The organism is Haladaptatus salinisoli (assembly GCF_020614375.1).
Taxonomy (GTDB): domain Archaea; phylum Halobacteriota; class Halobacteria; order Halobacteriales; family Haladaptataceae; genus Haladaptatus; species Haladaptatus salinisoli.
Genome location: NZ_CP085333.1, coordinates 288358 through 338577 on the forward strand (window position 1 = coordinate 288358; position 50220 = coordinate 338577).

The 50220-nt window shown below is 51.6% G+C and carries 38 protein-coding genes and 3 pseudogenes (1 of these 41 only partly in view); 22 read left to right on the forward strand and 19 right to left on the reverse strand.

Annotated features, from left to right (window positions below; all coding sequences use genetic code 11):
- On the forward strand, window positions 1-1344 hold the 3' portion of the coding sequence (locus LIX00_RS25580; protein ID WP_227357499.1) for an MSCRAMM family protein. The gene continues 783 nt to the left of window position 1, outside the view; only the last 1344 of its 2127 coding nucleotides appear in the window; the start codon falls outside the window, past its left edge; its stop codon occupies window positions 1342-1344.
- A 247-nt stretch (window positions 1345-1591) separates the two neighbouring features.
- Window positions 1592-2332 carry a DUF7260 family protein gene (locus tag LIX00_RS25585; RefSeq protein ID WP_227357500.1) on the forward strand — a complete coding sequence of 247 codons (741 nt, stop codon included), beginning with the start codon at window positions 1592-1594 and terminating at the stop codon, window positions 2330-2332.
- A gap of 656 nt (window positions 2333-2988) precedes the next feature.
- On the opposite strand, the gene LIX00_RS26230 is transcribed toward LIX00_RS25585, so the two are convergent.
- Window positions 2989-3135: a transposase gene (locus LIX00_RS26230; RefSeq protein WP_227357501.1), complete on the reverse strand. Its 147-nt coding sequence runs from the start codon at window positions 3133-3135 to the stop codon at window positions 2989-2991.
- 45 nt (window positions 3136-3180) lie between these two features.
- Window positions 3181-4428, reverse strand: coding sequence for an RNA-guided endonuclease InsQ/TnpB family protein (locus LIX00_RS25595; RefSeq protein WP_227357502.1), 1248 nt, complete (start codon window positions 4426-4428; stop codon window positions 3181-3183).
- Between the two features lie 229 nt (window positions 4429-4657).
- Between LIX00_RS25595 and LIX00_RS25600 the strand changes: the two genes are divergently transcribed.
- From LIX00_RS25600 to LIX00_RS25620, 5 genes are all read left to right on the forward strand, one after another.
- Window positions 4658-5590 carry an ROK family protein gene (locus LIX00_RS25600; RefSeq protein WP_227357503.1) on the forward strand — a complete coding sequence of 311 codons (933 nt, stop codon included), beginning with the start codon at window positions 4658-4660 and terminating at the stop codon, window positions 5588-5590.
- Window positions 5591-5776: 186 nt separating this feature from the next.
- Window positions 5777-6847 (forward strand): DUF1616 domain-containing protein, encoded by a 1071-nt coding sequence (locus LIX00_RS25605; protein ID WP_227357504.1) that lies wholly within the window; start codon window positions 5777-5779, stop codon window positions 6845-6847.
- A 498-nt stretch (window positions 6848-7345) separates the two neighbouring features.
- Complete coding sequence (locus LIX00_RS25610; protein WP_227357505.1) at window positions 7346-7537, forward strand: hypothetical protein; 192 nt, start codon at window positions 7346-7348, stop codon at window positions 7535-7537.
- Between the two features lie 841 nt (window positions 7538-8378).
- A complete protein-coding gene (locus LIX00_RS25615; protein ID WP_227357506.1) occupies window positions 8379-8648 on the forward strand; it encodes an antitoxin VapB family protein in 270 nt (89 codons plus the stop codon).
- Window positions 8649-8839: 191 nt separating this feature from the next.
- Window positions 8840-9109: a PIN domain-containing protein gene (locus LIX00_RS25620; RefSeq protein ID WP_227357507.1), complete on the forward strand. Its 270-nt coding sequence runs from the start codon at window positions 8840-8842 to the stop codon at window positions 9107-9109.
- A gap of 660 nt (window positions 9110-9769) precedes the next feature.
- On the opposite strand, the gene LIX00_RS25625 is transcribed toward LIX00_RS25620, so the two are convergent.
- Entirely contained in the window at window positions 9770-11662 is a 1893-nt protein-coding gene (locus tag LIX00_RS25625) for a CocE/NonD family hydrolase (RefSeq protein WP_227357508.1), read from the reverse strand.
- A 148-nt stretch (window positions 11663-11810) separates the two neighbouring features.
- Here LIX00_RS25625 and LIX00_RS25630 point away from each other — a divergent pair, with 148 nt between their 5' ends.
- From LIX00_RS25630 to LIX00_RS25660, 7 genes are all read left to right on the forward strand, one after another.
- Entirely contained in the window at window positions 11811-13289 is a 1479-nt protein-coding gene (locus tag LIX00_RS25630) for an aldehyde dehydrogenase family protein (protein WP_227357509.1), read from the forward strand.
- Window positions 13290-14092: 803 nt separating this feature from the next.
- Entirely contained in the window at window positions 14093-14257 is a 165-nt protein-coding gene (locus LIX00_RS25635; RefSeq protein WP_227357510.1) for a hypothetical protein, read from the forward strand.
- A 1-nt stretch (window position 14258) separates the two neighbouring features.
- Window positions 14259-15695 (forward strand): sodium:solute symporter family protein, encoded by a 1437-nt coding sequence (locus tag LIX00_RS25640; RefSeq protein WP_227357511.1) that lies wholly within the window; start codon window positions 14259-14261, stop codon window positions 15693-15695.
- Window positions 15696-15747: 52 nt separating this feature from the next.
- Window positions 15748-16908 (forward strand): M20 family metallopeptidase, encoded by a 1161-nt coding sequence (locus LIX00_RS25645; protein WP_438267132.1) that lies wholly within the window; start codon window positions 15748-15750, stop codon window positions 16906-16908.
- 17 nt (window positions 16909-16925) lie between these two features.
- On the forward strand, window positions 16926-18014 hold the full coding sequence (locus LIX00_RS25650) for a C45 family autoproteolytic acyltransferase/hydrolase (protein WP_227357513.1): 1089 nt from the start codon (window positions 16926-16928) through the stop codon (window positions 18012-18014).
- A 172-nt stretch (window positions 18015-18186) separates the two neighbouring features.
- Window positions 18187-18936 (forward strand): SDR family oxidoreductase, encoded by a 750-nt coding sequence (locus LIX00_RS25655; protein ID WP_227357514.1) that lies wholly within the window; start codon window positions 18187-18189, stop codon window positions 18934-18936.
- A 2-nt stretch (window positions 18937-18938) separates the two neighbouring features.
- Entirely contained in the window at window positions 18939-20201 is a 1263-nt protein-coding gene (locus LIX00_RS25660) for an ArgE/DapE family deacylase (RefSeq protein WP_227357515.1), read from the forward strand.
- Here LIX00_RS25660 and LIX00_RS25665 read toward each other — a convergent pair whose 3' ends face one another.
- Entirely contained in the window at window positions 20202-21866 is a 1665-nt protein-coding gene (locus LIX00_RS25665) for an amidohydrolase (protein WP_227357516.1), read from the reverse strand. It abuts the gene before it with no gap.
- 288 nt (window positions 21867-22154) lie between these two features.
- A complete protein-coding gene (locus LIX00_RS25670) occupies window positions 22155-23573 on the reverse strand; it encodes an amidohydrolase (RefSeq protein ID WP_227357517.1) in 1419 nt (472 codons plus the stop codon).
- Between the two features lie 1049 nt (window positions 23574-24622).
- On the opposite strand from LIX00_RS25670, the gene LIX00_RS25675 reads away from it, so the two are divergent.
- Both LIX00_RS25675 and LIX00_RS25680 read left to right on the forward strand, forming a co-directional pair.
- Entirely contained in the window at window positions 24623-25147 is a 525-nt protein-coding gene (locus LIX00_RS25675; protein WP_227357518.1) for an Lrp/AsnC family transcriptional regulator, read from the forward strand.
- Between the two features lie 528 nt (window positions 25148-25675).
- Window positions 25676-26992: an aminotransferase family protein gene (locus LIX00_RS25680; RefSeq protein ID WP_227357519.1), complete on the forward strand. Its 1317-nt coding sequence runs from the start codon at window positions 25676-25678 to the stop codon at window positions 26990-26992.
- A gap of 761 nt (window positions 26993-27753) precedes the next feature.
- Here LIX00_RS25680 and LIX00_RS25685 read toward each other — a convergent pair.
- On the reverse strand, window positions 27754-28137 hold the full coding sequence (locus LIX00_RS25685; protein WP_368410791.1) for a VOC family protein: 384 nt from the start codon (window positions 28135-28137) through the stop codon (window positions 27754-27756).
- Between the two features lie 769 nt (window positions 28138-28906).
- Here LIX00_RS25685 and LIX00_RS25690 point away from each other — a divergent pair.
- Together LIX00_RS25690 and LIX00_RS25695 are read left to right on the forward strand one after the other, a co-directional pair.
- Window positions 28907-32668, forward strand: a complete 3762-nt coding sequence (locus LIX00_RS25690) for an efflux RND transporter permease subunit (RefSeq protein WP_438267133.1) — start codon at window positions 28907-28909, stop codon at window positions 32666-32668.
- A complete protein-coding gene (locus tag LIX00_RS25695; RefSeq protein ID WP_227357522.1) occupies window positions 32661-33443 on the forward strand; it encodes a TrmB family transcriptional regulator in 783 nt (260 codons plus the stop codon). The genes LIX00_RS25690 and LIX00_RS25695 overlap by 8 nt, the downstream gene beginning before the upstream one ends.
- An 85-nt stretch (window positions 33444-33528) precedes the next feature.
- On the opposite strand, the pseudogene LIX00_RS25700 reads toward LIX00_RS25695, so the two are convergent.
- Together LIX00_RS25700 and LIX00_RS25705 are read right to left on the reverse strand one after the other, a co-directional pair.
- Window positions 33529-34314: pseudogene (locus tag LIX00_RS25700) on the reverse strand (RNA-guided endonuclease InsQ/TnpB family protein); the annotation flags it as partial.
- Window positions 34315-34815: 501 nt separating this feature from the next.
- Window positions 34816-35211, reverse strand: coding sequence for a GrpB family protein (locus LIX00_RS25705; protein WP_227357673.1), 396 nt, complete (start codon window positions 35209-35211; stop codon window positions 34816-34818).
- Between the two features lie 104 nt (window positions 35212-35315).
- Here LIX00_RS25705 and LIX00_RS25710 point away from each other — a divergent pair.
- A pseudogene (locus tag LIX00_RS25710) lies at window positions 35316-35474 on the forward strand (acyl-CoA dehydrogenase family protein); the annotation flags it as partial.
- Window positions 35475-36111: 637 nt separating this feature from the next.
- On the opposite strand, the gene LIX00_RS25715 reads toward LIX00_RS25710, so the two are convergent.
- The 3 genes from LIX00_RS25715 to LIX00_RS25725 form a co-directional block, all read right to left on the reverse strand.
- Window positions 36112-36375 (reverse strand): HalOD1 output domain-containing protein, encoded by a 264-nt coding sequence (locus LIX00_RS25715; protein ID WP_227357523.1) that lies wholly within the window; start codon window positions 36373-36375, stop codon window positions 36112-36114.
- Window positions 36376-37548: 1173 nt separating this feature from the next.
- Window positions 37549-37986, reverse strand: coding sequence for a DUF7970 domain-containing protein (locus LIX00_RS25720; RefSeq protein ID WP_227357524.1), 438 nt, complete (start codon window positions 37984-37986; stop codon window positions 37549-37551).
- On the reverse strand, window positions 37986-38843 hold the full coding sequence (locus LIX00_RS25725; RefSeq protein WP_227357525.1) for a ParA family protein: 858 nt from the start codon (window positions 38841-38843) through the stop codon (window positions 37986-37988). The genes LIX00_RS25720 and LIX00_RS25725 overlap by 1 nt, the downstream gene beginning before the upstream one ends.
- Before the next feature lie 664 nt (window positions 38844-39507).
- Here LIX00_RS25725 and LIX00_RS25730 point away from each other — a divergent pair.
- Window positions 39508-40713: an RNA-guided endonuclease InsQ/TnpB family protein gene (locus tag LIX00_RS25730; RefSeq protein ID WP_368410792.1), complete on the forward strand. Its 1206-nt coding sequence runs from the start codon at window positions 39508-39510 to the stop codon at window positions 40711-40713.
- On the opposite strand, the gene LIX00_RS25735 is transcribed toward LIX00_RS25730, so the two are convergent.
- Entirely contained in the window at window positions 40688-41737 is a 1050-nt protein-coding gene (locus LIX00_RS25735; RefSeq protein WP_227357526.1) for an MFS transporter, read from the reverse strand. The genes LIX00_RS25730 and LIX00_RS25735 overlap by 26 nt on opposite strands.
- Before the next feature lie 370 nt (window positions 41738-42107).
- Between LIX00_RS25735 and LIX00_RS25740 the strand changes: the two genes are divergently transcribed.
- Together LIX00_RS25740 and LIX00_RS25745 are read left to right on the forward strand one after the other, a co-directional pair.
- On the forward strand, window positions 42108-42530 hold the full coding sequence (locus LIX00_RS25740; RefSeq protein WP_227357527.1) for a DoxX family protein: 423 nt from the start codon (window positions 42108-42110) through the stop codon (window positions 42528-42530).
- Window positions 42531-42734 (forward strand): annotated as a pseudogene (locus LIX00_RS25745) (DUF8172 family protein); the annotation flags it as partial.
- Window position 42735: 1 nt separating this feature from the next.
- Here LIX00_RS25745 and LIX00_RS25750 read toward each other — a convergent pair.
- From LIX00_RS25750 to LIX00_RS25780, 7 genes are all read right to left on the reverse strand, one after another.
- Window positions 42736-43302, reverse strand: coding sequence for an NAD(P)/FAD-dependent oxidoreductase (locus tag LIX00_RS25750; protein ID WP_227357528.1), 567 nt, complete (start codon window positions 43300-43302; stop codon window positions 42736-42738).
- A gap of 271 nt (window positions 43303-43573) precedes the next feature.
- Window positions 43574-44392: a transcriptional regulator TbsP gene (gene tbsP / locus LIX00_RS25755; RefSeq protein ID WP_227357529.1), complete on the reverse strand. Its 819-nt coding sequence runs from the start codon at window positions 44390-44392 to the stop codon at window positions 43574-43576.
- Between the two features lie 399 nt (window positions 44393-44791).
- A complete protein-coding gene (locus LIX00_RS25760) occupies window positions 44792-45733 on the reverse strand; it encodes an ArdC-like ssDNA-binding domain-containing protein (protein ID WP_227357530.1) in 942 nt (313 codons plus the stop codon).
- 470 nt (window positions 45734-46203) lie between these two features.
- Entirely contained in the window at window positions 46204-46959 is a 756-nt protein-coding gene (locus tag LIX00_RS25765) for a DUF7260 family protein (protein WP_227357531.1), read from the reverse strand.
- A gap of 129 nt (window positions 46960-47088) precedes the next feature.
- Window positions 47089-47580, reverse strand: coding sequence for a DUF7995 family protein (locus LIX00_RS25770; protein WP_227357675.1), 492 nt, complete (start codon window positions 47578-47580; stop codon window positions 47089-47091).
- 129 nt (window positions 47581-47709) lie between these two features.
- Window positions 47710-48147, reverse strand: a complete 438-nt coding sequence (locus LIX00_RS25775; RefSeq protein ID WP_227357532.1) for an SWIM zinc finger family protein — start codon at window positions 48145-48147, stop codon at window positions 47710-47712.
- Between the two features lie 1073 nt (window positions 48148-49220).
- Window positions 49221-49511, reverse strand: coding sequence for a hypothetical protein (locus tag LIX00_RS25780; protein ID WP_227357533.1), 291 nt, complete (start codon window positions 49509-49511; stop codon window positions 49221-49223).
- Window positions 49512-50220 lie beyond the last annotated feature (709 nt).

Sequence of the window (50220 nt, forward strand, 5' to 3'; positions counted from 1 at the left end):
GGAGAACTTGTCGATGAAAACGGGACTGAACTCTCAAATGAAACGATTCGATTACAACTTGGTGGGAATCGAACTAACGTAACGACAACGGACGAAGATGGTGATTTCACGATTACTGGCCGACCAGCAGTACTCCCACTTGGTGAACAATCAGTAACGCTCGATCATGTACCAAATGCATCGTCAATATATCTCGGCTCAAATACAACAGTCGAGGCAGATATCCAACAGACTCAACCGACGATCACGCTTTCACAGAGTCCTAAACACGGTCGGTATAATAAAACAATCACCGTCTCTGGGCGAGTTCATGTCGATGATGTTGGTGACAAAGGAATCCCAGTTATCGTAAAGAGTGGGAAGACTGTAATTGGAAATACAACAACACAAGAAGATGGCAGCTTCACCCTTTCCGAAAATCTCTCTTCGGCAGTTCCGGCTGGGAACCGTCAACTCCAGGTCAGTGTTCCCCTACAGAATCGAGCACTGGCGTTCACCAGTACGAGGGCCCCGATTACAATTCATCCCACAAACACTTCACTAAACATTACGAGTCGAACCCTCAATCAAGGCAACCTCTCGGTCAGTGGGAATTTGACTACCGCCAATGGAGTGCCACTTTCAAATCAGACAGTGATACTCCGTGCGAATGGATCGCAAGTCGGTACTGTAACTACTGATAGTAACGGTACTTATACTTCACAAGTCCAACTTCCCCCTTCACTTGCAGCAACAAACAAGACACATGTCCGTCTGTCTGCGGTGTATTCAGGGAAGGGGACAAATCTCGATGCCACCCAAGCAAGTTCACTCGTTCGCCTGCAACCAGCTACCTCTAGCAATTCATTCCTATTGTGGGCTGGAGTTGCTGGTGTCGGTGTATTACTCACAATAGGCGGCTTTGCGATCCAGCGTTCTGGTTGGTTTTCCGATTCGGAAGAGTCGGCAGAGCCAAAAATAGAAGAAAATCAATTAGCCCCAGACACCGACATAGAAGAGGCAGAAGAGACGAAAGCAGTAACGATTCGGGAATGGGCTGACCAAGCAGCAACTGCATTAGCAGAAAATGAACTGCAGACTGCTGTCGAAACAGCCTATGCCACTGGTCGTCAGTACTATTTAGCTACCGATGAAACGATTTCGGAGACTGGCCGTACTCACTGGGAGTTTTATCAATTTTGCCAAGACCAAGACTTCACTGACCAAGAGATCGAACGGCTCAGGCAGCTTACAATGCTTTACGAGCAAGCGACATTCACGACTACCTCAATAACACAGGAAAATGCAGAACAAGCCGTTGAGCTTGCAAATCAGTATGCAGATAAAATGGAAGAAGCTCATTAGGATGTACTGGTGACTGTACCCTTGATTTTTAGTTGATGAGTTGACGGCGCTTTTTAATATTGCTTCTAAATAGCGAATTATGGTATGGTGATTTCTCGGCTTTGTCGAGTCATATGAGAATTTTTATACACGAAAGAGTGGCGTTTCTAGCTTATAGTACTGTATAGTAATCTTAAATTAGGCAGCAAGGTATTTGTATCAGAGATACATTGGTGGATATAATAGAAATAGGAGCCTATCGCATATAATGACTGAAAATCTAGATACCCTTTCTTCAGCTCGTACTGCCCTCGCTAAGGAACAGCAGCGCCTCCGTGACGAAATTGCCGCCTTTGAATCCTTTGTCAAGCGAATTGATGACCTACAACCAGAGTCAGAACACTCAGAACACCCTAATTTGACACCTGCTATGAATATAACCACTACCAGCAATAGTACCATACCGCTTGAAAAAATTAAAGGAATATATCACGATGAGATTTTCTCGGTTGAGCATTGGAAACAGAGTTATGAAGACACTGAAATACTCGAAAGTATGACGGAGGAATTCGGAAGAGACATAGTATCAGCACTTACTACACAAGGAATTAGCTGGACGCTCTTCGTTCAGGGACAACTGAGGAATGCTGGGCGTAAGTCAGCTGAAACTCGGCGAAATACACTAAGTCTACTTTCCGAGGAAGCATCACAGTTGCAATCTCTCTACAAGAATCTGGCAAAGATCACGGAGGAATTTGCCCAGATTGAGAAGCCTGAAAACACCTTTGATGACCGAACGACTCAATTGGAGCAACTTACATCGCGTCTGGATACTCTTGCATATGAGTATCAGCTATATCTCCAACAGCGTAGTAAGTCAAACAGTATATATCTTAAGCGACTTATTTATTCTGAACTCTCGACTACGTATCCAGGTCTAACTACGCTTGGGGTTGTACGATCACACCTCGATACCCTACAGGAAAAGCATTGGAAAGGTGAGTTATGACTACTAGTCAATATCTTTAACCTTCTCAATAATTCCCTAAATACTCGGATTTCTACATTCTGTCGTGAAAATGCTCAATAGAGCACCCGAACGGATGTCAAAAATCTCCCCCGATACGGTGGAATCCCAAGGATTGTATACTATTATTCGAAGATGAATTTTATCATTCTTATCAAGAATTGCGTTTATGGGTAATCATTGTCGAACTTCGACGGTTGTATCTGCCATCAACCACTGGTGGTCACTATCATCCGGATTCCGTATCTCAACCCATCCTGTACGACTAACTATCATCTCGAATGTTTCGTCATCAACCATCAGGTACCGCCTCCAAAGAGAGTCGTAATGAATGGCGAGTCAGTGCCGCAAAACGGGCAGTGATTTTTGTGCTGATCATCAGGATTCCTTGGGAGTGATTTTCGGTTGAATCTCTCTTTGTTATGGTCTTACTACCGACCGGCTCTACAGAAATCAAGGCAGAATGCCTCTGAGACCCAATCTTGGGTCCTTGCCGACAATGAATAAACGTGTTCTGTTCGGTCGGTGTACTGTCTGATAGTCGTTGCGCTCACTGTACCGGCAGTGCTCACGTAGTAAGATCGTTCCCAACACTCACCGCCTCAATACAGTTTCCTCATCAGTAGGCCGTAGTTGTTCTACAGCCGCTGGGCGCTGAGGCCCTTGATTTGACGCACTACGTCGCACGGCACTTCGGTCGGCGACACTAACACGAGTAAGTAAACGTGATCTGGTTCGATCTGCAACGATTGGACTTCGATTTCAGTAACTCGAATACTGGCCATATCCCACTTCAACCGCCTGCTCGACCAAATCCAAGAACGAGTAAGCTACCACGGCCTAACGGCCGTGGCATTCACCATGGACTCCCGCTCTAACAACGTTGGTACGGCTGTAACGCCGTTCGCGTTCATCATCCCGGTGTTCAAGCGCACGCCTACGGGTGCGCCTCCTTCGCCAGCAGTTTGCGTGCCAAGGAGTCTAAAACCGATGTTCTTCGCCGCGTTGTAATCCGCGTGGTTTGCATAGCCACACTTCAAACACTCAAAGGTGTCCTGCGACGGACGGTTGTCCTCGTGAGTGAACCCACACGACGAACACCGACGCGACGTGTTCGCTGGATTCACCTGCTGAACCGAAATCCCGCGTTCTTCGGCTTTGTACTCAACGTACCGGTAAAGGCGGCGGAACGCCCATGCGTGAAGCCGTTTCGCGCCGGGCATCCGGTCGCGGATATCCGTGAGGTCCTCGAAGGCGATATGCGAACAGCCGCGTTCGTCGGCTTCATCAACCAGTTCGTTCGAAACGCGGTGCAAGAGCTGTTTGAATCGGCCCGTCTCTTTCAGACCGACCGCTTGCATGTTCTCGTGAGCGTAACGCGACCCACACTGTTGGAGCGACGCACGACGCTTTTCGAATTCGCGGTGCCAGTGGTCCAGTTCGGAGGCCGACCAAAATATGCCGGTCGAAGTGACGGCGATGTTTTCGACCCCGAGGTCCACGCCGAGAACCGTTCCGTTCTCGCGTGGTTCGGGAGCGTCCACGTCAGCCTTTGTTCTGACATGGAGGTAGAACTCGTCTGTGGCTTTGCGGTAGTGAAGCGTCGCGCCGGTCGTCTCGTAGTCATCGGAAAAGAGGTACTCCGAATGTGGAGTCTCGCGTTCGTCGTCAGGCAACACGTAGTCGGCGGTGATTCGACCGTCAACAGTCGCAAGCGACGCGTAGTCGTCGTGGAACGTCGCACTTCGCTTGTCGTATTCGAGGAACAGCGACGAGAAGTACGGAAGGCTCGCGTTCTTTCCGCGTTTCCACTTTGCCACGACGGATTTCAACGCGTCTGCCGCGCGGCTTCGTGCCGCTTGAACAAGATTCGCGTGAAGGTCCGTTTCACGACGAACGTCGTCGTACGTGCGGCTGTTGAGTTTGCCTTTGCTCGTTTCGACGTAGCCGTCGTCGTTTCGTGCGTTCAAAACGACGTAGTTGGCGGCCCACCGGAACTGTCGAATCGTCTCGTGAAGAAGGTCGGCGTCGCTTTCGCTCACAGAAAGCTTGACTTGAACAGTTCGCCTGACCTCCATACATCATATATAACGACTATGTTTATAAAGATTAATATACGACCGGATGTCGTCCCGGCAGAAAACGGTAGTACAGTAGTCAAGCGTACGCACTTCCTCCCGCACCTAAAGTCGCGGGTATCCGCGCTGTGGTATCTATGACGGTACTTTAGTATCTTAAACGAAGTAGCAGTTCTGGTTTCTGGTTGATAAAGAAAAAGATTAAACGGAGGTCTTCTGCAGTACAGGCATGGAAAGCATCGCTGTTTTTGGTATTGGAAGCACCCATTTTCGGTATGCTGTAGGAACATCTTCAGGGAAGTTTCTGACTGATATAAAAATCGAGTCAACACAACCAAACGCCCTACAGACACAGATTGTCGATGCGGTTAGACAATTGGATCAGATCGTTCCAGCGACTATTTCTGCAGTTTCAATCTCTTGTACAGGCCTTGTTGATCATCAGGCCGGTATACTCCAGGAACTGGACACTAAACATGGAACTGCAGTTCATGACATTGATCTTAGGAGTACAATTCGTTCCAAATTTGACCTGCCCGTCTTTTTAGAGAATGATTGTACTGCAGCTGCACTTGGTGAATGGCACTTCGGTGCTGGCAAGCCGTATAACTGTGTTGCACACGTTACATTTGGAACGGGTATCGGTGCAGGTGTTGTCGAGCAAGGGCGACTTTTGCGTGGAGAATCTGGACAAGCCGCAGAAGTTGGACTTTTTCCAGTTGCTCCAACCTTCGAACTTGACAGTTTCGGAGTCCCAGGGGCATGGGAAGCTCTCTGTTCAGGCCGGGGAATACCTGAGTACATTACCCACCGGCTCCAAACGGAGAACCGAGAAACAATACTCAAAGATATCTCAAATCTTAAAGCGCGTGATCTTTTCATCGCTGCTGACGCTGGCGATACAGTTGCACAAGCGTATCTAGACCAGATTGCCCGCTATAACGCAGTGGGCATTGGTGTTCTCTGCAATGCATTCAATCCCGGTCTTGTCACCCTTGGTGGCGGTGTCGCACTTAACAACCAACAAACAATCTTAGAGGGCATTCAAACATATGTAGACGACTTTCTCTATGTCGATAAACCGACAATCAAAATTACTGAACAGGGTGATGAAATCGGGCTCTATGGAGCACTCGCCCGCTGTACTGCCGACAGAATATAATATCCGTCATATCTAGTTTATCTTCTAAGATTGTCAATTTGTATTGCCTTCATCGACCACGAAATGGACCATCGAAAGTGGACGCGCCACGGAAACTGATTAGATTGGAAATTTCTTAGAAGTCCTCACATCAGTTGTTTTCTACTCCGGGAAGTTTTTATCTGAGAACAACCCAGAAAGAAGCGAATGGCTCGTGATGTCGATCCCTGGCTTCTCCTTCCTCGCCCGATTCGTCAACTCCCAGCCGATTTAAGTGCGATTGGCGTACTTGTTGTTCTCACGTTAGCAGTAGTCTTGATTCCTGGTCTGAACTCCACACCCCTTCGTGCATTTGTTGGTTTAATATTCGTTCTTTTTCCACCAGGCTATGCATTTATCGCAGCTCTCTTCCCGGAAGGAGTATCGTCAGGAAACACTCTAGAAGAAAGAGAAACTGACTCAGCCACTAGAGGTACTATCCCTCGCCCGGGATCTGGAATCGATAACCTTGAGCGTGTAGCTCTCTCCTTCGGAACAAGCATTGCAATTGTACCTCTTATTGGCCTAATTCTGAATTTCACGCCCTGGGGAATTCGGTTGGTACCTGTATTGCTCAGCCTTAGTGGATTTACTCTCTGTATGACTGCGTTTGCTGCAGTTCGTCGGTGGAACCTTCCCGAGGATGAGCGCTTCCGTGTGCAATACAAACATTGGCTGGCAGCAACCAAAACAGAACTTGTAGAGCCAGAAACGCAGACCGATGCAGCACTTAATGTAGTGCTCGTGATTGCATTACTCCTTGCAGTCGGAAGTGTTGGGTATGTAGTCAGTGTTCCAAATCAAGGAGAATCATTTTCCGAATTTTACTTATTAACAAAGAATGATAGTGGTCAGTTTGTAGCCGATGATTATCCAACTAATTTCACACAAGGAGAAAGCAAACCGCTCTACGTCGGTATCAGTAACCATGAACACCAGCGTGAGTCATATACCGTCGTAGTTCTTCTGCAGCGAGTTGAAGTTGCCAATAATACGACGCGAGTTCAGAACACACAAGAGTTAAAGCGATTTCAGACCACTCTTGGAGAGAATTCTACGTGGCGGAAACAGCATACTATTGCTCCCACTATGGCGGGTGACCGTCTGCGACTCCAGTACTTGCTGTATAAAGATCGTGTACCTCCAAATCCATCGCAGAAATCTGCCTATCGAGAACTTCATCTGTGGATCAACGTTTCCAGTGGTTCTAATTCCACTTCATTGCGTACATCGATGTAGAAACAAAAGATGGGGGTGGAGTGAACGGACATAAAAACATCAAAGTTGGCTAGGTATCTTCTTGTACCATTTCTCGTGAAGTACCTCGAGGATAAGCCCCGAGGCTTCACCGTTTTGTCCGTATCGTCCAGAAATGGACGGACGAAAGCGAATTTAATTCCGCTCGGACTCCCCTTAGGTCGTCTGGAAGTAATACCCGAACACTCGGTGTGTCCGTGAGGATCGGCCGCGCCATCACGGCTCGATGGCGTCCGTCGCACCACGCCGAAGAAATGGGTTTGAGAGAGCCACATTCCTCCGCAACTGCATACAGTTGCGGCGAATTAAGGCCGTTAACTCGTCCAACTGTAGCTCTAAACACGGTAGAAACGCTACTAAAGATCACGCGATACACCCGCGAGGTCAAGCCTCGCGGCACTCTCGCTGTATTACTGTAGAATAAAGGAAGGTGAAGCTAAAACAGAAAATATTTATCAGCAACTATTCTTGATCAGTATAATGGGATATCAAAAGCAACTGAATAACAAAACGAACTCCTGGCTTATGGCCTCTGAGCAGATTATCGTCAAAATTATTACTTTCTTACTTGCCCCAGTCGCTATCTTTGCTATTGGAATTGCGCTTCTCTTAGAAGGGCGGGTCTTTGAATCTGTTTCATGGATTTTTGGTGATTGGAAAGAACCACTCTAAGTAAAACGCCAACCAAGCCAGCATACGATCGTTGTGTTTGCATTTGTTTCTAAGGCACACAAATATCCTGTATTCGTCAGACGCGCGTGCGACTCGTTTCATGTGCAGATTCACACGTAGACTGCAATGAGTTCACCTGCAACCATGCCTGATTCGATCATCTCACGCCTTCAGTCGAACGTCCTCACCCCACCGTACCCTACCGACTCGAAGAAGAAACGGTAGCTGTTCGCATCGAAACGAAAAGCCTCTTGGACGGATCTCCATCAGTCAAAAATGGTCCTCGATCAACGCGCTCCCCCCCATCCTTTCCCTCTGTTCCCCTGACCTGCTTTACAGAGGGTTGAACAAGCGCGACAATGTGGTTAGTACTATATTCTAACTTCGAGGTCTGATGTACCTGTTCCTCAAAATACGAACGGGGGTGGAATTGAACCACCGGGGCCACATCGTCTACGGTGGCCGCCATCGACAACACGAGTTGAAGCATCGATGGTGCTTCTACCAACAAGCAACCCGTTCACGCCCCGGAACTCCCCCGAGAGGTGGAATCGTAGGAGAGCGGTGAAGTGGCTCCCCCACGCCAACCATGACTTTGAGACCCATCGTGACGCGACGTGCTCATGTGTGAGCGAGGTCTCCACCGGGGACTAAGTTCAGCGCGACACCCGCAGTTGCTCCAATGGTCGTCACGGCCATTGTTATGCGGTGCCTGAAAGTGAAAGAAAAGTGCCAGGGAAGGACGTAGAACTGCCACCGTCGCCGGAGACTACTTTTGGCGATCCTGCGAGACTGCCGAGGGTGAGCAACACAAGCATTACGCAAACGTAAACTGTGCACGATGAGCGACACTGCCGACAAACACATCCGGGTTTCGCTCGAGTACTACGAACGCCTTGCTCAGCGACGGCGCGCCGGAGAAAGTTTCGATGACGTGATTGGCCGCCTGCTCGCGGACGAACGCGACCTGCTTGCTGGATTCGGAATCTGGGAAGGGACCGACCAGCGCGAGATCGTCGAAGAGATTCACGCGGCCGGGAAGCAAGAGAGTCGGAAGCGAATCGACGAGTTGAGTAAGCGCCAATCCACCGACCGTGAGGCGCGCGACTGACACATGAAGGTTCTCGATGGCAGTTTTCTGACGGATTACGAGAGCGGCCATCCCGTCACCAAAACGTATTTCGAAGCGAATTCCTCCGACGAGTTCGTGATTTCATCCCCCATTTACCCGCGAACCGTAATATCCCAACTCGGGGGAATCCTCGCGCTTTAGCGCGGGGAGGATGTCAAATCGAATTCTTGTTGGGCGCAGTCTATGGAATAGGCGACCTCACCGTCACACGCGCCCGGCAGGCACTGGAGTGGGCGACAGTTGCGCCCATCACTAAACAGACAGCGCTCGCCGCCATCGACGTCGCCGAGGAGGCAGGGGGACAAGCACCGCAGCTGACCGGGATTGACGCGGTGGTCGTCGGCCTCGCGCGCGAACTCGGGGCGGCACTCGTGTCGAACGACCGTGACCACACCCATCCTGCGGTGCAGGCCGTCCTCGATATCGACGAGTATCGCTGACAGAGTGACCGTTTCATATGTGAGTTAGCATACTATGCTAACGTTTTCGACTATGTCCCTTTCCGGCAAAACGAACGGGGGTGGAATCGAACCACCGGGGCCACCAAGTGGCCGCCATCACCCATGCGAGAACCATCACATAGCGATGGTGCTTCTACCAACAAGCTACCCGTTCCCGCCCGGCACCCCCGGGAAAGTGGCAACGTGGGACGCAACGGACCATCCCACGTACCCTATGGCGAAATACCAGTCGTAGCGCGACGTGCTTATCTGTGGTCGAGCGTCCACTGTCGGGCACCGCGTTCAGTGCGACGCTCGCAATTGTTTCAATGGCCGCCACACCTATTGTTATGCGGTGCCTGAAAGTGAATGAAAAGTAACGAGAGATACGCAGGACTAACTTCCTTCTTCTGCCGACCCATCGTGCTCTATCAATGTGATCTACTCATGCTTCATCACGAGCAGGCAAAGTGAGTGTGAAAACAACTGTCCGTGACATGCTCCCACGACTTCAGTCGTGGGTTTTCTCGCCTGCAATTCTATAACATTCTCGGCGAGGTCGAAGATGAGATCGAAGGATAGGTGCTTTTGACATCCTCCCCGCCTTCAAGGGCGAGACTTTCTCGCCTGCAAGTCCGTAAAGAACATATCGTCGAAGAATTATGTTGCTTCTGGCTCTTTTGTTTGAATCGGCAGTTCGACGTGCGTAGGAAAGTCGGTTTCGTGGTAAACGGTGTTCGTCGCGACGGCGTACTCGCGGTCGCCGTAGAGGTCACCCCCCGTGTTGTGGTTGACGTCGTATCGCGGGTAATTTGACGACGAGATATCAAGGCGGATTCGGTGGCCTGGCTTGAAGACATTCGCCGTCGGATAGAGCTCCATCTCGAACTTGTAAATTTCGTCAGGTTCAACGAAGTCAGGATCAGTTCGGTAGCCGCGATACCGTGCTCGACAGATAGAGTCTGTGAGATTGAGAGCGAAGCCAGAAGGAAAATCCGCGGTCGCTGGATACTCGTCGATGAGCTTCGCAGTGAAGTCCGTATCGAGTGCGTCAGTTGACCCGTAGAGGCGAACACGTATCGGGCCCACGAGCTCAACTGCCTTAGTCAGCGGAGGTGTCCGGAATACGACGATGTCGTTGCGCTCCGCTATGGGCCCATACGGCGGCGTTGCCCCGAACGTCGCTGGCCGAATTCTCTGGTCGTAGCCACCGCGACCGGTGATACTCACCGTCGGTCGATTCTCTAAAGCGAGATCCTCGATTGACTCCTCCCGGGGTTCGAAGGTATAGTACGATGAGCAGTTCCCGCCGAGAGTCGGAACGGGATTTCGTGGGTCGAATTCGTAGGTCGTGGACGAGTTCGTGTCGGTCGGACGCTCCGGTTTGAGACTGCCATCTCCGTGGGCGTAGTACTTGGTAAATACTGTGTTCGGCATTGGCCAATCACTTCCAGCCTTCCACTCTCCACCGTGGAAGAGTCGACCTTCCGTCGTTGCGGAGCCGTCGCCGATTCCCATCTGAAAGTACTGCACCCTGGGTTCGTTCCACGCATCTTCTCCTTTGAGATAATGATCGAAGAACCGGAGCTTCGTTTCCTGGTAGTCCCGAGTCATCTCATCGCCAAAAGCCGTCTCTCCGGCGTACGGTTTTGTCCACGTCGATTGGCCACCGTGAGTCCAAGCACCCATGATCAGGAAGTGATCACTTTCTTTGCGTGATGCGAGTGCAGCGAAGTTATCGCACGTCGCCTTGGCGTAGGAATCGTACCAGGAGCCAGCGTATACGGTGGGTACATCAGCGCTATTGTCGTAATGTGCCTCGAAGTTGATGCTCGGGGATGTCCAGAATTCGTCATTGCCGGGTGTGCTCATGTAGTCAAAGAGGTATTTTTCGTAGTTTGGGATGTACCGTAGAGGCGACTGGCCGGGCGTCACCGGTTCGTTAGCGAGAACGTCCCGAGTGTCGACGTCAGCGAGCCGGCGTTGTATGTCCGGATCTTCAAGCCCCTGTTTCGCGAATCCACCGCCGATAGTCAGCGCCCACGTAAGCCACCGGAGTTCGAATGTCCCATTGTGTCGGAGGGTTGCTTTCCACGCGTTCGCGCCGCCCTGGTTGACGAACATCGCCGATAATGGCGATGGATCTTGAGTCGCCAGCGCGTTCTGCACCCAAGCCATATAAGAAGTTCCCATCGTCCCGATCTGTCCGTCGCAGTATGGTTGCTCCGCCAGCCACTCGACCGTATCGGTGCCGTCCTCGGCCTCATTTATCAGAAGATAGAATTCGCCCTCGCTCGCGTACCGGCCGCGAACGTCTTGGATAGCGACGACGTATCCTCGCTTCGTATACCAGTTCCCTTGGTTCTCGACACGCTGTCGATCGCGTTTGTCGTACGGTGTGCGTACGAGAAGTGCCGGCTTCGGCTCGTCAATCGGTGCATTGGTCTTCTTATCAGAAGGGCGATAGATATCGGTTGCGAGCTTCGTACCGTCACGGGTTTCTATCAATACATCTTGATGCACCGTGACGCCATATTTGGCCTTTGTCACCATACATCATGGTCTGCAGATTGGGCAATAAACGATGCGGTTGAATGGGATACTAGTATTCGAAGTATAATGCCGAAATCAAAGAGGAAAATCAGGAACAAAGCGGATATCCTACCTAATGGTTATTGCCTTGTAAAATACGCTATCATGTATGCAGGCACCGAGTGAACTAATTCGAGACGTCTACGACCTCTACATTGGGGGAGAGTGGATTCCGTCGACAGACGATGAGCGGTTCCCCACCGTGGACCCAGCGACCAAAGAACCGCTTACGAAGGTGGCGGCAGCGAAAGCGGCCGACATTGACCGCGCAGTAGAAGCGGCGCGCGAGGCATTTGCAATATGGCGCGACACAGCCCCGGACGAACGTGGGCGTATCGTTCATCGGATCGGTCAACTCGTGCGTAAACACCGAGATGGACTGGCCGCGCTCGAGAGTTTGGATCAGGGCAAGCCACTCTCCCAAGCGGAGAGCGACATGGAGGGAGCTGCCCGCTACTTCGAGTACTACGCAGGAGCGGCCGACAAACTTGAAGGAACGAGCGTGCCAGTCGGCCCTGAGCAAGTGGACTTCACCGTGCGCGAACCCTACGGCATCAGCGCACAGATTATACCGTGGAATTTCCCCGGTAACCTCTTCGCTCGTGGTGTCGCACCAGCGCTTGTGGCTGGGAACACGGTGGTGGTCAAACCCGCCGAAGAGACACCCCTTTCATCGCTACGACTCGCGGAACTGTGCGAGGAGGCGGGTGTTCCGGACGGCGTGGTTAATGTCGTTACGGGATTCGGCGATCCCGCAGGTAAAGCGCTTTCCTCACATCCCGATGTAGACACGATTACATTCACCGGAAGTGTGTCGACCGGCCAGACTATTATGAAGCAAGCCGCGGATAACGTGACGCCAGTCACTCTCGAACTTGGCGGTAAGAACCCTGCTGTCGTGTTTCCTGACGCCGACTTGGAGGAGGCGGCAAACTGGATTTCCAAAGCGATCTTTACGAATGCAGGGCAAGTGTGCTCGGCCGCTGACCGGGTTCTCATCCACGAGGATATCCACGACGACCTAGTAGACCGAATCGTCGAACAAGCTGTGGGCTATGAAATCGGTTCAGGTTCAGAAAATCCCGATATGGGGCCACTCGCCTCCGAGAAACAATTCAAAAAAGTAATACGATACATCGACCTCGGGCGTGAGGAAGGCGCAACGCTTGCAACGGGCGGGAACGCGCTCAATCGCGATGGTTACTTTGTTGAGCCCACCGTGTTCACCGACGTCGAAAACGACATGCGCATCGCTCAAGAGGAAATCTTCGGTCCCGTACTTACTATCATCCCGTTCACTGACGAGGCAGAGGCATTAGAGTTAGCTAATGACGTGGAGTACGGCTTAGTAGCCGGCGTGTTCACCAGCGACGTCAAGCGTGCTCATCAGTTCGCTCGCCAGTTGGAGGCTGGCAACGTCTACGTTAACAAGTGGTTTGGCGATACGAATCAGACCCCATTCGGCGGATACAAGGCCAGCGGCATCGGACGAGAGAAAGGCCTGGAAGCGCTTAATTCATACCTACAAACGAAAAATATCGCCGTGAATCTTGCCGAGGGCAACAGTGGGGATCTACCAGGTACCTGAATCGTCGTTTTTCGTTTTCCTTCGATTTCAAATGAGATCTTTTCCCTTTAGCTGAATTGCAGGCGGGTAAGCCTCCTTGCTCATGGAGCGACCGACGAGAGCGAGTAGTACGGATACACTCGCCGTCTTTGGTTACTTTCACTGTCCGCCATAGCCCTACTACACCCGCGTTCGAAATTGATAGTAAGACACTCACTCCAATGTCCGGTGTTCAAACGCGACAAAAAGCGTGCATCGGTCGTGGGATTCGAGTGTCCATCCGGTAGGAGTGGGACACTCCGAACCACCTGTAACGGGAAATCGCCTGCGGAGTCTGGAACCGGCCTCAGAACCGTCGGTTCTGATGGGCCACACAAGAGCATCGCTCTTGTGGACGCTGTGGAATCGGTTTCTGCATATTCTGACACAGAAACAGGAAGCTCCCACCGCAACAGGTGAGGGCTGGGTAAGCCCGAACGCGGTAGGTGCGGGTAGTTCACATACCCATTCACCGGTGAAGGACAAATGCTTGCTATCTTGACATCCTCCACACGACTAAAGTCGTGGGCTTTCTCCTGTCCTCGTGTAAAGTGTCGCGTGAACTGATCTTCGTGAACTACGTCGGGGTCACGCCCTACGGTATTTTGACCGTTCTTTCTGGAGAACAGGAATAATGGACATCATTCGAACTTCGATCATACAACCGAACACTATCCATAAAAATCGAAATTATTTGGCATAGCATACATATATTTAGATACATATGATTATTCGATTAAACCAGTATCTATAATAATACGCTCTATGATGTGGAATGTGAACTCATGACAATACTCGGGTTACCACTTGACATGTTCCTGGTGTTCGCATTAACGCTCATCGCCGGTAGCCTAGGCGCGCTCCACTTTGTTGTGGTGCACGTTCTTCTGGGCAAACCCGTGGACGAATCCGGCCTTGAAAAGACGGCGGATACGAGGAGTATTCGGTAGCATGGTGAACTACTTCTACCTCGGTGCGTTCATCGTGTACCTCCTCGTCGTGCTCGCCATCGGGGCGTGGGGGTACCAGAAAACGAGCGACGTCGCCGACTTTTGGGTCTACGGCAAGGAACTCGGCCCGTGGCTCGCTACCTGGTCGTACGTCGCGAACTTCGTCAGTGCCGTCAGCGTGATTGGCTTTATTGGTGCTGTCTACGGCGGCGGCTACTCCATCCTGACGGGCATCGTTCTCGGTCTGATGCTGGGCGTCAGCGGCCTGTACTTCGTCGTCCACAAGGTTCGCGAGCTCGATCAGATTACCTTCCCTGACCTTATTGCCCATGTCACCGGACGGGAATGGGCTCGTCCGGTCGCGGCCGTACCACTCCTCGCCAACGCGTGGGTATACCTCATCATGCAATTGGTCGGAGCGAGCCTGCTCGTGACAACGATCACGGGCGTGCCGTACGAGTACATGATCTGGGTCATCGGATTCGTGTTCATTGCCTATACGGTGATGGGTGGACTCATCAGCGTCGCTTGGACCGATCTAATCCAAGGGTCATTGATGGTGGTGACGGTTTGCCTCGCACTCATATACATGATGTTCGACCTCGGCGGAATAGTTTCGATTAACACGCAATTCACGTCTATGAATTCAGCGAACGCAGCTCCACTTGGCGAGGGTGCGTACACCCTCATTGGCGTTCTCGGCTCACTCGTGGCCTTTTTCGGAACAATCTTCACATCGCAAGCCACGATTGTTCGGATCAACGCGACTAAGGACGTCCGGACGGCCAAATTCCACCTCGCGGCAGCCGGCGTCATTCTCTCGGTCTTCTACATCATGTTGGTGTGGCTGGGCGGAGCGACGACCGTGGCGCTCAATAACGCCGGACTTCCCGTCGATAACGTCGACCGGGCGTTTCCGGTGTTGATTACCGAGTACGTCCCGACATCCATCGGTGTTATCATCATCCTCGCCGTGATGAGCGCAATCCTCTCAACGACCGACACCCGCCTCCACTCCACCGGCATTACGACGGCGCGTGACCTTTACCAGTACTTTCGACCAGAGGCGTCCGATCAGAAGCTGCTAAAAGTATCGCGGTACTCGACAATCTTCTGGGGACTTACCGCGACCGCAATCGCAGTCAATCCTCCTGGGACGATCATCTCACTGTACGAATTCCGCGCAATTCTCCTGACCAGCGCGTTTCTCATCCCCATATATATCGCGTTGTACTGGCGGAATGCAGCGGGCAATGCGATCATCGCTTCAATCGTAACGGGGTCCGTTCTCGGTGTCGGTTGGCAGCTCGGCGGCGGCTACTTCGGTGTCCCGCCCACATTCGTCGGCGTGGGTACGGCACTAATCGTGCTCGTCCTCGGTAACTTCGTGTGGCGAAATGAAACATCACCGACTGCAGCGACCACGCAGGGCGACTGATCGTAACAAACCGTTTTCACAATTCACAGCCATGACACAACAACAAACTTCGATCGACGAAGAACTGACGACGATAATCAGCGAACTGGTATCGCGCGAAACCGAGAACCCACCCGGTAATGAGCGACGAGTTGCCGAGTTCATCTACGAGTGGTTGATCGAACACGATATCGACGCGACGCTCGTCCGCGAACCATACGAGAATCGCCCGCAGATTGCCGCCAGGGTTGGTGACGGTGACCCGACCGTGGTTTTAAACGGTCACATCGATGTCGTCCCGGCGGGCAACCGCGATGAGTGGTCGTGTCCGCCTTACGCCGCGGAAATCGACGGTGAAAGCCTCTATGGACGCGGCAGTGCAGACATGAAAACCGGGGTCGCTGTCGGGATGAAGGCGCTCGTCGACCTCAAGGAATCCGTCGAATCCGACGATCTCGCGGGTTCGCTAGTTTTCCAAGCGGCTATTGGCGAGGAGACAGCGGAACCGGGCACGAAAACGCTCCTCGAACGAGGTTACGACGGTGATTACGGCGTCGTTCTCGAACCAACGGAGATGCGGACTGCGACCAGTGAGAAAGGGTTGGCCTGGTACAAGATCACGGTCACTGGGGAACCCTCGCACGCGAGTCGCCCAGATCAGGGTGATAACGCCATCACAAACGCTCGGCCGGTTCTCGCCGCACTTGAGGACTACGACGACCGAATCGGCGATCGCGAGGACGACCTTGTGGGACAGGCTCACGCTACCGTCACTCAAATCGAAGCCGGTACCAAGGAGAACGTAGTACCAGAAGACGCCGTTATCACAGTCGACCGGCGGTTTCTCCCCTCCGAGTCGGCCGATCAACTTGACGATGAGATCGACGAATTACTCGCGAAGGTTGAAGCGACCCACGGTATCGAGACGTCGTGGCAGCGGACGCGCACCTACGAGTCGGCAGCGATCGACATCAATAGTTCTCTCGCAGAGGTCTTCCGCGAGAAGTCCGCCGAGCACGCAGATGTCTCAGTAGAGCCGTGGGGTGTCAAGGCATCGACTGATGTACGAAACTTCGTCAACGACGCAGGCATCGAGGCAATCACATGGGGTCCTGGCGATCTCAGCCAAGCCCACACGTACGATGAACACGTGAACCTAGTCGATGCTACCACCGGGCTCCGTACTCTGAAAGCCGCACTCAGGGAACTTCTTGACCAGCCGTCAGATCGATGACGCAGTGCAACCCTAAGTTGGACTACGTCACGCTATCCGGAAGTCCGCGTGACCGAGGAGTCACCCATGGTGAGCGGTTTGCAGCCGAGATCAAAGCTAATGTCGACCGATATTTGGCTAAATTCTCCCATTATGGCATCTCCGCTGAGCGGGCGCGTGAACTAGCATGCAAATTCATTCCGCTGATCAACGAGACCGCACCGGCATACGCCACGGAAATGCAGGGAATCGCAGACGGTAGTGGCGTGCCACTGGCGGACGTGGCGCTGCTCAATGCCCGCTACGAGATCACGTACGGGGCCTACGCCGATGCAGCCGAGAAGACGTCGCTTCGACCAACCGACGGCTGTACGAGCTTTGGTCTTCGAGCGACAGTCACGAACGAGGGGCGGCCGTATATCGGACAGAATTGGGACTGGATGTCCGATATCGACGTATTCATGATGGGCGTCGAGCAATCGAACGCACCCAACCATGTCGCTCTCACTGAGGCCGGCATTGTCGGCGGAAAGATCGGTGTCAATGAAAATGGAATCGGAATGACACTCAATGGATTGGTCAGCACTGCCGACGGCGAGCAAACATTCCAAACTCCGTACCACGTCCGGTTCCGTGATGTGTTGAACGCCACACGGTTAAGCCAGGCAATTGGGGCGCTCCTTGAGACTAACCGCGCGTGTTCCGCGAACGTGCTCCTAGGAAGCGAGGATAACGAACTCATCGATCTCGAGATACTACCTCAGTCCGCTAACTACCTCTATCCGTCCGACGGTGTCCTCACGCACGCCAACCACCTTAAAGGCCCCGAGGGAGAAAGTCAACTTGAACGTATTCTTCCGGATACCCTTTGTCGTGAACCGCGCCTTCGACGTCTCCTTACTGACCGGTGCGATACCCTCTCAGTGACGGACATCAAGAATGCGCTACGCGACCACGTCGACCACCCGACCAGCATTTGTCGTCATCAAAACTCGGCCGACCCCGAACAAGAGCGGAGTTCAACGCGTGTCAGTGCTATCATCGATTTGACTGCGAAATGCGTGTCCGCGACTGCCGGGCCGCCGTGTCAAGCGACGTATCACAATTACGCTGTCTCGGAGAGATAAAGATCACCCACTCACAGCTCATCGGCAACTCAAGCGATTATATCGCAACTGCGGTCGGGTAATTCGAGATCTTTTCATTGTACTTCGGCAAACCAAATTATCGTCCGGATTTTCCTTCTTCGGTTTTGATGGTACCCGATAATTTGATACCCGAAAGCGGTAATTGGAAACTATGACTCTCAATGGCAAGGTGGCAGCCGTCACCGGAGCAGGATCCGGAATGGGACGGTCGACCGCTCGTCTGTTCGCGGAACGAGGCGCTGACGTAGTAGTCGTCGACCTCGACGGTAATGCAGCGACGGAGACGGCCTCGGCGATCGAAGATGCTGCCGGCGGGTCGGCGGTTCCCGTGACCGCGGACGTGTCCGATGCTGACGATGTTGCGGGGTTCGTCGAGCTAACGGTCAAGGAGTTCGGACGAATCGACATCCTCCATAACAACGCGGGTATCCCTCAGCAGTCAACCCCCATCGAAGATATAACGGAGGAAGTGTGGGATCGCATCCAGAACGTGAACCTGAAGAGCGCATTCCTTGGCGCAAAGTACGCGGTTCCGCACATGCGAGAACAGGGCGGTGTCATCCTCAATACCGCCTCAACGGCGGGTATTCGTCCACGAACTGGTCTTTCGGCCTACTGCGCCTCTAAGGGCGGAATGATAACCCTGACGAAGCAGTTGGCATACGAACTGGCTGAAGATGGCATCCGCGTCAACGCTATCTGTCCTGTGGCGACCGACACGGACATGCTGCCGGAGTTCGCTGCGGGCGATCTTAGCGTAGAGTCGATGCGTGAGACGATACCACTCGGTCGCTTGGCGGAACCACAGGATGTGGCGCACGCGGCGGTATTCCTCGCCAGCAACGAGGCCGCGATGGTGACGGGTACTGCACTCGAGGTCGACGGTGGGAGGGACATCTAACGATGTCATTGAAGGACGAGATTCACGCTGCAGTCGACGAACGCCGATCAGAGATCGTTGATTTCTTACGCGAATTTGTCTCCATTGAGACGGAAAATCCTGTAGGCCGCAACTACCGCGAGGGTGCGGAGTTCCTCACGGATGTGATGATCGAACGAGGTTACGATGTTGAGATGGTCGAAGTCCCCGATGAACTCGTCGCGGAGCATTATCCAGATAGGACTGCGCACGATCGCGTGAATGTCCTCGGACGGAAGACCGGCGACCAAGCAGGGCCGGACGTGCACTTCACTGGCCACTTCGACGTCGTACCCGCTGGCGAGGACTGGAATTATGATCCCTACGATCCCATCGTCGAAGACGGGTGCGTTTACGGTCGAGGAACCAGCGACATGAAGTCGGGTATCGTGGCCAGCCTCTTTGCCATTGACGCGCTCGAAGCGGCTGGCGTCGACCTTCGTGGATCGATCACCCAAAGCATGACCGTCGACGAGGAGACCGGTGGGTTCACTGGCCTCAGCTACCTCGTCGACGAGGGATACATCACCAAGGAGAATACCGACTACTGTGTTTACACGGAGTGTTTCGACTCCTCACGCATCTGTCTCGGCCACCGAGGTGTCTTGAAGTTTCACGTCACCGCCCACGGCTCCAAGGCACACGGCTGTATGGCACACAACGGATCGAATGCCGTGATGGCGATGAATGATTTCCTCGCTCGCGTCGACGAGTACGAGGATGAACTCCATGCGCGAACAACCGATCTCCCAGTTACACCCTTGGAATCTCAAAAGGCAGATATTTCGACGACGATGATCGACGCCGGTTACTCAGAGAACGTCATCCCAGATCGCTGTCGAGCGACGTTCTACCGGGTACTCGTTCCAGACGAAACCGTCCAAAGCGCCCGTGAGGAGATCCGCAAGCTATTGGACGATTCCAAAGCGGCGACCGGCCGAAAGTTTGAGTACGACGAAATCATGTTCGCCGAACCCACGATCGTTTCCGAGGACTGCGTGGTGAGTGAAACATACACGGAGAACATCCTCGACTTCCACAATGATACTGAACCGGTCGTCTCTCCAGGCTCCGACGACCAACGGTTCATCGTCAACGATGCGGGTATCGAAGAGTGCATAGTCTACGGTCCTGGGTTGCTGGAGCAAGCTCACGTGGTCGACGAATACGTTCCCATTGACGAAATACTCACTGCGACGAAAGTAATGGCCACGTCGACTGCCGATCTCATGAGGGTGACTAAGTGATCAGTCGAGTACTCCTCGCTCATGATCGTATTTCAACTCGCCGCCGACGATGGTGTACTCGACGTCAATACTAATGAGATTCTCGGGCGCGATCGCTCGAGGATCCTTAGAGAGAACGGTCACGTCGGCTAACTTTCCCGATTCGAGCGTCCCTTTTTCCTCCTCGTTGAATCCAAGGTAGGCGGCGTCCGGGCCATAGAGCCTGAGTGCATTCTCGATGGAGACGCACTGGTTTGATCCGACCGTCTCGCCCGTCACTGTTCGGCGAGTCACGGCGGTTTGGAGACCGACTCGTGGATCGCCAGTCGCCACCGGCCAATCGCCATTGGCCGCGGTCGGTACGCCCCGTTCCTGAAGCTCCCTGACTGCGTACGTCCAAGGCATTCGCTTCTGGCCCCAGTAGACCCAATTCCGTGAGACGTCACTGCCAAGGAAACTGATGGACGACGAGACGCAAACTCCGAGTTTTTCGATGCGATCGAGTTGCTCCGATTTCGTGAGACCGCCATGCTCGATGCGGAAGCGGTGATCCATGTCGGAATCGAGCACGTCTTCGTAGGCGTCGAGGATGTGGTCAATGCCGCGATCGCCTTGGCCGTGGACGCAAATACGAAGTCCCGCCTTGTATGCCGTCTTGACGCGGTCAGCGAAGTACTCGGGGCTTATGTGGAGTAACCCTTTATACCGAGGCGAATTCTCCGGAACTTCTTCGCCCAGGTACGGATCGTGCATCGCGGCGGTGCGCCCCGTAAACGCACCGTCCATGAAGTATTTGACGCCCACGATAAACAACTGGTCACTTCCGAAGCCAGTCTCGATGCCGGCCTCTGTGAGGCGAGACAATACGTCGGTGCCGTCGGCCCCGATATCTGATCCAGCGTCTCCCTGAACCATCATCCCGATTCGGACGTGGAGGTCGCCATCGTTGTGGAGTTCTTGATAGATTTTGAGATCCTCCGGAGTGGTTTTCGCGTCGTGAGCGGTCGTCACACCCCATCTGAGGAGTTGGCGTATCGCGCGCTTCACGTGCGCCCTTCGATCTTCGCGGCTCTCATCAGGGATCGCCTCGTGTAGCGGGAGTTCCGCCTGTTCACTCACGAGACCCGATGGTCGGTCATCCTCGTCGCGTTCGATGACTGCAGGCGGTTCCGGATCAGGCGTGTCTCGGTCGATATCCGCACGTTCGAGGGCAGCGGAGTTGTAGATGCTCCCAGTGTGGCCGCCGACGCTGTTTATCTGTACCGGATTGTCTGGCGCGGCTTCGTCGAGATCCCACCGATTGACGTGGCGACCCTCAGCCTCCCATACGAGGCCAAGATTGTAGCCACTTGCATGTATCCACTCGCCGGTAGGCGTCTCTTCAGCGCGGGTGGCGAGTCGATCAAGCACGTCGGCGACTGACTGGTTTGGGGGGGAGCGTGCATTCACGTGCACCATTCGGCGTCCGCCCATCGGAATGTGGAGGTGTGTGTCGATGAAGCCGGGCAATGCTGTGCGTCCGTCGAGATCTATCACTTGTGTGTTTGATCCGACTGCAGTCTTGACCTCCTCGCTCGCCCCCACGGAGGTAATCCGATCGTTTACGATTGCAAGCGCCTCTTCCTCCGGATTTTCATCCGCGAGTGTAAGTATCGTCCCATTTGTAAGCACCAAATCTGCGTGCATATATTCTATCTCGCATAGGGAATGTTAACATTTTGCATGCTTGGGGACACTAAGGAGGCGTGTTTGACCATGGCGTCTTACACCATTCAAAAAATGAAAATTTTTTTATATATGGTTGGTGTACTTGATTGGCATCCCGCCTAAAGGGTGAAGCGTTGCGCCTATTTCTATAGAAGGACATGGCGAATGCTGTGGTTCTTCTCGGTTGTAAAACTAACACGAACTCTAACGAAACCTCATCACCGTATTGAATTTCAACGGCTGTGACAGGCGGTAATTGGTTCCTTCTCACTCAGCGGTGAGATCGAACGGAGGTTCGATCCTCGGCGGAAGCGGCGTTTGGTACCTCCGATCACCGGTTACTTCGTGGAACTCCTCATTCGCCTGGACCACGATACTTGGGTTCTCAAGGAGTACATACGCGGTCCCACCGAGAACTTTTGCGGCATAGACAGCCCCCTTCTTTCCAAAATCTCCGTTGGCTGCAGTCGCCTGCCACGTGTGTGCCGGCGTTCCAACTGCCCACGTAGCCGCTCGGAACTGGCCGGTCGGCGTAATCCAACTTACGTCGCCCACCTCGGTTGAACCGCCGCCGACTTCCCCTTCCGCGTGTGGCGGAATCGGCACGTCGTAGAGATGCGCCCCGCGTATTTCGTCAGTGTACTCCTCGGGGACGTCTTCGAGACTCGCCTCGATCTGATCATCGGAAATCGTCTCCGTAAGGTCGGCCGCGAACGCGCGGTCGTCGTCAGAATAGCCGATGTCACCAAGTTCTTGCATGGTCTCCCAGATAACGTCAGTCACCGTACGGTTAGGAAGGTAATCCCAGCACCCTGTGATGTATCGGCGGTTCACGTCCGTCTGAGTCATCATCGATGCGGCTTCTGCAATATCGGTCAACCATTCGCTAATGCGTTCGACTTCGGAGCGTGTGGGCGCACGGACATAGTACCAAACGGTTGCCTCCGAAGGTACGACATTGGGAGCATCGCCGCCATTTGTGATGACGTAGTGGACACGGGCTTTCTCGGAGATGTGTTCTCGCATATATTCGACTCCAGAGTTGAGCAGTTCTACAGCGTCGAGCGCACTCCGACCTGACTCAGGTGAAGCAGCAGCGTGAGCAGATACGCCTTCGAAAGTGAACTGAATTGAGTCGAGCGCGAGCGATCGGTCGAGCGTGGGCGTACTCAGGGTACTCGGGTGCCACGTTATGGCGGCGTCAAGATGATCGAATGCACCGTCGCGGGCCATGAAAACTTTCCCAACGAGCGTCTCCTCCGCTGGACAGCCGTAAAACTCGATGGTTCCGTCAATATCACCACGTTCGATGGCGCGTTTCACCCCAACTGCCCCACCAACGCCTGCGACCCCGAAGAGGTTATGGCCACAGCCGTGTCCTGGTGCACCCTCCTTGATCGGGTCACGCTCCGATGTCACCTTCTGAGAAAGATCGGGGAGCGCATCGTACTCGCCGAGAATGCCGACCGTTGGATCACCGCTTCCATACGAGGCCACGAACGCTGTTGGCATCCCTCCAAGTTTGATCTCAACGTCGAATCCTTCCTCTTTTAACCGGTCTAATAGAATCTGTGCAGATTCTTCTTCGTGGAGGCCCAGCTCAGGTGTTTCCCAAATACGCTGGGCCATCGATAGTAGCCGTTCTCGCTCACTCTCGACATCTTTGAATACACGCGTTTTCGTCATGATTTTCACTCGCCCGCTGCAACCATTAACATTCGCCTCCCTACCGACCTTCGCCGGTTTTCGTACTCCAGCTACGAGTTTTCAACGAGATTTCCCCGACATCAATTCCTTCGCGGATATCCATCAGTTCCATAGACAATGTACGGGCTGGCCTATCGACCTCGCTAATGGAAGAAACTGGAATCGTTTTCATGGAGAAAGCCGGTAACGCTGACCGCAGAAACGTCACACGGTTGTAAATACGTTTTATGTGTCTGGCCAGCATACAATGTAAATCAAGTATAAAGAACTCAAACGCTACGTCGAAGACGAACTCACGTGGCGCGAACAACAACTCACGACACGGTTACGGTGGTGGATCTTCGGTAAACAGGGGGAGTAAGTGACGCCTATTGTCAGACGTCCGTGCGACTTGTTTCAATTGGAGCATCCATAAGAGTCCACTCGACTCCTACGTTCGGAAGACGTGTATTCCTCTGTTGGGAATCCTCCGCTCACTACCCTTGCCGCTTCCTAAACGATCTTGGTGGTTACTACCACGCCAATAAGTGTCGGGATGGATTATCAAGAGATTCGACCCGACGAACGTGAGACCACCTACCAAGACCGAATCCACTCACGTTTTGGGGAATATCCTGACACCGTCGTTAGAACCAATCCACGCACCACCGTCCCCTCTATAACCGCAAAACAACCGCTAAACAAAATCAACCTACGGCTACTCGATAATTGCTTACATTGGTTCGTGTCATGTGGTTTTATTTCGTGGTAGAGTGGCAACCTTCTCAGGCGGGGGTCACTGACGCGGGCTCTCTCACGCCACTGACGACGACGTCACTCCCACGTCCGTAGCTTGCTTCAAGGCAAACGCCGAGTGTTGCTTGAGCATCCACCCATGTTTGTCGTGCTGGAAGAACGTGATCGCGTCCTTCGAGAGTTGTTCAACGCGCCTTGTGATTGTTATTGCAAAGAACCGACATATTTTGCACTGCTTAGCACACTCCTGCTATAGCAAGGTTTTCTTGATAGACCCTCCTTAAATGAACCAGATGAACGACGCACTTCGCACGGCACCGAATTTAGATGAGACCGACCTCGCCATTCTTGAGCGAGTAGAAGATAATTTCGATGTTAGCCTTGAAGTATTGGCCAATGAACTCAATCTCTCGAAATCTGCGGTTCATTATCGCTTAAAGAAACTCAAGGAGAACGGCGTAATTCAGGGAATTACTGCCGATGTCGACCCACTCATGTTTGGACTAGAAATGGTTGCGATTACTGAAGTTACTGTGGCTCACGAAAGCGGTTACTCAAAAGAGATAGGAGAGGAATTGATGAACCTCAAAGGGGTTGAACAAGTCTTTTACACGATGGGTGATGTCGACTTCATTACCATCAGTCGAGTACAGTCTCGAGATCAATTGAACGACCTTATTGACCGTATCGTCGCTATCGAAGGTGTTAACGAAACCTCATCACGATTCGTAATGCAAGAATTCGAAACGAACTGTACGATTACAGATAACCTCACGGAAGAGGCTCGCGACGTCGTGGTTAATTCGTCCGATAACTAATTTTATTATAGGTTGGGTTTTGATTGATTGCCACTTCGATATTTTGTATATACTACCGCTGCCACTAATAATACTCTACTATTCTCATCCTTAATTTTGAAAGTTTAATAAAAAAGAAGTTATATTTATAACGTTATTAGGAGGACATAATCTATTGATACACGCTTGCCGAAGGTGAGTCGCATTGGAAAGCCGTTCTTTGTTAACGTCGCGATCTTAGAAGGCACTGTGATTGTGGTTCAGACACGTACAGGTCAGCACTCCTTTGTCTGTTTTGGATGTGTCTTTGGAGGATGCAAGGTGGAAAACGCAAAGATGCACTCGAATCGCACGAGAATTGAGAACCACAGTCCATTATGAACTAAATTGACTACCTAAACGGCAAATTACTGGACCAAACCTAGTATTCATTGGATGACATGTTGTCTAGCGAAATTCCGCCATTTGGTGGAAAATATTCGCATATTTCGCATTTTGACGGACATAGTTCAAGGAAGAGTTCATAACGACGGAGAAAGATCATAATATATGGCTCAACAGGAGACCAGAACAGCGAACCCGGCATTGATCCACCATTGGTATGATCCGAACACTACTCCATTGAATATAACTGACGGTGATGGTGTCTCCGTCTGGGACGACAACGGAAAAGAGTACCTTGACTTCTGTTCGCAATTATACTGTACAAATCTCGGGCATAGCAACGAGGCTGTGATCGAAGCGATGGATGAGCAAGCACACCAAATTCCATACGTATCGTCAGCAAAGCGTACACCGGTTCGTGAAGAGCTTGCCTCACAACTCGCACAAATCGCGCCGGATGGACTCTCTAACACGTTTTTTTCGGTCTCAGGAAGTGAAGCCAATGAGATCGCTGTACAACTTGCGCGTGAGTACCAAGATGCCCCAACGGTTCTCACCCGCTGGCGATCCTATCACGGTGGGACATACGGTGCTGGTGCCCTGACTGGAGATCCTGAAACCCGAGCGACTATCGAACGTCATGCAACTACCTCGGGGGCAGCAAAATTCCTCCCACCAATTCCTAAAGCGTTCGACACGCACGATCCCGCAGAACTCGCCCGACGAGCAGGTGAACACCTCGAGTTTGTAATCCGGAATGAAGATCCTGATTCAATCGCTGCAATACTAACAGAACCAATTGCTGGGACAAGTGGCGCTTTCCCTGCGCCACCAGGCTATTTCGACCATGTCCGAGATCTCTGTGATGAATACGATATTCTACTGATCTCTGATGAAGTTATTACCGGATTCGGACGCTGCGGGGATTGGTTTGGGATTCAAACCGAGAGTGTGAACCCGGACATGATTACTTTCGCCAAAGGCATCACAAGCGCATATACACCGCTTGCTGGCGTTATTACAACTCCAGAGATCGCCTCATTTGTCCAAACAAATGGTTTCGATATCGGACAAACCTTTGGCGGCCACCCTGTCGGCTGCGCGGCTGGTTGTGCCGCACTTGAGGTCTATGCGGATGGCGTCATTGATAACGTGACTGATCAAGAAACGATACTTGAAACTGGATTGCAAGAAATAGAAGCTGAACATACTGTTGTAAGCGATACCCGCGGACGCGGGTTCTTGTGGGCAATCGAATTTACAGATCCAGAAACGGACGAGCCATTCCAAGATCCGCGCGTTACCGATGAGGAAAACCCTGTCAGGGATGTACTTCAGGAATCTCGGAAACGAGGAGCTCTATTTGGAAGTGGTCGCCCAGGATTCCAAATTATCATCTCACCACCACTTATTGCGGATCAGAATGACCTGCAGCAGGCACTAGATATCCTCAACGAATCGATCACTGCTGTATTTGGGTGAATCCCTCTCAAGATTACAGCTCCATGGCTTTACTGTGGTCGTATCAGTTGTTGGTTGTCGGGGACAACGTCTTCGACGGTGATTAGCGATGTACTGACTATCGCATCGAAATGACAATAAGATTTAGAAGAAGTGAGTGGTTTTCTGGTTGCTTCTGGAAGCGTCGATGGACGAGGGACTCCGTCCAGGTGGCGCAACTGCCTATGGGGTCCTCTTCTAGACATCAAGTATGACTGAGGTATCCGGATCTCCGAATGTGATCGAAATCGTTCGTCCAATTTCCTAGCTAGTACCGGTTGTCATTATACTCAATCAACTAAGATCTGTCATGTGTGGTAGACCGATTCCGCGGTTTTACTGGTATGGGAATTTATATATACTTTATAAAAACGCCGATTCCACAATTTCAGGAATGCTAATTATGGAAAGAACCCTCTTCTGAAGAATACTGGTGAAGTAGAGAAAATGATTCCACTGTTAGTGGAATCACAAAACAAAAGCGTGCAGGAGAATCTCTCACCAGCGATACTACCTCTATACTCATACTCTACGCTGGTGGATGATGGGTGATTAGAACCAGCATGCTTAATTCAGAAGCCTGAGAGCACTCATCGCATTTTTGAAATATGGCTATACCTCTCAGTCTCTCATCTATCCGACGTAAGAAGAGAATGCTTATCAAATTCCACCCTTCGTAAAATTCAGATAATTGCCAACAACGGCATTACCTAATACAATTGAAAGGATAGTACGCTACTCTGTTATGCCTCGACGACTTCGACAAAATTGCCGTCTGGGTCGCGGAAAAACAGGATCGAGGTGCCGATCTCGATTGGTTGAGGATTGCTTATCGGCTCAACGTCCTTCGGGAGAGTCTCGTAAAACGTGTCGATGTCGTCGACGGAAAACCCGATGTGCTTTGCTCCATGTTGATTGATGGCGTTTGCTGTAGTGTCATCGCCGACAGGGTCGTATTCAATGAGTTCGATACGGGTACCACCAGCATCGAGGTGGACGAAGTCGCCAGTCACCTCCTCAACATCGATTGCGGTGGCAATGCCGTCATCACTGAGAGTGAACTCATCAGCGATGGCGAGGCCGAGGGTATCCCGATAGAACGAGACGGCCTCGTCAAGGTCACTCACGACCACTCCCACATGATGGGTTTGTAACGTTGTCATAATCGACAGTCCATACACGTCGACGAACCCGTATGAAGGTTCTGCAAGAACACGTCTAACCGTGTGACCACTCGACGCTAGTGAAGGGTTGCGATGGATCTATGTGATTTGGATATTGCCGTCTACTGAAAATGCATATCCAACTTCGTTTCCTATTTGAGAAGTTTATCAGTCGTTCAATGGCTTGGTATCGGTATGGAGCGGACAGCAGGGTCGTCGACGTTCATCATCATTCGGAGTGCAGTGAGTGGCGAGAAGAAGAGCGAGACGCCGAACCGTTCGATGATTCAAAATGCTGCTTCGGGGTCGAGGGCCCCCCACGTACGCGACGATGGGGCGCCCATAATACAGGGTGGGAAACACGATTCAAATAGGGACGCGACCCACGCCCTTGTAGAGGGGGTCTAGGCGACATCCGACTCACGAACTTCGAGGTTGCAGAACGTGGTCAGGAATAGCGGGAGGTGGCCGAACAACATTCAATGGGCGTGGTGCACTCCCTTTGGCTCCCCCGTCGTTCTGCTCGCGTAAATGACGATGGCGTCGTCTTCGGCGTCGGTTTCGGCGACGTCCCAGTTTCTTGAATGGCCTCTCATCGCGTACTCCAAGATTTCCGTCTTCGCCGTCAAACTTCGGAAAGTATATGAGGAGGGGTGTGAGTAGTTGAATAACAACACAACCGTGAGTAGTAAACTACAAACACAACTAACAAGGATCAGTAGAGGTGTCAAAGTTGTCGTTCTCTGATACACTCGGTGCGGGAATCATTAAATACAGTCGCCTGCTCATCGTAGCGCTGCTTGTCTTTTCGTTGATTCTCGGATCAGGTGCGTCGATGGTTGACCAGTCATCTTCTCTGGACTCCTTCCAAAGCGATAGTAGCCAAGCAGCAAAAGCCCAGGGTTATATTAACGAGAATTTTTCGACAGAGTCAAATAACACAACAAATGTCCAAATAATCGTCCGAGATAACAATACACTGTCTAAAGAGTCTCTCCAAAGCCAGATTAAGTTACAACAAAAGCTACGAAATAACAAAACAATCAATAAGACTCTCACAAATGAGTCACCAACAGTTGGCATTGCGAATATTCTTGCAACGACGGTCTCCCAATTAGATACAGCCGAAAACCTCAAATCACGAGCTGAGAACATCCAGCAACGGCGAGAAAATCTCACAGAGTGGGGCAAACAACTTCAGAATCAGTCTGAGCAACTCAACGAAAGCAAGGAAGAACTCCAACAACGAGGTGACCAACTGAAAGAACAAGGTGATGAGTTGAAAGCGCGCAGTGATAAACTCAAGCAACGATCTGATCAATTAAACAAGAGTAAACAAAAACTTCAACAGCACGGCGAACGCCTCAAAGAAGCAGCCGAGGGACTGAAACAGCGAGCACAACAGCTCCAGCAACGATCTGACCAGCTCAACGAGAGCAAAGCGCAGTTGCAAGCAAAAGCTCAAGAGCTGCAAGAACAAGCCCAACAGCTCAATGAGAGTAAAGCACAGCTACAAGAACGGGGTCAAGAGCTTAAACAGCGCGCGCAAGAACTCAATCAAAGCCAAGCTGAACTCAAACAACGCAGAGCGAACCTCCAGGAGCGTGCTAACGAGCTGAATCAGACCCAACAAGAGTTGGCTACACGGAGCCAAGAGTTGCAGGAACGACGGACGCAAATCGAGGAGGCCCATCAAAATGGAACCCTCAACGATACGGAATACCAGCAACAGCTTACTTCCCTTCGCGAGGAACAAGCCCACCTAGAAGCTGAACAAGCCCAACTCCAGAATAAATCGGCTGCCCTTCAGCAGGATCGCCAAGAGCTGCTCGAAGATGCCCGACAGCTTGAACAGCAGGCGGCCGACCTCAAATCAGACCAGGCAGAGCTCAAACAGCGATCTGAACAGCTCAAAGAGGAAGGTAAACAACTGCAGGCAGAACGGGCTGAATTAGAGGAACAATCGGCGAAACTGAAACAGGAGGGTAAGGAATTACAGCAAGCATTTAGCGAGCTCAAACAGGATAAACAGAAACTCCAGGCAAAGCAGGCTGAGCTCGAAGAAGACTCCCAACAGCTCAAAGAGCGTGGCGAACAGCTCAAGGAAGATTCACAGCAACTCCAAGAGGATACTGAAGAGCTACAAGCGGCACAGAAAGAATTAGAAAAGGATTCTGAACAGCTCAAAAGGGAAGGTAAACAACTCCAAAATCAGTTCGAGGAACTCAAAGACGCCCAGGAAGCGCTCAAAAAGGACGGTCAGAAGCTCAAGAAGGATCAGCAAAAACTTCAAAACGGAACTAATTTCACGCTTTCCGAACAGCTGGCAATCCTCAAGTCACATAACCAGTCGGAAATCGATAATGCAACCACCACTGTTCTCGCGGAAAACGCCAGTACGAGTGGTTTCAGTGCCGGTGGTAGTGGTGCATTCGCGTTCATGCCGACTAGCTATAAGGCTGGGAGTACGGATGCAAATGCGACAATGATCATCGTCTCCCAGCAGACAAAGGGCGGTGACAGTAGCAGTCAGACGGCGAGCGATCGAATCATGAATTCGCAGCTCGCCATGCAGACGATCGCACACGAACAGTTCAATACGAGGCAGTCAAGCGCCATCGTCTTCGGAAGTGGTATCATCGCGGATGAAACCCAGCGCTCAATGAGCGACAGTATTCTCATTGTCGGGCCTTTGGCAGTCATCTTTGTCCTTGGTGTGCTGATCTTCGCTTATCGGGATCTTCTTGATATCATTTTGGGGCTCTTCGGTATTGCCCTCGTCCTTGTGTGGACGTTCGGCTTCATGGGCTGGGCTGATATCGATTTCAATCAGATCTTCATTGCCGTTCCGGTGTTACTCATCGGGCTATCGATTGACTATGCAATCCACGTCTTCATGCGCCACCGCGAAGAGCGAGATCGCACTGAAGGCGTCAAAGCGTCGATGAGAGAGACCCTGTTGAGTCTCGGAATTGCATTAATTCTCGTGACCGTTACTGCCGTGATCGGATTCCTCTCGAATCTTGTCAGTGACGTGCCCCCAATTCGCCAGTTCGGTATCGTGAGCTCGGTTGGGATTACGGCTGCATTGATCATCTTTGGCGTGTTGATTCCTGCTCTCAAAATCGAACTCGATTCATTCTTGGAAGCCCGTGGTTGGGATCGACAGAAACGGGCCTTTGGCACCGGCGGTGGCCGACTTGGCTCAGTCCTTGCTGGTGGTGCGACGGCAGCTCGCAAAGCGCCACGCATCGTGCTCGCCATTGCTTTGATACTCACTGTCCTTGGCGGTGCCGGTGCGACCCAAGTCGATACAAGCTTCTCACAGGAGGATTTCCTGGCGAGCAATCCATCTGGTGTCATGACGGAGCTACCAGAGCCTTTTGCCCCTGGTGAATATACGGTGAAATCCTCACTGGAATACGTGAATAGCAATTTCTTGCGCCAAGACTCTAATGTAGAAATATTGGTGCGTGGGGATATAACGCAGCCAACTGCACTCGAAACGGTCGAAAAGGCGGAGAATGAAGCGGCCAAGAAAGATTCAACGGTTGTTCTCTCAAGTGGCGAACCAGATATCGATAGTCCGCTATCGGTCATGCAATCTGTCGCGAACGAAAATGATTCGTTCAAAACCACGTTCGAGAATGCAGATACGAACGGTGACGGTGTACCGGACCGCAATCTGAAGACGGTCTACGACAAACTCTACGAGGTTGCACCAAACCAAGCAAAAGGTGTCCTATACCGCACTGACGAGGGTCACTATAAAGCGATCCACATGACAGTCTCGGTTAAAGGAAGTGCAAGCGGCGGTGCGGTCAGTGAGCAGATGAAAGCCGTTGCGGAGACTATCGAACAGGACAGTACTCTCACTGCTGTCGCAACGGGGCAACCGATTATCTTCGAAATTGTCCAAGATCAACTTCTCAACTCTGTCATCGAGAGCCTATTGATTACGCTCGGCGCAACCTTCATCTTCCTGATGATCACCTATTACTTCCTGCACGGGAGTGCTACGCTCGGGTTCATCACGATGCTCCCAGTGGCGTTCAGCGTCTCCTGGATTCTTGGCACAATGTACGTTCTTGGAATTCCATTTAACGTGATTACTGGGTTGATCACCAGTTTGACGGTTGGACTGGGGATTGCTTACAGTATCCACCTCAGTGAGCGCTATATGCACGAGCTTACTGAGCAAGCGTCGATGTGGGTTGCGATGCGCAAAAGCGTCACCGGTACTGGTGGGGCACTCCTCGGTAGCGCAGCGACGACGGTAGGTGGCTTCGGTGTCCTTGCCTTCGCTATCTTGCCACCACTTCAGCAATTTGGCATTATAACGGGGCTCACAATCATCTACTCGTTCCTCGCTAGTGTCTTTGTGCTACCCAGTCTGCTCGCTTTGTGGACACGATATCTCGGCCCTGGTGGCGCAATGACGCCCGAATCGACAGACAAATCCACTACGGAGAATGTAGGTACGATAAATGACTAACCCAACTCAAGCTGATGCGGCTGACGCACTACAGCGGCTTGGGCTCTCTAAGTATGAGGCACTGGTATTCTGTGCCTTGCAACCGCTTGAAAAGGCGACCGCAAGTGAAATCGCGAATAATAGCGATGTACCTCGTTCACAAGTGTATGGTGCTGCTGAAGGGTTAGAAGAATTAGGGCTCGTGGACGTTCAGCAATCCAGTCCACAGCAATTTCGGGCAGTGGGGCTCGAAGAAGCCCGTGCCCATCTGCAAGCCCAACTCGAACGTGAGCAAGATCGTGCTTTTGATGCACTCAATTCCCTGCAACAACAGCCGATTGACGAAACCGAAACCCAAGAAGACATCTGGACGATCAAAGGACAGAAAACAATCAACGATCGCGTCGCCCAACTAATCAGCAACGCGAATCAGCGGATTATTTGTGGTGCTCGCGATCCATCGATGGTGGACGAGAATGTGATTGATGCACTTGCAAACGCGAAGGCTGCAGATGTTGATATTCTCATCACAAGTGCGAACGAATCTGTTTGTGAGCTTTTTGAAAACCACGGTCTTGAAGCGCATCACTTCTCAATGAAACCAGATAATGAGAAGGATGATCGAAGTGGTCGGGTTCTGGCAATCGACTCAGATGTTATTCTCATGAGTGTTCTCGTCCCTTCCCATCAGAACGAAATGCAAAACGAAGTCGCCTTCTGGAGTGATGGTACTGGCTTTGCTAGTATCTTGATTAGCCTTTTGGAGACCTGGTTTTCGGAATTCATCGAGGCATAGGCACGTAAACTACCCTACCCTACTTCGCTCACCTCATGCGGGGTTCGCTCGTTGAGAGTAGGGCTTTGATGTGGACTCCCGACAATCAGTCGCCAACAATAGGCTGGTGACTCTTGGCGTTCAACATCCCACCATTTATACGCACGTCTACTGGTGCGTCTCCGCTCCTCGACGTGGGCGAGGAACGGAGTCTGGGGTGTCGCTTTCGAGCATACCGCAGCCCGATGTTTTTCGCCGCATTGTAGTCCGCGTTAACCTCGTAGCCGCACTTCTGGCAGTGGAAGTGTTCGCCGTCGCGGTTGTCGCGGTGTGTGAACCCGCAGTCCGTCCGAGAACAGCGTTGGGACGTGTGGTTCGGCGCAACCTGCTTCACCGTGACGCCGCGTTCCGGGGCCTTGTACTCGACGTACTCGAACAGACGACGGAACGCTCAGATGTGGTGCCACTTCGCGTGCGGGAGGCGCTCGCGAATATCGGTCAACTCTTCAAACACGATTACGTCACAGTCGTGTTCGACGGCTTTTGTGACGATTTCGTTGGCGACGGTGTGGATGTACCGCTTTCGCCACGCTTCTTCGCGCTTGCCGAGGCGGAGGAGCGCGTTGTGAGCGGCTTGGGTGCCGCGTTGTTGCATCTCACCACGTCGCTTCTCGAACTCACGGCACCAGTGGTCGTAGTCATCGCCCTGCCAGAACGGGCCGGTCGAAGCGACCGCGAGGCTGTTAACACCGAGATCGATACCGAGGACTGTTTGGTGCTCAGTATCTGCCGAAACCTCGGACTCCTTATCGGAGTCGTATTTCCACGTTGTGGTGTGGAAGTAGAACTCGTCGGTCGCCTTGTCGTATTGTAGTGTACTCGCGCGGAACTCCTAGCTTCGCTCGTTCCTTGAGGCCGGAAGCTCCACCTCGAATTAGCTGAACCGCGGGCACCGTGGGATGCGGCGGTAAGCACCCCACGAGAACCATGGATCGGATGCCAAACTTGCGCGATCTGCGGTTCCACGAGCGTTCACTGGGGTATTCGTTCAGTGTGACGCTCGTAATTGCCCCAATGACCGCATTGAGTATTGTTATGTGGTGCCTGAAAGCAGAACAAAAGCATACAGTTCCAACTGTGGTGTCAAAACTACAACCTCACGAATACCCTAGAGGTTCCCAGTACATTCTCCCCGTCTTCTACAACGACGACGTGTCGCGGGAACAATCACCGGAATCGGGAAGACCAACACGGCGACTTTACCGCTAGCTGAGATATAATCGTCCATGCTTTTTCGACAACTTCCAACAATAAATAAAGTAACATCTAATCATATGATGACTCCTCATGCAGGCCCCCGTGGCGTACGCGCACGGATAACAATTATCAGTAATCAATCCTCAATTTCGGATACAGTTGGCAGCGTAAAGTCGAATCGCAAGTGGTCGTCCGTCCGGGCAATGTCAAGAACCTGCTTGATAAACGTCGTTTTCCCCGTGGAGTAGATGACGAGGTCGTCATGTTCGCCGATCAACTCCCATTTTAACTGTTTGTACTCTCGGCGGAGGTCGGGGAACGTACGAAGCACGTCGCGCGTGATCACACTGGTCTTCCAGCCATCGCTCGAGACAGCAAAGACGTGATCGTTGAACCGTTGCCCGTTCTCTCTGCGGAACACGGGATGCCACTCGGCGATATTCTCAGCACGATCACCACCGAGATGCACTGTAAGGGCCTGTGAAACCCCATCTACGACATTATCTGCGACAACAATATCACAATCGACGATGTCTTCACGATCCGACGAGAATTGTCCAAATTAAGAAATATGGGAACCACTCGGCTGTATTACCAATAACGACGAGTTCGGCGTCCACGGGTGTTTCCTCGTCAATCCACGATGTCGCTGACGAAGCAATCCAAGTGCATGGCGGTGCTGGCTTCGTAACTGACCATCCAGTTGAGCGGTATTACCGCGATGCTCGCATCACAAAGATCTATGAGGGAACGAGTGAAATCCAGAAGAACATCATCTCCGATCGGCTGCTCTAATACAAAACGGCAGCTACGGTGACGGCCAACGTCTATGTCGTTCATCAATTCTTCCGAACCACTCATTCAGAGCCCCTGTCAACTTGCTGTAGCTTTTGAGAAGACTGTCAGAGTTTTCAGAATCACTGCGCCACGTAAATGACTTAATTGGTTTTCCATTCAGTGATGGTGATTTTTATTATATAATCTTTTGATAAAACTTATATACATGGAGTATGTGCCCATATATAGCCATGAAAATACTTCATCGGTTACGCGACATTTTAAGTTCAGAAAAACTTTCTCACGATACGAAACAGCAAGCACGAGCAACTGGTGATATTTTTGAATGTGAGGAATGTGGCACTACTTTCATTTCGAAACCTTCTCACTGCCCAAAGTGCAATCAGAGTAAGTTCCAGAATCTTGGTAGCTGTTGATCCTGTATCCTCATTGTCAATTTTATCTGAAACAGTTTCTCACCGAGGGTGGTATCGTATACAATCTATCAGTTTCAGTTCTACTCTTGTTAGTAATTCACGGAAGTGTGCTTCTACTTTCCGTGAGTCAGCTTTTCTTGATGTGCTATAGGACAGGTTACCCGTCAACCGAAACAAAGTATTCCCTGGTTCTCAACGTGACTGCTACCAGTAGCGTTCTATGCCCCTATCTCAGTAACGGAGATCGTTCTATCAGGGTGAATCGTGATGCTGTATCCAATATACTCAAACCTTACTTCAGGCGAACCGTGTTGATAGAGCGCTTCTAGTGCATCAGGGTCGATCGCCTCGTAAAGAGGAGTCGCAGGCTTCGTACCGTTGGCCTCAGTCACAGCCATTACTACGGTACTGGTGATCGACTCGGTACCTGTGGATGTCGTATGTATCGATGCCTTTGCTTTCAAATCTGATGAACTAGGCATAGCCTCTGTGATGGATGATGGGTAAATAGAGTTTTTGGGTTGTTAAATGAGACCAAATACCATTGTTTTCGAGTAGTCTGGCCACACCGCCCTCTCGATTACCGTTCTCGCCACCATCCACCTCTGCAGTGCAGATAGTCGACTTCTGTTACCTAGATGGTGGATTAATACCACGCCTATTTCAGTCGTAATTAGGCAGTGTATAGTGGATAGACGTTCTCTCCTAGTACAATTTCTCACATAAACAATCCCCCCAAGTCGCTGCCATGGACAGTTCCTACGCTGATCTACAGAAGATAGTCCACTGCTCTATGTTACTTCATTCAATAACAGGGCGAAGTACACCAGATAATCTATAGATCGTCGGTGGGTACGGCCAATCCCCGCTAGTATCGGGATGACAGTCATACCGGGTGCAACATTCTCACTTTTTAGTATCTCGGTCAGTACTGGACTGTCTAGAGTCGCTGTGTACCGCCTCAGGCTTGGCTACCCTCACCTCCGGTGGAAAGTCTGGTAGTGCTGCTCACCGCTTATTACTCATAACTTCATTGGAAACGCGGTGTCTCACTCCATTGGGACTCCACTATGGTTCCCGTGATAGCACCTAGACACTGCGTGAATCTACCTCTCTAATGAGGGATACGCCGGATTAACAAGCAGAGACAATACCATTCAGAAGAGATAGAGCCAATAACTATAGTCAATAACTATAGTCAATAACTATAGCCAATAGAAATGATCTAATTACTGGATACTCCCTGTAAATCTTTGATCGTATTTGCGATTGCTTTGGTCGTGATAGTCCAATGAAGTCTCTTATGCAGAACACTGCATAATGAGGATCGGCGTTCGGATTCCGTTCCGTGTTCATCTTCCGTGATGTACCGATCAAAATCTACTTGCCAGTTATTGATTCCCGAATTTGTACCGTTGGGTTTTGGGAAAATGGGAGATAGCGTCGTTGACGTCGAAACAATGAGTGAGTACCTAGTCAACGAACAAAGGAGCAAGGGTTTTAAGCCACCGGCAGTGCTTGAGAAAACAGAATCGACCATCGCGTTCGTCATGGATTCCGACGGGTACGCAGTCGAATTGAAATCCTAAATTTTACAAGGATCTCTGCGTGACGAATTCGCTTAGCCGACATCAGTTAGGAAACAACGAAGTTTGTCAGGCAGTGTCAAGGTCGTAGCCCCACTCCCGGAGTACCTCAGCAATGAGTTCAGGGTTGCGTTGAGCGACGACCATTGCAGCCTCACGGTAATCTGACTTGTAGACATTTTCGCCGAGAATCTCTTCGAGGGTGTCTTGAAGCTCGTCTTCAGCCTCGGTGATCTCTTCCCGAATGAAATACGGAACTTGTTCGCGTCCCTCGTTCACCTTGTCACGACGGAGTTTATACGGAATTGATTCCATCGTCGGCCGCTGAGAGTCCGTCTCAGACGTGGTGGCGGACCCTGAATTTGCGTCAGTTGTTTCTGCGGGAGATGAGTCCACCGGCGCCTCGTCGTCTCCCTGGAATTCCCCTGGCTCTTGTTCGACCGATTGCTCACCATCGTCCTCCGATTCGTCGAGCCCAGCGTTTCGTGAGCCAGACTTGAGTCCCATTACGCCATCACCTCACGTTGCGCTAGCCCTGCTTCCTGTTCAAGATGGCGAGCGAGCTCATCGAATTGGTCAAGGGTTCTAAGTTCATACTCACGTTTTCGGTCACGGTGTTCTTCGATATAGCGATATGGACTACATTGCTTTCTCCAGCAGCCTTCCATCAGTGATCCGCGTTCACCAATGATCACAGGCACCGGAAACCCACTTTCATGAAGTTCGTTAAGGACTTCGCGTTGATCACGTGTGTCCTTGTAGCCAATTGGAACCACAGAGAGGACGCCGACATCGACGTTGATGCTCTGTTCGAGTCCCTCAACGAGATCGTCAAGTCCTTCGATCGATTCTTGGCCTTTCGCGGTGGCCTCGAACGGAATAACGACGTTCCTAACGGCAACGAGTGCGTTGTAAAGTATTGGTCCAGCTTTTCCGGCAGTATCAATGATCACAACGTCATATTCATCACGTACATTCGCTTCACGGAGAACTCGATGGAGCTGATGAAACATGCTATAGGATTCTCCGAAGTTCTCAGCTTGATCCTTCTCGTTGAGGAGGAACTCGTGGAGATCTTCGAGCATGTTATGCGACGGGATGAGGTCAACACCGTGTTCAACCTCAAGAGTAAGGTCGTGAAAATCACCCGTCGGTCGTCCGACGAGATGACGGACGAGATTATCAACATTTGGATCACCACGGTCGTATTCAGGGCCGAAGAGATACGTGAGGCTTCCATTCTGTGTATCCATGTCAATGGCGAGGACGTCATGACCTGCACGCGCATGACTGACCGCAAGTGTCGCTGCCGTCGTTGTTTTTCCGACCCCGCCAGCCTCGGAAACTGGTGTATAGGTGAGCATTATGAGTAATAGCTGAGAGCCATGAATATAAAGTTAAGTCAGACATTATAACGACAACAGCCAGTCATGGAATATAACTATACCCAATACCTATACCCTTCATCGATAATCTACAACGATAGTCAAAATTAGATCTTGACTGAGCCCCATAGCTAACAATCCTAACTATCTACTTCAGTTATAGTATATAACTACTCAATTCAGTTATAGCATAGAGATATAATCAAGAGTATAGTCAAGCCCAAAACTATAGCTATAGACCATAGCTATTATAATCACCTATAATTGTAAGCTATACCCAAAACTATAGTCATATGATGGTAACAATTGGTGCTGTTTGTGACTACGCCAAGAAGAGCGATAAGTCTGTACTATACCTACGTCGGGCCAAATCCCGGTCGGACCGATAAGACGACACTGATGATCGGCAGAGAGGTGGCCAATAACTATAGACTATAGCTGCATGCTATAACTTCTCCATATAGTTATATATAACTGCCTTGTGACTAATCCATCACGATTACCCTGATAAAGCCATCTTTAAACAGCGAGGGAATCTCGGCCTTTAGGCCGGGCGGGAATCGCGTAAACTCCACTATATAACCGCCCCAACCAGCTGTTCAACTTCTATACATTTATGATAGTTAGTGCTGTATATGGGATCGTGATTCGACGTACCGGCGTCGTGAAATTAGCCATTCCCGACGAGCGGCGCGACGACCTCCGTGAAACCACCGAGCGGTTCCGTCAAGCCGCCCAAATGGTCGCGGACCGCGCTTTCGAGCGCAACGACGACGGCTACGTCATTACGTCAAAAACGAAGCTCCACCAACTCACATATCAGCAGGTCCGCGAAACCACCGACGGGTTGAACGCCGACCTCGTCTGTGCCGCCCGGAACTATGCGGCAGACTCGGTGAAGGGCGTCACATCGGCATGGCAGAACGGGAAGTACGCCACGCAACTTACGTTCACAGCGAACACCGTAGTCTACAACAAGAACGCGGTGACGTACCGCGACGACCACTGTACGCTTGCGGCGGTCAACGGGCGCGTGAAAGCCGAGTACGTCCTTCCCTCGGAAGGCGAGAACCCACAGACGACGTACCTGCGAAACGACGAGTGGGAGCTTCGGGAATCGACACTTCACTACCGCGATGGCGACTACTACCTTCACGTCGGCGTAGCTAAAGGTGACGAAACGACGCAAGCTGAGGGCGGGACGGTCCTCGGCGTTGACCTTGGCGTGAAGACGATAGCCGCAACATCGACGGGCAGTATGTGGTCCGGCGGATATCTCAACCACCGACGCCGCGAATACGAGAAGGTTCGTGGCTCACTGCAACAGACTGGGACGGAATCGGCTCACCGAACTATCGACGGGATAGGCAACCGGGAAAGCCGATGGGCGGAAGACTACCTACACCGCCTGTCGAAGGCCCTCGTCCGAGAGGCGATAACGCACGACTGTTCTGCAATCGCCTTCGAGGACTTAACCGATATTCGGGACCGTATGCCGGGCGCGAAAGCGTTCCACGCATGGGCGTTCCGGCGGCTCTACGAGTACGTCGAGTACAAAGCTACAGTGTTCGGTATCTCGACCAAACAGGTAGACCCAGCGTATACGTCCCAACGTTGTTCGAAGTGCGGTCACACCGAACGTGGAAACCGCCCGAAACAGGAGCGGTTCTGTTGTCGAAAGTGCGGCTACGAGGTGCACGCGGACTACAACGCGGCGAAGAACATTGGAATAAAGCATGTCCACGCAGGGCAAAAGTCTCCGCGTGGACGGGCCAACCGTCAACTGGCCCTAAAGTCGGGAACGTTGAGCGTGAGCGACGAGTTTACGTCCGCCGAAGGTTCGGCTTGAATGGGAGTTCACCGACAAGCCCCGGCGTTAACGCCGGGGTAGTTGACATGAACAGTGCAATTGGGATCGGTGGGACAAGTACAGTTGCACCCAATAATATCGTCGAAATCACCATCGCTACGAAGCCAAGCGTTCGTCGATCTACGGTATCCGCGAGGGTACCTGCACCGAGCGATGAGATACCCGCACCAACGAGCATTAGGAAGAAAATTCCGTTGGCGATAGTGGCGGTCAGTCCTATGTGCTCAACGAGGTAAGAAGTGATGAACGTACGGACTGCACCAATTTCGGTTGCAATGGCGAGATTAGCGAGAAACAACACCGCGACCCAGCGCTCAAGCGGTACTGAGATGAGTGCGGTAAGATTTGACCATCGACCCAATGAGTCACCAGTAGTCTTTTCAGATACCTCGTTCGGGTCAGCTCCCCCGTCAGGCTCGATCATATGTGTGTTCTCTGTGGAACCGATGTCGCGGAAAAAAGTGAGGAAGATAAACGCGTAGACGATGCCAACGGCTGCGCTGACCGTGAGGGCAAGTCGCCAGTCAACAAACGTCGCAAGACCGCCGACAAGTGCCGGGGCAAGAGCAGTTCCGACGACACCACCCAGACCGTGGATTCCCATTGCTTTTCCTTCGGTATCGCCACTCTCTAGGTCACTAATCAGGGACATCCCCGAGGGGTGATAAGTGCTGCCGCCGACGCCAGCGATGATTTCGGCGATAACAAGGGTCCAATAGTTCTGCGCTCCAGCAGCAACGAGAATGCCTGCGGCTAACACGATCATCCCGGCGGCAAGGAGCCATCGCTGGCCGATTCGATCTGCAAGAACGCCCGCAGGTAATCGGAAGATCGAGTACGTGGCGAAAAAGACCGTGAGTAGTGCTCCTGCCTCTCCGTATGAAATAGCGAAGTCGTTTACCAATAACGGCAGAATCGGTGGAAGTGCGACGCTATAGAATTCGTTGACGGCGTGGGCAACCGTGATGAGACACACCTCACGTGGATTTGAGACGGAAAACATTCTCTGGCGGACTGAGCGTGACACATATTCATTTCTCTCCTTCACCCAATGAGAATTGTGTTTGCGGCAGTGTCGATACTTTCATCACTGAGGTGACTACCTGACTCTCAGTCTGTATTTCCAAAATTGACACAAGCAGATCTAGAGCAGCGGTGGAGAGAGAACTTGCACTATGTCTGCGTTGAGTGGATGTGAAAGAGCCCTCAGAGTAATCCCCGCATTGCACTGGATCAAGGAAGTTAATGATGAACGTTAGATCTCCTTTCTATACCTACCTACGAAGCTGCGGGTATAAATCTCTGAAGAGCCGTTAGTTGGCAACACCGGCCGAGGACCCACTATTGATTATTCAAGCGAATCTTCAAACCGTATGGTCATCGCACTTGGTCGGAGAGTAGAATCGTATGAAGAGCCCATCTATTCGCTCGTCCGCGTCATTGTTGGACTCTTATTCATGCAACATGGTGCGCAGAAATTATTCGGTCTCTTCGGCGGCGTTGACGGGAGTGGTGCCACTGCATCACTCGTCAGTCTGTATGGGGTTGCTGGCATCATCGAGTTCTTTGGTGGTTTCCTCATCGCCGTTGGACTACTAACTCGGCTCATCGCACTCATCGCGACCGGAGAGATGATTGCCGCCCAGCTCATTGCTCACTTCCCAGAGGGGATAATTCCAATCCAAAACGGAGGTGAGCTCAGCCTCCTTTACCTCGCAGTATTTCTTCTTCTTATCGTATATGGGAACGGGTACTATAGCCTCCAACACCGAGTTTTCGGTCAAGAACACATATAGTTTGAACCACAGAAGGTCCGGGAGGCACTTGACCACGTCACATAGGGAGCACCGCTCCCAGAAGTTTCCGGCGAGTTGATGTCGAATCTCATTCTACGCTATTTACTTCCGAATGCGAATCATCGAACTGGAATTGCGATGCTGCAATTCTGCATCGAGAGCGCAGATCCAGCCTTCGATATACCCCGTACTCACGTCGACGATATTACGATATCTGGTCGACATCTGCAGGCGTATCGAAGTCGTGGAAGTGCTCTCCTTTCTCTTTCGTGAGGATGTTGAGCGCGGCGGCCGCACCGTCGCCGGCAGAGATGACCGCTTGCCACTCTTCTGCTCGCACCATTGCCCCTGTCGCATAGGCGTTCTCGACACTGGTTTCCATCGTTACGTCCACGTCGACGACGTCGTCGGTGAATTCACACCCGAGACTCTCGGCAAGATCACGATTCGCCCCCGTTGCGAGGACTACGTACGTTGCCTCGTACTCACCGTCGCTCGTTACGACGGTGAATCCGCTATCACCTTGCTTGACGTCTGTGACCTCCTCACTCTTGCGTAGTTCGACACCGTGATCCTTCGTTGCCTGCTCGCGAGCACGCTCGAGGAACACGTCGCCATCCATACTCCGAATGCCGAGATAGTTGAACAGATGAGCCTTATGGAGCCACGTTTTGTCGGTGTCGAACACCGTCGTATCGAGATCGTTCTTGCTGGTGAACAAGGCAGCACTAAGGCCGGCTGGACCTCCACCGATGACGATAACCTCGGTCATACGTTTACTCTACACATGGTATCCAAATAAAACCGGCTTTTTCAGTAGTAACAAAACGACGTTTAATACTAAGGCTCAAACGCAGTCTCAGTATCAGGCTCATTCGCAGCTTGCCACTCCTCGCGGAGTTCGACTTGTTTTCCTTCGAATCGGATCACAATCCTTTATGTTTGATTTTTCTTTTGCTTGTTCTTCTAATTCTGAGGGATCCGTGATCGTCCTGTTCTTGTGCTATGAAATGAGGAATGTAAATTTTTCATAATCCACGGTCTCAGGCGGTTATCTCGCTCTCCGTCTCTTCTATCATCTCGTCTGGAGCCATATCTGCCATCGATTCATCACCAAGTTGGAGTCGGAGGCGAGGACGCCCCACATCGATTGGGACTTTTTCAGTGTCGATCAATCCGAGGTCTTCTAATCGCGTTTTGGTGCGGGAGAACGTGGCTTTGCTCGCTATCCCAACATCTTCTCCCCATTTACTAATGTCGTACAGAAGGACGTTGTTTCGTGCGGCAATCATCAAGGAGATAACTACTTCATCTGTCCCATCAGCTTCAATTGTTTCTACAGACTCGAGCACAGCCTCGAAATCGTCTGCAGTGTCGTCACCAATTTCCTCTCGTAGTGTTTCCTTAACTTGCGACAACGGCGGTGTTCTAAGGGAAAATTCGCTTGCGTTTTCCCATTCGTTCAGGAACGTTTCTCGTACCTGGTCAACAAACTCGCTATCATCAGACCGAAGCCCATTCACTTCTCCGTCTATCGTGATCAGTGAGACGACTTCGTCTTCGGTGATGAGCATCGAATTTCGCCGGATTTCTTCTGATGTTCGAAGCGAGAGTTTTTCTTGGTCAATGAGGTCAGCGGCTTTGCTCGCGATGATGAAATCATTGACCATCTCTTTCAGAACCATCGGTTCAGATATCACGCGAAGTTCCGGAATATCCTCGTCCGATTCGATAGTGACGGTGATGAGCGCTTCCAGTTCTTGTTTTGACGGATTTACAATGAGGATCGGCTCTGACGCCTCTTTGAGGATCGTTTCAGCCAATTCTTCGACGTCGTTGCCGATCAAATCTGCTGTTGACATACAATCCTAGTTTCCAATGAAATACTTAGTTCTGAACCCGTTTCTACTGGGAAATCAAGGGTTGAAGAAACTATGATGGTGCTTACAGAACTAGGATACATGATCCAAAGAGTAGCAAGTTATCTGACGTCAGATAATGACGAACTAGAGGATGCAGAAATTATCGCTGTCTATACGACCGTCAAGAATCAGGATGACTGGAGATACCCGGTGCTAGGCAGGCAAGCGAGCAAAGTAACGAGAATAGCTAGACCGGCGTTGTAGTTGCCTTATACTATACTGAAGACATCGGGCAGAAAAATGAAATAGACTTTGGAGATGGCCCGCCACCGCAACCGAATAACTTCGGTAACCTCCCTGGGTAATCACACCGCGTAGCGACACCCTGATTCGACGACTTTAGACTTCCTCCCTTCTCTGTTCGACTACTTCAATAATCTTCGCTGCCGTCGTCCGGATTCGTCGAAGTCGATCTTGAATCGCGTCCGAATCATCGTCTTGCCAGGCTGCGAGGTAGAACGCTGAGCCACTCGTATCGAGATCGAAATACCGACCAACAATGTACGCGACGGCTTCTGCCTCAATTTCGCGTTTCGACCGCTCACACTCATCGTCGACATCAAAGTGAAGCAATGCGTGGGCGTATTCATGGATCAGCGTCACAGCAAGATCCGCGCGATTTGCCCGCGCTTTCACCTCCACGATGGGCTGGAGATCGTATAGACTCCGCTGTTTGCAGACTCCCTTTGCCTCTCCGTGTTCCCAGTCGTCAGCGTCAACGATGCGAACCGTCACACCGAGATCATCAGCTACGTACTGAAGAGCAGGAACGAGGTTTTCAGCATCTCCTTTTGCTGCGATCTCCAACTTGGGAAGCGGTTCACCCACCGTCTGGGAAATATCGAAGACGGCAGTGGGTTTGAACCCGACGAGTCCTTTCGACCACGCTTCAGGTGGTGTTTCGTCATATTCACACTCACTTTGTTCATGGTAACTGGGCGAATTCTCGCATTGGGGGCACTGCTTTGTGATGATCGGCGCCCAGATCCAGATTCCGTTTTCTCCTTTCTGGACGTGACGATCGAAGTCGGTCTGCCAGGTGTTGTACCCAGCGACTTTCGTCGCATTTGGACATTGAAGAGTGATCAAGAGCGTGTTCTGATGGGAATAGTTGTGGAATTTGGATTGAACAGTTAACCACTCCTGGAATTGTTGACTCGCTCTCGCCTCGTCAGTCGACGCAGTGAGATCCTTAGTCCAGCGTTCGATCGTGTTGTGCATCTTGTCGCGTCGGGTGTCATACTCGTCAAACGACACCGCAGAGTTAGTACTCTGAGCCATTGATGTTCGAATACAGACGCTTCTATCGAGCGCCCTGCACCCCTTGGGGGCCAAAAAAATCCTTGGTGGAGTCGTTCGATTTAGGGTATCTGTGTATCTTTGGGGGATACTACTGTCGAATCTGTCACACCATGCGAATTAATGTGAGATTAAGAAGAGGCCGAATTTTTTATTATGTTGAGCCAGAGAGGACAGATGAGATGGCGCTCCCTCAGATAGTGCGACAGTGGCTCTCAATAGATGAGAACGTTATTCGGGAATGTCGCCACTGCGGGACGTCACTTGACACGACCGAACAGCCGTGCTCTACCTGTGGATCGACTGAAACTGTAGAATTCGACGTTTCGTAATCCGTTTCGACGCAGGATAGGCGTTCGCATGACCTCTAACGCTGAGAGCTAGTAGATCGGTTACAGTCATCATCGCAAAATCGATCGCCCACTTGAAGGTATATCACGCTCGATAAACCATCAGTTCGCACCTGCCCAATGGCGAAGTTCGATTCGATCAAGTAGTTGGCGAGCTGTCGCGAGCGCTGCCAGCCCTGGATACTCAGCGTCGAGGTCGGCATAGACAAACGTTGTGAACAGTTTCTCATTCGATCTATTGCGCTGACGCAAATACGATTGCTGATCGTATGTCTGCTCATCGAGCTGCTGCTGTATCGACGTGAGTCGATCGTTGCATTCATCGAAAGCGAACTCGCCTCGTTCGATTGCAGCTAATTCCTCACCTACCTCAGTAAGCGTTTTGTGGAGTTTCTTGAGTTGCTGCCGTTCTGCTGTTATCAACGAGTATGCTTGCTGACGGGTTTCGATAGCCTCCTTACTCGCGCTCTTGAGTTGATCCCACAACGGTTGTGACCACATCTCTGACCCGCCTGCCAGCCCAGCTGCCACCTCGGGACTGAATTCGTTGTTGATGCTCTCCAAGACAGTTTTCTCACCATACTCGTCTTCCCAATGGTCGACTGCAAGGACCGTTTTGCGGTAGGCTTCCCGCACCGCATTCGGGAATGTGCATGAGGAATGCGATCGCGATTGAACTGTGCTACGCAGTGAACCACCATCAGTTCGATACGGATGCGGCGGAATTTCGTCGAGCTGGTCGAGAAAGTCCTCGAATGCGTCGATTTCAGCTTGGATCTGGAATTCTTCGGTACTGATGAGTTGTTGTGCGAGTGGGAGGGACGTGTGGTTGATCAACTGTTTTCTACACTGTGCCATTGTTTCCCATTAACACACTGGTGGGATGGCTATTATACTTTATTGGCCATATACTATCAGTGGATTATTCTTTTCAAGGCATTTTTGCTCCAGTAAATTCTTCGGAGAGCGTGAATCGCAATTGGTTGCTCAGTAGTGGACGTCCGCCGGAATGATCCACACCTGCTTGTCAGCACTGAGTACATGCTCAAGGTGGTCACGATTGCGAATCGCGTCGCCGAATTCGGTGTATAGGTAGAGCGACGGGCCACGATACGCGCCGAGATTGTAGCAGGCGTGGCGGGCGAGATCTTTGTCGTGCATGAACTCATTATCACTGAACTCGTTGACCACCGTTCTTACTCGCTCGAGATTGCGTTCGAATTCCTGCTTGGTTGCCTTCCAGCCACGCTCGAGGAGTTGTGCTCCATCATCGGAGTCAACTGGTGCGACGACCGGGAGCTCGCCCCACCGAGCCTTCCCGGCGACGGATGACCGCTCGTCATCGAATAGAACATAGTAGTCAAAGATGGCAGCGTTGTCAGGATCAGCTCCGACAAGCCGATCGAACGCCGCTTTTGCGCATGCAAGTGCCGTTTCTTCGGTCGGTGCCTCTATGAGTGCGTAAATTACCTGGTGCATTTTGGTCACCTTGCCGACACACTGATTCGACACCGCTCCATCACACAACACTTCATCTGTGCGCCGGCACCCATCGCCGGCGCCAATAAAATCACTCTGCGAAAGGAGCAGATTCACACGTGATTCGTCCTACTCTTCCGGGAGATCGCGACGCCCGGCTCGCACACAGGGCCAACACGGAAAGCCACCAAGCCCAGCACAGTCACAGTCTGCTGGCTGGTCTATGTCGCTGTCTTCCACATGGGTGTCAGGTTTGTTCTCGATTTGTGTCCCACCGTCCGCAACGAGGGAGTGATCTGTCGCTGCCTGCAGAAGTGGTGTTCGGATCGCAACGCCAACCCGATGTTTGCATGCCCCATTGTAGCGGTCGTCCGCCGGGCACTCACAGGAAATGGGGATCCCATTACGAACGATGACGAGATATTCGTGGTCGGCTGGATTCGCATGGCTCGTATTCTGAACGAGGACACCCCTCGTTGTGAGTGAAAATTCGAGGGCTTCGTACTGGGCGCGCTTTGCAACTCGGTTCGTGAACGTCAATTCTGAGAGGACGTTTTTACTGGACATGCTCACTCCACGAGGTACATCTGATTCGCCCCGCACCCCTCGGGGGCAACAAAAACACGTTCTCGACGTTGCAGCACGGGATCTCTCGTAGCAAGGGTAGAAAGGAAATTAGGTCGGTTAGTCGAATCGGTAAAGCGCAATCCCATCGTGATCGCATTCCGGACACTCGCTCGTTTCGACCTCAACCGTAGTTCCACACTGCCGGCACTCGGCGATGACGGTGCTGTGTGATCGGCCAGTGAATTGCATCAGGAGGTCTTTCATGCGAACTCCGGCCTGTGAGTGGTTCGTTGGTCGTCGATGATGAAGCCACAATCCTCACAGACTGTTTCGATCACGTTGGTAGTGACTAAACCGTCGCATTTGGGACACTGGGAAGTTGGTTCGCTCGGTACGTCTTCGTCGAAGCTTGTTGCATATCTGTCGCTGAGTTTCATCGAAATCACTCTTCATGGAGGCGTTCGATCTCGAACGCCCCGCACCCATCAGGGGCAAAAAAACGACGAGAACGCTGCTTTGGAGGGCGACTGGCTGACGCTTTCGAAAAAGGGATTTCGGAAATGAGCAGCTGGCCTTGATCGTCGATGCAGCCCCGACGATGTATGGGTCGCAGCACTTGATAGACCTCTTTCCTCTCTTAGAGGGATGTTCGTCACAGCAATTGTATGCTCGCTGGAAGGGTAACCGAGTTCAATCGCCGATCAGACGTAGATACTCGAGTAAGTGTACTGTGTTTTGTTTCACTTTCGCCCTGGTTGGCTCAGGACTTTATCCATCGCGTCCTAAGTAAAGAATGCAGTCAGCGTTTCCCAGCAGGCGGCGTGGGCACTTGTCCTCATCCCAAACCCATCCTCCTACGCCGTGTGCTCATTCCCCTTGTACAGCAAGAAACAATGTCACGAAGAGTCTTCGTCCAAGTGGTGTCCCTATTCAAAACGCGAATTTTGTAGTACCGATGGTCCCTAATGGCGAATCGCCACTCACTTTGAACGTCATGCAGCCAAGGAGATTGCCGAACGCCTCTCCCTGCGCGGGTATCTGTATGAAGCCAAAGGGAAGCTCCGGGTCACGGATCACCAGCCGCTCACTCTTAGCGTATCGAATCTCGCTCTGATATCGTCAATCTGCTCGTCGAGATCTGCAATGAACGCCTCCGTTCGATCGGTTGTCATTGCGCCTTGATTTGTCGGACTGATCAAATTCTCTTCCTGAAGGACTCGGAGGGAATAACGGACTTGATGATGGGCATAGCCTGTTTCATTCGACATTTTCACGATCCCAATGGGTTCATTGTTGACAACCAGCCTGAGGATATCTAGATGCCGACCAATCATCTCTACTTCGTTCTCTATGCTGTCGATCATCGTGCCTGATATCAGGGAATGTAGCGAGTTAACCCTTCTAGCCCTTTTAAGGACCTTCTTTATAGAGACGTTCAACTGATGACCTCGTCACGATAGGCCAACCGAAGCTGATTTTTGCAGCCGTCATACTTCTAATGATTCGTAGCGAAGGGTCGGATTAAGCTCACATCGATCGATGAGACAAAAGATATCTTTGTCATCTATACACTAGATATGTATGCAATACGGACCGTCAGTGTTAACAAGATTCGTAAGGAACCTTTTCGTCCGCGTCAGGTAATTACTCAACGGGCAACTCACCTTTTCAATACCTATTACGCCAACAGTGACTGGGTGCATATTTCCAAGAAATTCTCTTAGCGACACTCTCATCCCCTCGTAACTGGTACTATTTTCCTGTTAAATTTCGGAAGAAAATGAAGGCATCTGCTTGGTCCCGTGCTCACTCCAATTACATCTAGTGGTAATTTATTCAGTATCTGATCTATTAAACACCCGCTGTGGTGCTCAGGCTGATTTGATCGCGAAAGTCGAAGTCACGTCTTTTTAGTGTTCGATTGCTGTCCTATGCTAACATTGCACAAGGATTATAAGGAACGACCACCTACGCAGAGTTCCACAACATCTCACCTATGTCCGCTGAATCACGGTCATCCCAGACGACCGCACTGGCGCTTCCGCCTGACGAGCATTGGACACTCCACCATGT

Excerpts from the sequence above, each read along its gene's own strand:
- LIX00_RS25720 (WP_227357524.1), bottom strand. The coding sequence starts at position 37,986 with ATGGGACTCAAGTCTGGCTCACGAAACGCTGGGCTCGACGAATCGGAG.
- LIX00_RS25740 (WP_227357527.1), top strand. The coding sequence starts at position 42,108 with ATGGTCATCGCACTTGGTCGGAGAGTAGAATCGTATGAAGAGCCCATC.
- LIX00_RS25605 (WP_227357504.1), top strand. The coding sequence starts at position 5,777 with ATGGCTCGTGATGTCGATCCCTGGCTTCTCCTTCCTCGCCCGATTCGT.
- LIX00_RS25665 (WP_227357516.1), bottom strand. The coding sequence starts at position 21,866 with ATGCACGCAGATTTGGTGCTTACAAATGGGACGATACTTACACTCGCG.
- LIX00_RS25695 (WP_227357522.1), top strand. The coding sequence starts at position 32,661 with ATGACTAACCCAACTCAAGCTGATGCGGCTGACGCACTACAGCGGCTT.
- LIX00_RS25660 (WP_227357515.1), top strand. The coding sequence starts at position 18,939 with ATGTCATTGAAGGACGAGATTCACGCTGCAGTCGACGAACGCCGATCA.
- LIX00_RS25655 (WP_227357514.1), top strand. The coding sequence starts at position 18,187 with ATGACTCTCAATGGCAAGGTGGCAGCCGTCACCGGAGCAGGATCCGGA.
- LIX00_RS25630 (WP_227357509.1), top strand. The coding sequence starts at position 11,811 with ATGCAGGCACCGAGTGAACTAATTCGAGACGTCTACGACCTCTACATT.
- LIX00_RS25675 (WP_227357518.1), top strand. The coding sequence starts at position 24,623 with ATGAACGACGCACTTCGCACGGCACCGAATTTAGATGAGACCGACCTC.
- LIX00_RS25760 (WP_227357530.1), bottom strand. The coding sequence starts at position 45,733 with ATGGCTCAGAGTACTAACTCTGCGGTGTCGTTTGACGAGTATGACACC.
- LIX00_RS25670 (WP_227357517.1), bottom strand. The coding sequence starts at position 23,573 with ATGACGAAAACGCGTGTATTCAAAGATGTCGAGAGTGAGCGAGAACGG.
- LIX00_RS25725 (WP_227357525.1), bottom strand. The coding sequence starts at position 38,843 with ATGCTCACCTATACACCAGTTTCCGAGGCTGGCGGGGTCGGAAAAACA.
- LIX00_RS25770 (WP_227357675.1), bottom strand. The coding sequence starts at position 47,580 with ATGCACCAGGTAATTTACGCACTCATAGAGGCACCGACCGAAGAAACG.
- LIX00_RS25715 (WP_227357523.1), bottom strand. The coding sequence starts at position 36,375 with ATGCCTAGTTCATCAGATTTGAAAGCAAAGGCATCGATACATACGACA.
- LIX00_RS25640 (WP_227357511.1), top strand. The coding sequence starts at position 14,259 with ATGGTGAACTACTTCTACCTCGGTGCGTTCATCGTGTACCTCCTCGTC.
- LIX00_RS26230 (WP_227357501.1), bottom strand. The coding sequence starts at position 3,135 with ATGGCCAGTATTCGAGTTACTGAAATCGAAGTCCAATCGTTGCAGATC.
- tbsP (WP_227357529.1), bottom strand. The coding sequence starts at position 44,392 with ATGTCAACAGCAGATTTGATCGGCAACGACGTCGAAGAATTGGCTGAA.
- LIX00_RS25735 (WP_227357526.1), bottom strand. The coding sequence starts at position 41,737 with ATGTTTTCCGTCTCAAATCCACGTGAGGTGTGTCTCATCACGGTTGCC.
- LIX00_RS25585 (WP_227357500.1), top strand. The coding sequence starts at position 1,592 with ATGACTGAAAATCTAGATACCCTTTCTTCAGCTCGTACTGCCCTCGCT.
- LIX00_RS25600 (WP_227357503.1), top strand. The coding sequence starts at position 4,658 with ATGGAAAGCATCGCTGTTTTTGGTATTGGAAGCACCCATTTTCGGTAT.
- LIX00_RS25635 (WP_227357510.1), top strand. The coding sequence starts at position 14,093 with ATGACAATACTCGGGTTACCACTTGACATGTTCCTGGTGTTCGCATTA.
- LIX00_RS25625 (WP_227357508.1), bottom strand. The coding sequence starts at position 11,662 with ATGGTGACAAAGGCCAAATATGGCGTCACGGTGCATCAAGATGTATTG.
- LIX00_RS25680 (WP_227357519.1), top strand. The coding sequence starts at position 25,676 with ATGGCTCAACAGGAGACCAGAACAGCGAACCCGGCATTGATCCACCAT.
- LIX00_RS25765 (WP_227357531.1), bottom strand. The coding sequence starts at position 46,959 with ATGGCACAGTGTAGAAAACAGTTGATCAACCACACGTCCCTCCCACTC.
- LIX00_RS25615 (WP_227357506.1), top strand. The coding sequence starts at position 8,379 with ATGAGCGACACTGCCGACAAACACATCCGGGTTTCGCTCGAGTACTAC.
- LIX00_RS25780 (WP_227357533.1), bottom strand. The coding sequence starts at position 49,511 with ATGATCGACAGCATAGAGAACGAAGTAGAGATGATTGGTCGGCATCTA.
- LIX00_RS25595 (WP_227357502.1), bottom strand. The coding sequence starts at position 4,428 with ATGGAGGTCAGGCGAACTGTTCAAGTCAAGCTTTCTGTGAGCGAAAGC.
- LIX00_RS25610 (WP_227357505.1), top strand. The coding sequence starts at position 7,346 with ATGGGATATCAAAAGCAACTGAATAACAAAACGAACTCCTGGCTTATG.
- LIX00_RS25750 (WP_227357528.1), bottom strand. The coding sequence starts at position 43,302 with ATGACCGAGGTTATCGTCATCGGTGGAGGTCCAGCCGGCCTTAGTGCT.
- LIX00_RS25775 (WP_227357532.1), bottom strand. The coding sequence starts at position 48,147 with ATGTCCAGTAAAAACGTCCTCTCAGAATTGACGTTCACGAACCGAGTT.